This is a genomic window from Microbacterium sp. LWH12-1.2 (assembly GCF_040675825.1).
Classification (GTDB): Bacteria; Actinomycetota; Actinomycetes; order Actinomycetales; family Microbacteriaceae; genus Microbacterium.
In genome coordinates this window covers 903,229-958,982 of sequence record NZ_JBEGIJ010000001.1, presented here as the reverse complement: position 1 = coordinate 958,982, position 55,754 = coordinate 903,229, and the positions used below count along the sequence as shown (strand labels likewise).

The 55,754-nt window shown below is 67.0% G+C and carries 61 protein-coding genes and 2 tRNA genes (2 of these 63 only partly in view); 21 read left to right on the top strand and 42 right to left on the bottom strand.

The window, feature by feature from the left end:
• The 3 genes in view from MRBLWH12_RS04560 to MRBLWH12_RS04550 are tightly spaced (each overlapping or abutting the next) and all read left to right on the top strand, a layout consistent with a single transcriptional unit that may run on beyond the window.
• Positions 1-236: the 3' portion of a mechanosensitive ion channel family protein gene (locus tag MRBLWH12_RS04560; protein WP_363546573.1), read on the top strand. 841 nt of this gene lie to the left of the window's left edge; only the last 236 of its 1,077 coding nucleotides appear in the window; its start codon lies off the left edge, out of view; the stop codon is at positions 234-236.
• Complete coding sequence (locus tag MRBLWH12_RS04555; protein WP_341974908.1) at positions 233-682, top strand: globin; 450 nt, start codon at positions 233-235, stop codon at positions 680-682. The genes MRBLWH12_RS04560 and MRBLWH12_RS04555 overlap by 4 nt, the downstream gene beginning before the upstream one ends.
• Complete coding sequence (locus MRBLWH12_RS04550) at positions 679-2,343, top strand: FAD-binding dehydrogenase (RefSeq protein ID WP_363546570.1); 1,665 nt, start codon at positions 679-681, stop codon at positions 2,341-2,343. Before MRBLWH12_RS04555 ends, MRBLWH12_RS04550 begins: the two co-directional genes overlap by 4 nt.
• 72 nt (positions 2,344-2,415) lie before the next feature.
• Here the strand turns inward: MRBLWH12_RS04550 and MRBLWH12_RS04545 are convergent, their stop codons facing one another.
• The gene (locus MRBLWH12_RS04545; RefSeq protein WP_363546567.1) at positions 2,416-3,081 is read right to left on the bottom strand and encodes a hypothetical protein; all 666 of its coding nucleotides are present in this window, start codon (positions 3,079-3,081) and stop codon (positions 2,416-2,418) included.
• A 51-nt stretch (positions 3,082-3,132) separates the two neighbouring features.
• On the opposite strand from MRBLWH12_RS04545, the gene MRBLWH12_RS04540 reads away from it, so the two are divergent.
• Positions 3,133-4,020 carry an acyl-CoA thioesterase gene (locus tag MRBLWH12_RS04540; protein ID WP_363546564.1) on the top strand — a complete coding sequence of 296 codons (888 nt, stop codon included), beginning with the start codon at positions 3,133-3,135 and terminating at the stop codon, positions 4,018-4,020.
• 12 nt (positions 4,021-4,032) lie between these two features.
• On the opposite strand, the gene MRBLWH12_RS04535 is transcribed toward MRBLWH12_RS04540, so the two are convergent.
• The 4 genes from MRBLWH12_RS04535 to ssb form a co-directional block, all read right to left on the bottom strand.
• Complete coding sequence (locus MRBLWH12_RS04535) at positions 4,033-4,539, bottom strand: acyl-CoA thioesterase (RefSeq protein ID WP_363546562.1); 507 nt, start codon at positions 4,537-4,539, stop codon at positions 4,033-4,035.
• Positions 4,532-6,211 carry an energy-dependent translational throttle protein EttA gene (gene ettA, locus MRBLWH12_RS04530; RefSeq protein ID WP_341974913.1) on the bottom strand — a complete coding sequence of 560 codons (1,680 nt, stop codon included), beginning with the start codon at positions 6,209-6,211 and terminating at the stop codon, positions 4,532-4,534. Before ettA ends, MRBLWH12_RS04535 begins: the two co-directional genes overlap by 8 nt.
• Before the next feature lie 119 nt (positions 6,212-6,330).
• Positions 6,331-6,825, bottom strand: coding sequence for a DUF6993 domain-containing protein (locus MRBLWH12_RS04525; protein WP_363546560.1), 495 nt, complete (start codon positions 6,823-6,825; stop codon positions 6,331-6,333).
• Positions 6,826-6,920: 95 nt separating this feature from the next.
• Positions 6,921-7,445 (bottom strand): single-stranded DNA-binding protein, encoded by a 525-nt coding sequence (gene ssb / locus MRBLWH12_RS04520; RefSeq protein ID WP_363546557.1) that lies wholly within the window; start codon positions 7,443-7,445, stop codon positions 6,921-6,923.
• Positions 7,446-7,653: 208 nt separating this feature from the next.
• Between ssb and MRBLWH12_RS04515 the strand changes: the two genes are divergently transcribed.
• Complete coding sequence (locus tag MRBLWH12_RS04515; protein ID WP_363546554.1) at positions 7,654-7,923, top strand: hypothetical protein; 270 nt, start codon at positions 7,654-7,656, stop codon at positions 7,921-7,923.
• A gap of 24 nt (positions 7,924-7,947) precedes the next feature.
• Here MRBLWH12_RS04515 and MRBLWH12_RS04510 read toward each other — a convergent pair.
• Positions 7,948-8,020, bottom strand: a tRNA-Arg gene (locus MRBLWH12_RS04510).
• Between the two features lie 60 nt (positions 8,021-8,080).
• Between MRBLWH12_RS04510 and orn the strand changes: the two genes are divergently transcribed.
• The 6 genes from orn (at position 8,081) to MRBLWH12_RS04480 (ending at position 10,717) form a co-directional block, all read left to right on the top strand.
• Complete coding sequence (orn, locus tag MRBLWH12_RS04505) at positions 8,081-8,707, top strand: oligoribonuclease (RefSeq protein WP_363546551.1); 627 nt, start codon at positions 8,081-8,083, stop codon at positions 8,705-8,707.
• A gap of 36 nt (positions 8,708-8,743) precedes the next feature.
• A tRNA-His gene (locus MRBLWH12_RS04500) sits at positions 8,744-8,819 on the top strand.
• 100 nt (positions 8,820-8,919) lie between these two features.
• A complete protein-coding gene (locus tag MRBLWH12_RS04495; RefSeq protein ID WP_363546549.1) occupies positions 8,920-9,549 on the top strand; it encodes a LysE family transporter in 630 nt (209 codons plus the stop codon).
• Between the two features lie 39 nt (positions 9,550-9,588).
• Positions 9,589-9,936, top strand: coding sequence for a metallopeptidase family protein (locus MRBLWH12_RS04490; RefSeq protein WP_363546546.1), 348 nt, complete (start codon positions 9,589-9,591; stop codon positions 9,934-9,936).
• Entirely contained in the window at positions 9,927-10,229 is a 303-nt protein-coding gene (clpS, locus tag MRBLWH12_RS04485; protein WP_341974920.1) for an ATP-dependent Clp protease adapter ClpS, read from the top strand. The genes MRBLWH12_RS04490 and clpS overlap by 10 nt, the downstream gene beginning before the upstream one ends.
• On the top strand, positions 10,226-10,717 hold the full coding sequence (locus MRBLWH12_RS04480; RefSeq protein ID WP_363546543.1) for a DUF2017 family protein: 492 nt from the start codon (positions 10,226-10,228) through the stop codon (positions 10,715-10,717). The genes clpS and MRBLWH12_RS04480 overlap by 4 nt, the downstream gene beginning before the upstream one ends.
• 16 nt (positions 10,718-10,733) lie before the next feature.
• Here MRBLWH12_RS04480 and MRBLWH12_RS04475 read toward each other — a convergent pair whose 3' ends face one another.
• The 6 genes from MRBLWH12_RS04475 to gatC form a co-directional block, all read right to left on the bottom strand.
• Positions 10,734-11,315 (bottom strand): hypothetical protein, encoded by a 582-nt coding sequence (locus MRBLWH12_RS04475; RefSeq protein WP_363546540.1) that lies wholly within the window; start codon positions 11,313-11,315, stop codon positions 10,734-10,736.
• Positions 11,299-11,631, bottom strand: coding sequence for a hypothetical protein (locus MRBLWH12_RS04470; protein ID WP_341974923.1), 333 nt, complete (start codon positions 11,629-11,631; stop codon positions 11,299-11,301). The genes MRBLWH12_RS04475 and MRBLWH12_RS04470 overlap by 17 nt, the downstream gene beginning before the upstream one ends.
• A 37-nt stretch (positions 11,632-11,668) precedes the next feature.
• Positions 11,669-12,925, bottom strand: a complete 1,257-nt coding sequence (gene dinB / locus MRBLWH12_RS04465; RefSeq protein WP_363546537.1) for a DNA polymerase IV — start codon at positions 12,923-12,925, stop codon at positions 11,669-11,671.
• Positions 12,926-13,000: 75 nt separating this feature from the next.
• Entirely contained in the window at positions 13,001-14,524 is a 1,524-nt protein-coding gene (gene gatB / locus MRBLWH12_RS04460) for an Asp-tRNA(Asn)/Glu-tRNA(Gln) amidotransferase subunit GatB (RefSeq protein WP_363546534.1), read from the bottom strand.
• Positions 14,524-16,041, bottom strand: a complete 1,518-nt coding sequence (gene gatA, locus MRBLWH12_RS04455) for an Asp-tRNA(Asn)/Glu-tRNA(Gln) amidotransferase subunit GatA (protein WP_341974926.1) — start codon at positions 16,039-16,041, stop codon at positions 14,524-14,526. Before gatA ends, gatB begins: the two co-directional genes overlap by 1 nt.
• A complete protein-coding gene (gatC, locus tag MRBLWH12_RS04450; RefSeq protein ID WP_363546531.1) occupies positions 16,038-16,337 on the bottom strand; it encodes an Asp-tRNA(Asn)/Glu-tRNA(Gln) amidotransferase subunit GatC in 300 nt (99 codons plus the stop codon). Before gatC ends, gatA begins: the two co-directional genes overlap by 4 nt.
• Before the next feature lie 57 nt (positions 16,338-16,394).
• Between gatC and MRBLWH12_RS04445 the strand changes: the two genes are divergently transcribed.
• Both MRBLWH12_RS04445 and MRBLWH12_RS04440 read left to right on the top strand, forming a co-directional pair.
• Positions 16,395-18,095 carry a long-chain-fatty-acid--CoA ligase gene (locus MRBLWH12_RS04445; protein WP_363546528.1) on the top strand — a complete coding sequence of 567 codons (1,701 nt, stop codon included), beginning with the start codon at positions 16,395-16,397 and terminating at the stop codon, positions 18,093-18,095.
• A 46-nt stretch (positions 18,096-18,141) separates the two neighbouring features.
• Positions 18,142-19,947, top strand: coding sequence for a DEAD/DEAH box helicase (locus tag MRBLWH12_RS04440; RefSeq protein ID WP_407358279.1), 1,806 nt, complete (start codon positions 18,142-18,144; stop codon positions 19,945-19,947).
• Positions 19,948-20,048: 101 nt separating this feature from the next.
• Here MRBLWH12_RS04440 and MRBLWH12_RS04435 read toward each other — a convergent pair whose 3' ends face one another.
• From MRBLWH12_RS04435 to MRBLWH12_RS04415, 5 genes are read right to left on the bottom strand one after another with little or no spacing between them, the layout of a single operon-like run.
• Positions 20,049-20,567: an AAA family ATPase gene (locus tag MRBLWH12_RS04435; RefSeq protein WP_363546525.1), complete on the bottom strand. Its 519-nt coding sequence runs from the start codon at positions 20,565-20,567 to the stop codon at positions 20,049-20,051.
• Positions 20,560-21,042, bottom strand: a complete 483-nt coding sequence (locus tag MRBLWH12_RS04430) for a hypothetical protein (protein WP_363546522.1) — start codon at positions 21,040-21,042, stop codon at positions 20,560-20,562. Before MRBLWH12_RS04430 ends, MRBLWH12_RS04435 begins: the two co-directional genes overlap by 8 nt.
• Entirely contained in the window at positions 21,039-23,372 is a 2,334-nt protein-coding gene (ligA, locus tag MRBLWH12_RS04425; protein WP_363546519.1) for an NAD-dependent DNA ligase LigA, read from the bottom strand. Before ligA ends, MRBLWH12_RS04430 begins: the two co-directional genes overlap by 4 nt.
• A gap of 49 nt (positions 23,373-23,421) precedes the next feature.
• Positions 23,422-24,519 carry a tRNA 2-thiouridine(34) synthase MnmA gene (gene mnmA / locus MRBLWH12_RS04420; protein ID WP_363546516.1) on the bottom strand — a complete coding sequence of 366 codons (1,098 nt, stop codon included), beginning with the start codon at positions 24,517-24,519 and terminating at the stop codon, positions 23,422-23,424.
• A 9-nt stretch (positions 24,520-24,528) separates the two neighbouring features.
• On the bottom strand, positions 24,529-25,719 hold the full coding sequence (locus MRBLWH12_RS04415; protein WP_363546513.1) for a cysteine desulfurase family protein: 1,191 nt from the start codon (positions 25,717-25,719) through the stop codon (positions 24,529-24,531).
• Between the two features lie 74 nt (positions 25,720-25,793).
• On the opposite strand from MRBLWH12_RS04415, the gene glgX reads away from it, so the two are divergent.
• The 3 genes from glgX to glgB all read left to right on the top strand — a co-directional run bounded on the left by glgX (position 25,794) and on the right by glgB (position 32,205).
• Positions 25,794-27,866 carry a glycogen debranching protein GlgX gene (gene glgX / locus MRBLWH12_RS04410; RefSeq protein ID WP_363546510.1) on the top strand — a complete coding sequence of 691 codons (2,073 nt, stop codon included), beginning with the start codon at positions 25,794-25,796 and terminating at the stop codon, positions 27,864-27,866.
• A gap of 65 nt (positions 27,867-27,931) precedes the next feature.
• A complete protein-coding gene (locus MRBLWH12_RS04405) occupies positions 27,932-30,004 on the top strand; it encodes a maltotransferase domain-containing protein (RefSeq protein ID WP_363546508.1) in 2,073 nt (690 codons plus the stop codon).
• Positions 30,001-32,205 (top strand): 1,4-alpha-glucan branching protein GlgB, encoded by a 2,205-nt coding sequence (glgB, locus tag MRBLWH12_RS04400; RefSeq protein WP_363546505.1) that lies wholly within the window; start codon positions 30,001-30,003, stop codon positions 32,203-32,205. The genes MRBLWH12_RS04405 and glgB overlap by 4 nt, the downstream gene beginning before the upstream one ends.
• Positions 32,206-32,253: 48 nt before the next feature.
• Here glgB and MRBLWH12_RS04395 read toward each other — a convergent pair whose 3' ends face one another.
• Both MRBLWH12_RS04395 and MRBLWH12_RS04390 read right to left on the bottom strand, forming a co-directional pair.
• The gene (locus MRBLWH12_RS04395) at positions 32,254-33,186 is read right to left on the bottom strand and encodes a tetratricopeptide repeat protein (protein ID WP_363546502.1); all 933 of its coding nucleotides are present in this window, start codon (positions 33,184-33,186) and stop codon (positions 32,254-32,256) included.
• Positions 33,183-35,129, bottom strand: a complete 1,947-nt coding sequence (locus MRBLWH12_RS04390; protein WP_363546499.1) for a glycosyl transferase — start codon at positions 35,127-35,129, stop codon at positions 33,183-33,185. The genes MRBLWH12_RS04395 and MRBLWH12_RS04390 overlap by 4 nt, the downstream gene beginning before the upstream one ends.
• A 180-nt stretch (positions 35,130-35,309) precedes the next feature.
• Here MRBLWH12_RS04390 and MRBLWH12_RS04385 point away from each other — a divergent pair, with 180 nt between their 5' ends.
• The gene (locus MRBLWH12_RS04385) at positions 35,310-36,365 is read left to right on the top strand and encodes an AI-2E family transporter (protein WP_363546497.1); all 1,056 of its coding nucleotides are present in this window, start codon (positions 35,310-35,312) and stop codon (positions 36,363-36,365) included.
• A 15-nt stretch (positions 36,366-36,380) separates the two neighbouring features.
• Here the strand turns inward: MRBLWH12_RS04385 and MRBLWH12_RS04380 are convergent, their stop codons facing one another.
• The 9 genes from MRBLWH12_RS04380 to rpsB all read right to left on the bottom strand — a co-directional run bounded on the left by MRBLWH12_RS04380 (position 36,381) and on the right by rpsB (position 42,971).
• Complete coding sequence (locus MRBLWH12_RS04380) at positions 36,381-37,100, bottom strand: alpha/beta hydrolase (protein ID WP_363546494.1); 720 nt, start codon at positions 37,098-37,100, stop codon at positions 36,381-36,383.
• Positions 37,101-37,102: 2 nt separating this feature from the next.
• A complete protein-coding gene (locus MRBLWH12_RS04375) occupies positions 37,103-37,390 on the bottom strand; it encodes a hypothetical protein (protein ID WP_341974941.1) in 288 nt (95 codons plus the stop codon).
• 9 nt (positions 37,391-37,399) lie between these two features.
• Positions 37,400-38,071, bottom strand: coding sequence for a transglycosylase SLT domain-containing protein (locus MRBLWH12_RS04370; RefSeq protein ID WP_363546490.1), 672 nt, complete (start codon positions 38,069-38,071; stop codon positions 37,400-37,402).
• A gap of 48 nt (positions 38,072-38,119) precedes the next feature.
• Entirely contained in the window at positions 38,120-38,707 is a 588-nt protein-coding gene (locus MRBLWH12_RS04365) for a DivIVA domain-containing protein (RefSeq protein WP_341974943.1), read from the bottom strand.
• Positions 38,704-39,747: a phosphatidate cytidylyltransferase gene (locus tag MRBLWH12_RS04360; protein WP_363546487.1), complete on the bottom strand. Its 1,044-nt coding sequence runs from the start codon at positions 39,745-39,747 to the stop codon at positions 38,704-38,706. The genes MRBLWH12_RS04365 and MRBLWH12_RS04360 overlap by 4 nt, the downstream gene beginning before the upstream one ends.
• 5 nt (positions 39,748-39,752) lie before the next feature.
• Positions 39,753-40,307 (bottom strand): ribosome recycling factor, encoded by a 555-nt coding sequence (gene frr / locus MRBLWH12_RS04355; RefSeq protein ID WP_341974945.1) that lies wholly within the window; start codon positions 40,305-40,307, stop codon positions 39,753-39,755.
• 68 nt (positions 40,308-40,375) lie between these two features.
• A complete protein-coding gene (gene pyrH / locus MRBLWH12_RS04350; protein ID WP_341974946.1) occupies positions 40,376-41,092 on the bottom strand; it encodes a UMP kinase in 717 nt (238 codons plus the stop codon).
• Between the two features lie 90 nt (positions 41,093-41,182).
• The gene (gene tsf / locus MRBLWH12_RS04345; protein ID WP_363546482.1) at positions 41,183-42,010 is read right to left on the bottom strand and encodes a translation elongation factor Ts; all 828 of its coding nucleotides are present in this window, start codon (positions 42,008-42,010) and stop codon (positions 41,183-41,185) included.
• A 49-nt stretch (positions 42,011-42,059) separates the two neighbouring features.
• Positions 42,060-42,971: a 30S ribosomal protein S2 gene (rpsB, locus tag MRBLWH12_RS04340; protein ID WP_363546480.1), complete on the bottom strand. Its 912-nt coding sequence runs from the start codon at positions 42,969-42,971 to the stop codon at positions 42,060-42,062.
• 296 nt (positions 42,972-43,267) lie between these two features.
• Between rpsB and MRBLWH12_RS04335 the strand changes: the two genes are divergently transcribed.
• A complete protein-coding gene (locus MRBLWH12_RS04335) occupies positions 43,268-43,792 on the top strand; it encodes a murein hydrolase activator EnvC family protein (RefSeq protein ID WP_363546477.1) in 525 nt (174 codons plus the stop codon).
• A gap of 13 nt (positions 43,793-43,805) precedes the next feature.
• Here MRBLWH12_RS04335 and MRBLWH12_RS04330 read toward each other — a convergent pair whose 3' ends face one another.
• The 9 genes from MRBLWH12_RS04330 to MRBLWH12_RS04290 form a co-directional block, all read right to left on the bottom strand.
• The gene (locus MRBLWH12_RS04330) at positions 43,806-44,708 is read right to left on the bottom strand and encodes a tyrosine recombinase XerC (protein WP_341974950.1); all 903 of its coding nucleotides are present in this window, start codon (positions 44,706-44,708) and stop codon (positions 43,806-43,808) included.
• 136 nt (positions 44,709-44,844) lie between these two features.
• Positions 44,845-46,038, bottom strand: coding sequence for a DNA-processing protein DprA (dprA, locus tag MRBLWH12_RS04325; protein ID WP_414684923.1), 1,194 nt, complete (start codon positions 46,036-46,038; stop codon positions 44,845-44,847).
• Positions 46,035-47,564: a YifB family Mg chelatase-like AAA ATPase gene (locus MRBLWH12_RS04320; RefSeq protein ID WP_363546474.1), complete on the bottom strand. Its 1,530-nt coding sequence runs from the start codon at positions 47,562-47,564 to the stop codon at positions 46,035-46,037. Before MRBLWH12_RS04320 ends, dprA begins: the two co-directional genes overlap by 4 nt.
• A complete protein-coding gene (locus MRBLWH12_RS04315; protein WP_363546471.1) occupies positions 47,561-47,923 on the bottom strand; it encodes a YraN family protein in 363 nt (120 codons plus the stop codon). The genes MRBLWH12_RS04320 and MRBLWH12_RS04315 overlap by 4 nt, the downstream gene beginning before the upstream one ends.
• Positions 47,924-48,055: 132 nt before the next feature.
• Positions 48,056-48,382: a DUF2469 family protein gene (locus tag MRBLWH12_RS04310; protein WP_017830719.1), complete on the bottom strand. Its 327-nt coding sequence runs from the start codon at positions 48,380-48,382 to the stop codon at positions 48,056-48,058.
• 60 nt (positions 48,383-48,442) lie between these two features.
• Positions 48,443-49,102, bottom strand: coding sequence for a ribonuclease HII (locus tag MRBLWH12_RS04305; protein ID WP_341974955.1), 660 nt, complete (start codon positions 49,100-49,102; stop codon positions 48,443-48,445).
• Positions 49,099-49,827 (bottom strand): signal peptidase I, encoded by a 729-nt coding sequence (gene lepB, locus MRBLWH12_RS04300; RefSeq protein WP_363546467.1) that lies wholly within the window; start codon positions 49,825-49,827, stop codon positions 49,099-49,101. Before lepB ends, MRBLWH12_RS04305 begins: the two co-directional genes overlap by 4 nt.
• 118 nt (positions 49,828-49,945) lie before the next feature.
• Positions 49,946-50,296 (bottom strand): 50S ribosomal protein L19, encoded by a 351-nt coding sequence (gene rplS, locus MRBLWH12_RS04295; RefSeq protein WP_102192009.1) that lies wholly within the window; start codon positions 50,294-50,296, stop codon positions 49,946-49,948.
• 168 nt (positions 50,297-50,464) lie between these two features.
• Positions 50,465-50,965, bottom strand: coding sequence for an MFS transporter permease (locus tag MRBLWH12_RS04290; RefSeq protein WP_341974957.1), 501 nt, complete (start codon positions 50,963-50,965; stop codon positions 50,465-50,467).
• 109 nt (positions 50,966-51,074) lie between these two features.
• Here MRBLWH12_RS04290 and map point away from each other — a divergent pair, with 109 nt between their 5' ends.
• Complete coding sequence (map, locus tag MRBLWH12_RS04285; protein ID WP_341974958.1) at positions 51,075-51,857, top strand: type I methionyl aminopeptidase; 783 nt, start codon at positions 51,075-51,077, stop codon at positions 51,855-51,857.
• A gap of 82 nt (positions 51,858-51,939) precedes the next feature.
• Entirely contained in the window at positions 51,940-52,533 is a 594-nt protein-coding gene (locus MRBLWH12_RS04280; protein WP_363546462.1) for a histidine phosphatase family protein, read from the top strand.
• Between the two features lie 7 nt (positions 52,534-52,540).
• Here the strand turns inward: MRBLWH12_RS04280 and MRBLWH12_RS04275 are convergent, their stop codons facing one another.
• The 5 genes from MRBLWH12_RS04275 to rpsP form a co-directional block, all read right to left on the bottom strand.
• The gene (locus MRBLWH12_RS04275) at positions 52,541-53,155 is read right to left on the bottom strand and encodes a hypothetical protein (RefSeq protein WP_363546459.1); all 615 of its coding nucleotides are present in this window, start codon (positions 53,153-53,155) and stop codon (positions 52,541-52,543) included.
• 69 nt (positions 53,156-53,224) lie between these two features.
• On the bottom strand, positions 53,225-53,926 hold the full coding sequence (trmD, locus tag MRBLWH12_RS04270) for a tRNA (guanosine(37)-N1)-methyltransferase TrmD (RefSeq protein WP_363546456.1): 702 nt from the start codon (positions 53,924-53,926) through the stop codon (positions 53,225-53,227).
• Positions 53,927-53,945: 19 nt separating this feature from the next.
• Entirely contained in the window at positions 53,946-54,545 is a 600-nt protein-coding gene (gene rimM / locus MRBLWH12_RS04265; RefSeq protein ID WP_341974962.1) for a ribosome maturation factor RimM, read from the bottom strand.
• A gap of 1 nt (position 54,546) precedes the next feature.
• Complete coding sequence (locus tag MRBLWH12_RS04260; protein WP_363546453.1) at positions 54,547-54,777, bottom strand: RNA-binding protein; 231 nt, start codon at positions 54,775-54,777, stop codon at positions 54,547-54,549.
• Between the two features lie 5 nt (positions 54,778-54,782).
• Positions 54,783-55,217: a 30S ribosomal protein S16 gene (rpsP, locus tag MRBLWH12_RS04255; protein WP_363546450.1), complete on the bottom strand. Its 435-nt coding sequence runs from the start codon at positions 55,215-55,217 to the stop codon at positions 54,783-54,785.
• Between the two features lie 209 nt (positions 55,218-55,426).
• On the opposite strand from rpsP, the gene MRBLWH12_RS04250 reads away from it, so the two are divergent.
• Positions 55,427-55,754 carry the 5' portion of a glutamate--cysteine ligase gene (locus MRBLWH12_RS04250; protein WP_341974965.1) on the top strand. 830 nt of this gene lie beyond the right edge of the window, so the window shows 328 of its 1,158 coding nt (coding positions 1-328); the start codon lies at positions 55,427-55,429; the stop codon falls past the right edge of the window.

Here is a 55,754-nt window from a genome sequence, read left to right as displayed (position 1 = left end):
ACGTCTCGCAGGAGCTCCGCAAGCGCCTGCGCACCGCGCTCTCCGAGAAGGAGATCGCCGTCCCGAGCATGGCTGCCGTCGTCCCGACCGGCCTCGACGGAGCCCAGCGCGTACGCGGGGCCAATCCGCCGACGACGCGTCCCACCGCCGTCACCGGTGTACCGACGGTCTCGCGCGGCATCTGGCGCAAGAAGGACACGACGACAGAGCCATCCAAGCCCAAGGACACGAAATGACGTTCTACGACGAGGTCGGCGGCCACGACACCTTCGCGAAGATCGTCGCCGCGTTCTATCGCGGTGTCGCCGATGATCCGGTGCTGAAGCCGATGTATCCCGAGGAGGACCTGGGGCCGGCGGCCGAGCGACTCACGCTCTTCCTCGAGCAGTACTGGGGTGGGCCGACGACGTACGGTGAGACCCGCGGGCACCCGCGTCTGCGCATGCGCCACATGCCGTTCCACGTCGATCCGGACGCCCGTGATCGTTGGCTGAAGCACATGCGCGCGGCCGTGGACGAGGCGAAGTTGTCGCCTCTGCACGAATCCACACTCTGGGACTACCTCGAGCGTGCGGCGTATGCCATGGTGAACACATTCGAGCCGTCCGGCATCGGTCCCGCATCGGATGGCCGCGCGACACTCGAAACCCGAACTCGTCAGGATTCAACGGAGACCACATGACGCACCACCCCGCCTCCCTGTCCGCCGACGTCCTCGTCATCGGCTGGGGGCTGGCGGGGCTTGTCGCCGCCTGCGAGGCGATCGATGCCGGTCGTCGCGTGATCATCATCGATCAGGAACCGCGCGTGAACATCGGCGGCCAGGCCTGGTGGTCGTTCGGCGGATTGTTCTTCATCGATTCCCCGGAACAACGCCGGATGGGCATCCGCGACTCCCTCGAGCTCGCCGCACAGGACTGGTTCGGAAACGCCGCGTTCGACCGGCCGGAAGACAAATGGCCGCGCCGCTGGGCGCAGGCCTACCTCGAGTTCGCCGCTGAGGAGAAGCGCGCATGGCTGCGCGAGCGCGGTGTCTCGTTCTTCCCGGTCGTCGGCTGGGCCGAACGCGGCGGCTACGGCGCCCTCGGCCCCGGCAACTCCGTTCCCCGCTTCCACATCACGTGGGGCACCGGCCCCGGCATCGTCGCCCCCTTCCTCGCGCGGGTCGAACGGGCCGAGGCCGAGGGCCGCCTCGTCGTACTCCCCCGGCACCGCGTGAGCGAGTTGGTCGTCACGGACGGGGCGGTCACGGGTGCGCGTGGCAGTGTTCTCGCACCGGACGACATCGCTCGGGGCGTCGCTTCGTCGCGAGGTATCGTTGCCGACTTCGAGATCGCTGCCGGTGCGACGATCGTTTCCTCCGGCGGCATCGGCGGCAATCACGATCTCGTCCGCGCCGCCTGGCCGGCTCGACTGGGCACGCCGCCCGACCGCATGTTGACCGGGGTTCCCGCGTACGTCGACGGTTCGATGCACGAGGTGAGTGCGACAGCCGGGGCGCACCTCATCAACGAGGACCGGATGTGGCACTACGTGGAGGGGATCACGAACTGGAATCCGGTGTGGCCGTCCCACGGCATCCGGATCCTCCCCGGCCCGTCCTCGCTGTGGCTCGATGCGACCGGAGCACGCCTGCCCGTACCGCTCTTCCCCGGCTTCGACACACTGGGAACGCTGGCTCATCTGCGCACGACGGGATACGACCATTCCTGGTTCGTGACCTCGCGGCAGATCGTGGAGAAGGAGTTCGCCCTCTCCGGGAGCGAGCAGAACCCGGACCTCACGGGCAAAGACGTGAAGCTGCTGCTCAAGTCACGGCTCGCGAAGGGGCCGACCGGTCCTGTGCAGGCGTTCCTCGACGAGGGCGAGGACTTCATCGTCGAGAACGACCTGGAGACTCTGCTCGAACAGATGCGACGGCATCCCGGCGGTGACGCTCTCGACATCGATCGTGTCCGTCAGGAGGTGCTCGCCAGAGACCGGGAGATGGAGAACGACTTCACGAAGGACGCCCAGATCGGGATGCTCCGCTCGATGCGCGCCTACCGTGGGGACAAGCTGATCCGCACCGCGGCGCCGCATCGGCTGCAGGATCCGGCGGCCGGCCCTCTCATCGCTGTCAAGCTGCACGTGCTGACTCGGAAGTCGCTCGGGGGGATCGAGACGGACCTCGACGGACGCGCCCTCGGCCATGACGGCACACCGATCCCTGGACTTTTCGCGGCCGGCGAGGCAAGTGGCTTCGGCGGTGGCGGTCTGCACGGATACCGCGCTCTGGAAGGGACATTCCTCGGCGGGTGCTTGTTCTCCGGGCGGCAGGCCGGCCGCGCTTCCGCGCGCTGAGACGCATGCCTGCGGTCCGGACCGGTTCGGTTTCCGGATCGTCAGCGGCAAAGCATCCGCTCCCGTGCGTGCCTAAGCAGCCGAACCGGTGCCTCTCACGGCGGTGAGCCCGGTCGACACAGGGCCGCGGGCCAGCACATGACCTCGTCGGAAGGCCAGCCGCGTCCATCGGCCGGACTGCGTCACCTGCACCTGCTCATCGCCGGAGATGAAGCCGAAGGCATCCGCCGCGAACGCGACCCCTCGCGGAAGTCCCGCGAGGTCTTCGTCCGGTTCGCCCCAGATCGCCGCCCGCAACGCGCGGACCGCTTCCTCGCCGGATCCCGGCGTCGCTCCGCGTGCGACGGCGGAGATGCCCCATTGCGCGCGCTGGGCGATGACGGATGCCGGAAGCGTCGTCGACGCAGCCCAACCGCTGCGCGGCGGCGCGATGCCAGCCCAAGCCGGTGAGAGACCAGTCTCCGGGAGTTCCAGCGCGTGTGCGAGGTCGGATTCGGAGAGTGAGTCCACGACGATGTCGCACTCGAGTTCGGGATCGACGTGAACGATGCGCATCGCGAGGACCGTCGGGGTCTGATCGAAGAGTCCGTGCGGGGCGAGGGCCGCTGCGGTCAGGGCCAGCACGCCACTCGCCGCCTGCAGCCGAACCCCCTCGTCCGAGATCCGCTTGGCCCGTCCGACGAAGGTGAGTACGTCGCGGGACGTCTCCTGATCAGCGAGAACGAGATGGTGGGGCACGCCCTCTAAACTACCAACGGAGACAGCGCCTGCGGTCGCGGAGAGGAATACATGAGCCCGGACACGCACGCGAGGAAGACCGTCGATCGCCTGCTGGACGTGCTTGATCTGGACTTCACCCAGGCCCGCACCACTGAAGACATCTTCACCGGCACGTCGCACCCGATGCCGACCGGTCGCATCTACGGCGGCCAGGTGCTCGCGCAGAGCCTCATCGCCGCGGAGCGCACGCTTCCCGAGAACCGAACCGTGCACTCGATGCACGGTTACTTCTTGCGACCGGGCGATTCCTCGCAGGGCATCACCATTGCGGTCGACCGGATTCACGACGGTCGTTCCTTCTCGACACGGCGCTCGCAGGCCTATCAGAACGGCGTTCCGATCTTCTCGATGATCGCTTCTTTCCAGGACGACGATCCCGGTATCGAGCACGCGGTGCCGATGCCGGAGGGCGTGCCGTCTCCGGACTCCCTCTCCCCCGATGAGGACCGTGACGCCGGCCTCCCGGAAGCGGTGGTCTGGATGCTTCGGGAGCGGGCAGCCGACATCCGGCACGTCAATTCGCCTCTCTACCTTCCGAGCGACGACGAACGTGTGCCGCACCAGGGGGTCTGGATGCGGATGCGGGCGGCTCTTCCCGACGATCCGGCACTTCACCGGGCGGCCCTGGCGTACTTGAGCGACATGACCATTCAGGAGTCGATCCTGCGCGCGCATGGCGTCTACTGGTCGCTGCCCGGCCTCAAGGTGGCGAGTCTCGACCACGCCATGTGGTGGCACCGTCCGGCGCGCGTCGACGAATGGCTGCTCTACGTGCAGGAATCTCCGAACGCCAAGGGCGGGCGCGGCCTCGCGACGGGGCGGATCTACACCGAAGACGGCGCACTCGTCGCGAGTGTCGCCCAGGAGATCATGGTGCGGGTGCCCGAGGTCCCTTGACCTGTTCCGCGGTCAGCGTCGGTTGTACGCGATCGACGGCCCGAGGAACGGCTCCCAGGCGTCTCGCATCTCCTCGCTCAGGCGCGTCGGCCGACCGGTTCCGGCATCCACGAGCACGATGACCGCCGTGGAGCGCGCATAGACGATTCGTTCGGCGAAGGACGGGTCGTTATGCACCTCATAGCAGACCTCGATACTGGACCCGCCGAGCTTGCCGAACCACATCTGCACTTCGAGCGGATGCCGCTGGTAGGGCACCGGTGCCAGATACTCGATCTCCTGGCGCGCGATCAGAGTCAGGATGCCCTCGTCGATACCGGAGTCCAGCACTGCCGTCGACGGTGCTTCCTCGCCGGGACCGGCCCGCCAGAACGCACGTACGCGCGCCTCCTCGAGCAACTTGAGCATCGAGGTGTTGTTGACGTGGTTGAAGGCGTCGAGATCGCCCCAGCGCAGGTGGATGGGGATGTGCAGCCTCACCTCTTCCGGTGAGGCTGCGTCTGACCGGGGGTCAGTCACGGGTCAGCTTGCGGTGGGTCGAGCGGTGTGGCTTGGCCGCATCCGCTCCGAGACGCTCGACCTTGTTCTGCTCGTACGCGTCGAAGTTCCCCTCGAACCAGTACCACTGGTCGGGGTTCTCGTCGGTGCCCTCGTAGGCGAGGATGTGCGTGGCGATGCGGTCGAGGAACCACCGGTCGTGGGTGATGACCACGGCGCAACCGGGGAACTCGAGCAGCGCGTTCTCCAGCGAGCTCAGGGTCTCGACATCGAGGTCGTTCGTCGGCTCATCGAGCAGTAGCAGGTTGCCGCCCTCCTTGAGCGTGAGGGCGAGGTTCAGGCGGTTGCGCTCACCACCGGAGAGGACGCCGGCCTTCTTCTGCTGGTCCGGTCCCTTGAAGCCGAACTTCGAGACGTAAGCGCGCGACGGGATCTCGGTCTTGCCGACCGTGATGTAGTCCAGCCCGTCGGACACGACCTCCCAGAGCGTCTTGTTGGGGTCGATGTTCGAGCGCGACTGGTCGACATAGCTGATCTTGACGGTCTCGCCGATCTTGAGGTCACCGCCATCGAGCGGTTCCAGGCCGACGATCGTCTTGAAGAGCGTGGTCTTTCCGACGCCGTTCGGACCGATGACACCGACGATGCCGTTCGGCGGCAGGCTGAAGCTGAGGCCGTCGATGAGCGAGCGGCCGTCGAAGCCCTTCTTCAGCTTCTTCGCCTCGATGACGATGCCGCCCAGTCGCGGACCGGCCGGAATCTGGATCTCGTCGAAGTCGAGCTTCCTCGTCCGCTCGGCCTCGGTTGCCATCTCCTCGTAGCGCGCGAGGCGCGCCTTGGACTTGGTCTGGCGGCCCTTCGCGCTGGAGCGCACCCACTCCAGCTCTTCCTTGAGGCGCTTCGCGAGCTTGGCGTCCTTCTTGCCCTGGACCTCGAGGCGTTCGCCCTTCTTCTCCAGGTAGGTCGAGTAGTTGCCCTCGTAGCCGATGAGGCGGCCGCGGTCGACCTCAGCGATCCATTCGGCCACGTGGTCGAGGAAGTACCGGTCGTGAGTGATCGCGATCACAGCGCCCTTGTAGGCCTGCAGGTGCTGCTCGAGCCAGAGCACGCTCTCCGCGTCGAGGTGGTTGGTGGGCTCGTCGAGGAGCAGGAGATCAGGCTTCTGCAGCAGCAGCTTGGCAAGGGCGACGCGGCGCTTTTCACCACCGGAGAGCGGCGCGATGGCGGCATCTCCTGGCGGAGTGCGCAGGGCATCCATGGCCTGGTCGAGCTGCGAATCGAGATCCCAGCCGTCTGCGGCGTCGATCTCCTCCTGGAGCGTGCCCATCTCGGCGAGGAGCGCATCGAAATCGGCGTCGGGGTCGGCCATCAGCGCGGAGATCTCGTTGAAGCGGTCCAGCTTCGCCTTGATCGCGATGCCCTCCTGGATGTTCTCGAGCACCGTCTTGGACTCATCGAGTTCGGGCTCCTGCATAAGGATGCCGACGGTGAATCCCGGTGAGAGCTTCGCCTCGCCGTTGGAGGGGGTGTCGAGGCCCGCCATGATCTTCAGGATCGTCGACTTACCGGCGCCGTTCGGGCCGACCATGCCGATCTTCGCGCCGGGGAGGAACGCCATCGTCACGTCATCGAGGATGAGCTTCTCGCCCACCGCCTTGCGGGCACGGACCATGGAGTAGATGTACTCTGCCACCGAAAACGCTCCTTCTATGTCGTCGAAGATCGACACTCCAGCTTACCGGCCTCTGCTGCACACCCTCGTCGGTGCACAGCCGGCTCCCCCGCGAGAACCCGGCAGTGACAAGCCGGATCTCACCAGTCGATCGGTCGCGTTGCCCCGACGAGACAGCGCCCTTCGGCGAGTTGAGCCATGACCGCGGTGACGGGCTCGCCGGTCGACGGCCCCACCTGTCCAACCAGGCAATGCGCATCACCCCAGCGCACCGAGAACTGCAGGCTCTCCGCGGCGTTGCCGACGGTCGTCTGGTCCGGCGTGACCTGCATGAACGAGCGGTCGAACCCGGCTGCCGCAAGCGCGTCGATATACGCGCGTCCGGACGCGCGTTCGTCGGATCCCCAGACCTGCTGCGTGATCGACGTGAAGATCGGCAGGTTGGCCTCCGCCGTACCCGCCGGGTCGTACACCGGTGGCTCCTGCGGCGGAGTCCCTGTCGCGCTGTCGGTGGGATCAGGGCTGCTCGACGGATTCGGTGTCGTCGTGCACGCGGTGAGCAGTATCGCCAGCGCCGCTGCGATCACCGCTCCCCGGATCGTTCGCGAAGCAGGAGCGTTCGGTCGTCGGAGCACGATTCGAGTCTACGGGTCGTGCTCCGACGGCCGATCGTCACGATCGTCGGTGCGGTCCTTCTCCGGGCCGCAGAGCCAGGGGTGCTCGCGGTCTCTCAGAAGGGTGTCGTGTCGGCATCCGCCAGTTCCGGCGCCGCGTCCGGAGTCGTCCACACGGCAGCGCTGAGCGCCATCGCCTCGTCCGGATCGACGTCGGTCGCGGCTTCTTCCGGTCCGTCCGCCGCGTCGACGCCGATCGGCTCCCTGTTCTCGACAGGCGTGGAACGCGCGGCGCGAGCATACGCGGCGGTCCCCCAGCGCAGGTCGTGGCCGATGGTATCGGCGTCGATATCGACGCTTGTTCCGTGCTTGCCGTTGGCCTCCCAGTTGCGGATCTTCAGGCGTCCGGTCACGATCACACTGTCCCCGGAGCGCAGCGACGCCTTCGCGTGCTCCGCCAGCTGACGGAAGGCCGCGATCGAGTACCAGTTCGTGCTGGTCTCGACCCATTGCTGAGTCGCGTTGTCGAACCGTCGCTGGGAACTCGCGACGCGGAAGTTCGTCACGGGGATGCCACTGGGCGTGCGCCCCAGCACCGGGTCGGTGGCGACGTTGCCCACGATCGTCAAAGTGTCAGTCATTTTCCTTCTCCTCTGCGTCCCGGGTCGGTCGCCCGGATCGCTCCAGGATGCTCCTGACCGGAGAGTTCGGAACCGGCCAGGACCGGGATCTGTGCACTCTTCATCACCGCGACGGAATCGTGCAGGAGGAGTCGCCCGGGCGCATCGGAGCACGCGCAGCGCGAATGTCGGTGGTCGCTCATATGTTCGAACCAGAAAGGAGATTCCGATGTCCGACAACCTGATCACGTCCCTGCCCGAGGTCCCGTATGCGACGCCCCGGCTCGCCTCCGCCCGAGAGAAGCTCGTCCGGGCCGCCGACCACCTGTGGCGAGTCCAAGATGCAGGAGGTCGCGTTCTCGGTCACCTGCGCATCGTCGCCGACCCGCTCGGCCTTCGCTATCGAGCAGAACGGCTGCATCTCGCCACCGGCACGTTTCGCATCGTCGGCGAGTTCTGGCGACCCGACGATGCGGTCGCGGCGCTGCGCAACGCATGAGCTGTGAACGCAGTCGGCTGTGGGTGCCCCCGGCAGGATTCGAACCTGCGACCAAGAGATTAGAAGGCTCCTGCTCTATCCCCTGAGCTACGGAGGCGGCACAAATACCGTACCGCGCTCCGAAGGCCGATGTCTGCGCCGTCGATAGGATGGCCTCATGGTATCTGCGTCCGAAAATGATCGACTCGTCTGGATCGACTGCGAGATGACGGGCCTCGATCTTCAGGTCGATGAGCTCGTAGAGATCGCGGTGGTCATCACCGATTTCGAGCTCGAGCCGATCGATCCGGGGTTCCAGATCGTGATCAAACCGAGCGACGCGGCACTTGAGAACATGAACGACTTCGTGACGAAGATGCATGAATCGTCCGGCCTGATCGAGGAGATTCCGCTCGGCGTCTCCCTCGCCGATGCCGAGGCGCAGACCCTCGCCTATATCAAGCGATTCGTTCCGTTGGAGCGCAAAGCTCCGCTCGCCGGCAACACGATCGGCACCGACCGGATGTTCCTCGCGAAGTACATGCCGCAGGTCGACAATTGGCTGCACTACCGCAACGTCGACGTCTCCAGCATCAAGGAACTCTCCCGACGCTGGTATCCGCGGGTGTTCTTCCAGGCCCCGACGAAAGACGGCGGCCACCGCGCCCTCGCCGACATCCTCGAGTCGATCAGAGAGCTGCGCTACTACCGCGAAGCCGTCTTCGTCGCCGAACCCGGACCCTCCAGCGATCAGGCTCGCGACATCGCATCGCGCACCGTGTCGGAGTTCGCCCCGAACGTGTAATAGAATCGTCTGGTTGCCTTCTCCGGAAGGCACATGGTGGCTATAGCTCAGTTGGTAGAGCACCGCGTTGTGGTCGCGGGGGTCGCGGGTTCGAGCCCCGTTAGCCACCCCAATCACAGAAGAGGCCCGAACCGTGCGGTTCGGGCCTCTTCTGCGTTCGGCAGGCGCGCGCGAGGCAAGGTCGGACTCTGGCACGACCCTAGACTGTCGAAGTGTCGTTGACGGTCTGGCTCTCCCTGCTCACCGCCTGTGTGGTCATCAGCTTCACTCCCGGCGCCGGTGCGATCAACACGATGTCGAATGCCCTCAACCAGGGCTGGCGTCGCTCGATCTGGGGTGTCATCGGACAGCAACTCGCACTGGTCGTGCACGTCGTGATCGTCGCCGCCGGCGTCGGCCTCATCGTCTCCAGCTCCGAGATCCTGTTCAATGCGATCCGCTACGCGGGTGCCGCCTATCTCGTGTACCTCGGCATCCGACTCATCCTCGCCCGCCCGGTCGTCCCCGACGACGACGAGGATGCGGTGCTCGTCATCCGGGAAGGCCACTGGTCGATGATCCGACGCGGATTCTGGGTGAATCTCCTCAATCCCAAGGCGATCGTGTTCTTCCTCGCCTTCATCCCGCAGTTCGTCCGATTGGATGAACCGCCTCTCCCCCAGTACCTCGCGCTGATCAGCACCGTGATCATCGTCGACGTGATCGTGATGTGGGGTTTCTTCGCCACGGCTGCCCGACCATTCCGCCGCCTCACACGATCCCCCCGGGGTCAGCGAACGCTCAACAGCGTGTTCGGCGCCCTGTTCATCGCCGTCGCCGCATTGCTCGTCTTCATGCACTGACGACTTCGGAGCGCGTGTCTCCCCATAGGCTGGGCTGCGATGGACATGGACGCTGCAGCCTTCGAAGAACTCGTCATCGACGAGCTCGACCGCCTGCCCGACGACATGGTGGACGGGCTCGAGAATGTCGTATTCGTCGTCGAGGATCGGCCAGAGGACGGCAGCCTCGACCTTCTCGGTCTCTACGACGGCCTGGCTCTCACCGAACGCACCCAGTACGGGATGGGCGAACTTCCCGACCGCATCATCGTGTACCGGGAGTCTCACCTGGCAGCGTGCGACGACGAAGATCATCTCCGCGACGAAGTGCACACCACACTGGTGCACGAGATCGCGCATTTCTACGGCATCGACGACGAACAGCTGCATGAATTGGGATGGGCATGAGCCTGCCGCTGATCACGCCGGATCTGGCTGAAACCACCGATCTCTTCGCCGCGCCGATGGAGCCCTGGCAGGTCGTCGTGTGGAACGACCCCGTGAATCTGATGAGCTATGTCGTCCGCGTGTTCCGGACGTACTTCGGATACTCCGCTGATCGGGCGACCGCGCTCATGCTGGCGGTGCACAATGACGGGCACGCGATCGTCGCGACCGGCCCGCGAGAGACCATGGAGGTGCACGCCCAGGCGATGCACGACTACGGCCTGTGGGCGACTGTTCGAAAGGCCCCGCTGTGACGGATCGATCCGTGCACCTGTCCATCGCCCGGCTCGAGGGGGTCCAGCTCTCCAGACTCGTCGTTGACTTCGGCGAACTCGTCGGCGTCGCCCGCGACACGAGCGATTCGGCGATCGGCCGCCTGACCCCGAACGCCTATCCGGAAGATGCCGAGGCATCACTCGCCTTCGCCGACAGCACCCGAGACGACATCCTCGATCGCCGGGCCGCAGATGCGGCGACCGTCCGGTCGGCGCTCGACGGATTCGACGTCGCCGTGGAAGCACTCACCGAGGAACAGGCGCTCGCTTATCGAGAAGTCATCATTCCCGATGCCGACATCGACGCCTGGCTGCGCACGCTCACCGCTCTGCGTCTCGTGATCGCGTCCCGCCTCGAGATCACGGACGATGATCAGTACGATCCGGAGGACCCGCGATACGACGTCTACGCCTGGCTCGGGTATCGGCTGGAAGGCTTGATCCAGGCAGCGGACGACCGCGACTGAGGTCGCGAACCCGGAGTCAGGGGATCTCGACGATGCGCGTCGCGAGCGCCCTCGGCGCATCGCGCTCGACATGGCGACGTTCCTGGGCTGCCCACCGATCCCAATGAGGTCGGTAGGTTTCACCGTCTCGCCGAAGTGCCCGCGACTTGCGTGAATGATCGGGAGCCTCCACCCATACCCGCACGTCGGCGAGTCTCGCGGTCGTGGGCGTGAGGGATCCGCTGCCCTCGATGATGACGCCCAGCGCAGGGTCGACGGCGTGGCTCTCGGCTTCCGTTCCCTGCTCCCAGTCCCACCGTCGCCAGGTACCGAGGAGACCTCGACCGTGCGGTCGAAGAATCCACTCCTCCGCCCGCTCGACTCCGGCATCGAGACCATCCCATCCCGGATAGATCGAGTCCAGCGCGATCAGCTGAACGCGGCCTACCACCGGCCACCGGCCGAGCAGCCGCTGCGCCAGCGAAGTCTTGCCTGCGCCACTGCATCCGTCGATCAGCACGACGGGGTTGGCTGCAGCCAACGTCCTCACGTCGTCCGCGATCAGCGCCGCCGCATGCTCGAGGGCAGCGGCGACCGGGTCGTCACTTCTTGAGTGCACGGATGATGCGGGTGATGGCCCGTCCTGCCACCCAGACGAAGGGGATCGCGACGGCCAGCAACGAAACGAAGTTGGGCTCGAAGCGCAGACCCTCTTCACGACGGACGTAGACACCGAGCGGGATAGCGATTCCGCCGCCTCCGCCGCCCTCTCCCTCTGCCGCGCCTTCGGCACCGCCCGACCCACCGCCGAAGCCCGTGCAGGTCAGTGCTACAGGCGTGAATTCCGCTCCGTCGACGGTCTGAGTGTTCCCGTAGGCGCTGTTCACGCCGAACGAGCCGGCGTTCTTCCCGAGTTCAAGTGCGATGTTGGGCATGAACCCACGCTAACCCACGACCGCGCTGCGCGGAACGTCAATCCAATCCGTGGGCTTTCGGATGCCGAGCTGCACCGCGGCCTTCACCACGGCCGACGTGCCGAGCCCTCGTGATCGTGGAATTGCCGAAACGCGCGACGGCGTCATCGACTGCACCCTCGACGCGCCGCCAGTCCTCGTCGTCATCCCAGAGACCCAACCGCCCACCCCCGGCCGGGCGGAGATTCTCGGCCCGCACACCGACGAGACGGACCGGATCGCGGCGTTCGATCTGTTCGAAGAGAGCCTGGGCGGCCTCGCCGATCCGCTGGCCGACGGCGGTGGGTTCTGGCAGGGTCTGAGACCTGCTCAGTGTGCGGAAGTCGTCGAAACGGATCTTGATCGCCACCGTTCCCGTCTCCCAGCCCGCGCGCCGCAGCCGCGCCGCCACGCGATCGGCAAGCCGCAGCAGCTCGGCGCGGAGGAATACCCGGTCGATGATGTCCTGATCGAAGGTCTCCTCGTGCCCGACGCTCTTCTCCACACGCTCCGTCTCGATGAGTCGCGCGTCTTCGCCACGCGCCAACTGGGTCAGACGCGCACTCAGCGCTGCGCCCACCGCACGATCGAGCATCTCCTGAGGTGCCTCACGGATGTCGCCGATGGTACGGATACCGCGTCCCTCCAGCGCCTCCGCCGCCTTAGGACCCACGCCCCACATCGCCCGCACCGGGCGGGGCGCCAGGAACTCCAGGGTGTCGGCGGCAGAAACCACCAGCATGCCGTCCGGCTTCGCGATCGTGGACGCCATCTTCGCCACATGCTTCGTCGCCGCGACCCCGACGCTGCAGGTGATCCCCACCTCTGCCTGCACGCGCTCCCGGATGAGCTGGGCGATACGAGCAGGACTCCCCCAGAGCCGGCGCACCCCCTGCACGTCGAGGAACGCCTCGTCCACGGACAAGGGCTCGACGAGCGGCGTGAACGATTCGAAAATCGCCATCACCTGACGGGAGACCTCCTGATACCGGTGGAAATGCGGCAGGACGATGCGGGCCGACGGGCACAACCGCAGAGCCTGAGACACCGGCATCGCCGCGTGCACACCGTAGCGCCGGGCCTCGTAGGAGGCACTGGAGACGACGGAGCGTCCATCCGGAGCACCGATGATCAGCGGCAGGCCCCGCAGGGATGGATCATCCAGCACCTCGACGGCGGCGTAGAACGCGTCCATGTCGACATGGAGGATGCGGGTGCCGGTGTCATCCGCACCGTCGGAAGAGACGATGCGCCCTCTGCCGTCACCGTGTCCCATACGCCCATTCTCTCCCTGACCTCGGACACGAGGTCAGGGAGAGAAAACTGCTGCGCGGCGTGTTCGCGACTCTGCCTACGCCTCGGTCTCGCTGGCGCGAGCGAGAACGAGTTCGCGCACGCGAGCGGCGTCCGCTTGGCCCTTCATCGCCTTCATGACCGCGCCGATGACGGCACCGGCCGCCTGCACCTTGCCGTCGCGGATCTTCGCCATGACATCCGGCTGGCTGGCCAGCGCCTCGTCGATCGCAGCGATCAGCGCGCCATCGTCGGAGACGACCGCGAGACCGCGCGCGTCGACGACCTGCTGCGGCGTCCCTTCGCCGGCGATGACGCCCTCGAGCACCTGGCGGGCGAGCTTGTCGGTCAGGGTGCCCGCCTCGACGAGCTTCTGAAGAGCAGCGACATCAGCAGGACCGACCAACTCGGCGGCATCCCGCTCCTGGGCATTCGCCAGGCGCGAGATCTCGCCGGTCCACCACTTACGGGCAGCTGCCGGAGTCGCGCCCGAGGCGATCGTCGCCTCGACGACGTCGAGCAGGCCTCCGTTGCGGACGTCCTGGAACTCGAGATCCGTGAAGCCCCACTCGGTCATCAGACGACGCCGACGGGCGACGGGCTGCTCCGGCAGCTGCGCGCGCAGCTCCTCGATCAGTTCGGCAGCCGGCTGCACGGGCAGCAGGTCGGGCTCCGGGAAATAGCGATAGTCGTCGGCATCCGACTTCGGACGCCCCGGCGACGTCGCACCGGTGTCCTCGTGCCAGTGCCGCGTCTCCTGCGTGATCGTCCCCCCGTCGGCGAGGATCTGCGCCTGGCGCTGGATCTCATACCTGACGGCACGTTCGACCGAGCGCATCGAGTTGACGTTCTTCGTCTCGGTGCGGGTGCCGAGCTTTTCGACCCCGCGCGGACGCAGTGACACGTTCGCGTCGCAGCGCAGGTTGCCACGCTCGAGGCGGGCCTCCGAGATGCCGAGGCTTCGGACGATGTCACGGATCGTCGCGACGTACGCCTTCGCGACCTCTGGAGCGCGGTGCTCCGTGCCGAAGATCGTCTTCGTGACGATCTCGACGAGCGGCACGCCGGCACGGTTGTAGTCGACGAGCGAGTATTCGGCGCCCTGGATCCGGCCGGTCGCTCCACCCATGTGGGTGAGCTTGCCGGCATCCTCCTCCATGTGCGCGCGCTCGATCGGGATCTGCACGATCGTGCCGTCCTCGAGCTCCACCTCGACCGACCCCTCGAATGCGATGGGCTCGTCGTACTGCGAGATCTGATAGTTCTTGCCCAGGTCGGGGTAGAAGTAGTTCTTCCGCGCGAAACGGCTCGATTCGGCGATCGAGCAGCCGAGAGCGAGACCGAGGCTGATCGACGAGCGGATCGCCGTCTCATTCACGACTGGCAGCGAGCCGGGAAGGCCGAGGTCGACCGGCGCGATGAGCGTGTTCGGCTCGGCCGCGTGGTAGAGCTCGTTGGCCGGGTTCGGCGCATCCGAGAACATCTTCGTGTTCGTGTTGAGTTCGACGTGCACCTCGAAGCCGAGTACCGGCTCGAACAGCTCGAGCGCCTTGTCGAAGTCCATGAGCTTGGCGGCAGCCATCAGCGGGTTCCTCCCATGAGCTGGGGTGCACGATCCAGGAGCGGCCCGCCCCAGGAGTCGAGCAGTACTGCTTCGAGCGCGGCGCCGACCTTGTACAGGCGGGCGTCCTCGCGTGCCGGAGCGATGAACTGGATACCGACGGGCAGACCGTCTTCAGAGGCGAGGCCCGAGGGAATCGAGATGCCGGGAACGCCAGCGAGGTTCACCGGAATCGTCGTGATGTCGTTCAGGTACATCTTCAGCGGGTCGTCGATCTGCTCGCCGATCTTGAACGCTGTGGTCGGCGCCGAGGGCGTCGCGATGACGTCCACGTCGGCGAAGGCGTTCGCGAAGTCCTGCTGGATGAGCGTCCGCACCTTCTGCGCGCTGCCGTAGTAGGCGTCGTAATAGCCGGCCGACAGTGCATAAGTGCCGAGGATGATGCGGCGCTTGACCTCGTCGCCGAATCCGGCGTCGCGGGTTGCCGACATGACGTCTTCGACCGTGGGGTTGCCGTCGGGGGTGACGCGCAAGCCGAATCGAACGGAATCGAACTTCGCCAGGTTGCTGGAGGCCTCCGCCGGGAGGATCAGATAGTACGCGGCAACGCCGAATTCGAAGTGCGGGGCTCCGATCTCGACGATCTCGGCTCCCTGCGCCTCCATCAGCGCCAGGGATGCGCGGAAGGATGCCGCAACACCGGGCTGGAACCCGCTGTCCGGCAGCTCGCGGATGACGCCGACCTTGAGGCCCTTGAGCACGTCGCCGCGAGCGCCCTCGCGGGCGGCCTCCGCGAATGACGGCCAGACGTCGCGCAGCGAGGTCGAGTCCTTGGGGTCGTGTCCGCCGATCGCATCGTGCAGGAGTCCGGCGTCGAGCACCGTGCGGGTCACGGGTCCGACCTGGTCGAGGCTGGATGCGAGTGCGATGGCGCCGTAGCGGCTGACGCCGCCGTAGGTGGGCTTCACGCCCACGGTTCCGGTCACGTGCGCCGGCTGACGGATCGATCCGCCGGTGTCCGAACCGAGCGCGAGCGGTGCCTCGAACGCAGCGACGGCCGCTGCGGAACCGCCGCCGGAACCGCCGGGAATCCGGTCGAGATCCCAGGGGTTGCGTGTGGGGCCGTACGCCGAGTGCTCGGTGGACGAGCCCATCGCGAACTCATCCATGTTCGTCTTGCCGAGCGGAATGAGTCCGGCGGCGCGGGACCGCGCGACGACGGTGGCATCGTACGGCGAGCGGTAGCCCTCGAGGATTCGGGAGCCACTGGTCGTCGGCTGATCCGTCGTGACCAGGACGTCCTTGATCGCGAGCGGCACACCGGCGATGGGGCCGAGCTTCTCGCCGGCCGCGCGCTGTGCGTCGACGGCGGCTGCAGCGTCGAGCGCGTGTGCGTTGATGTGCAGGAACGCATGGACATCGCCATCTACCGCGGCGATGCGGTCGAGGTGCGCCTGCGTCGCCTCGACACTGGAGATCTCACGCGAGGCGAGCTTGTCGGCGAGCTCGGCTGCGGTCAGGCGGATGATGTCGCTCACTGCTCTTCTCCCAGGATCGCGGTGACGCGGAAGCGGCCGTCGGCCTGATCCGGTGCGTTCTGGAGCACCTGCTCGTGCGTGAGCGGCTGCCCGACGACATCGGGACGGAAGACGTTGCTCAGCGGGATCGGGTGGCTCGTCGCGACGATGTCGGCGGTCGCGACCTCGGACACCTTCGCGATGTTGTCGACGATGGCGTCGAGCTGGCCGGTGAGCAGCGTCACCTCGTCGTCGTTGAGCTGGATGCGCGCGAGCGCGCCGAGATGGCGCACAAGATCAGGGGTGATTTCAGACACGCCTCTAGTCTAGGCGTCGCTTCTCGCCGCCCCTCGCGCCCGGCTTATGCTGGGCGGGTGACGACGTTCCAGCCTCCGCGCCCCTGGATCCGAAGCTACGCCGCCGGCGTTCCGGAAGATCTCTCCCCCGTCGACGGCTCTCTCGTCGACATCGTCTCGGCATCCGCACAGGACTATCCGGATGCCCCTGCCCTGCAGTTCTTCGGCAGGGAGACGACCTACGCCGAGCTGCAGGACGCGATCGATCGAGCGGCATCCGGCCTGCGCGATCTCGGCGTGCGCGCCGGAGACCCGGTAGCCATCGTGTTGCCGAACTGCCCGCAGCACATCGTCGCGTTCTACGCCGTGCTGCGACTCGGCGCCGTGGTCGTCGAACACAACCCGCTGTACACCCCGCGCGAGCTGCGCAAGCAGTTCGAGGACCACGGAGCGAAGCACGCGATCGTGTGGAACAAGATCGTCTCCACGCTGCAGGAGTTCCCTGCCGACCTCGTCGTGTCGAACCTGATCTCGGTCGACGTCACCCGGGCGATGCCCTTCCTCACGCGCGTCGCGCTGCGTCTGCCGGTCGCCAAGGCGCGCGAATCTCGCGCTGCCCTGACCGAGAAGGTGCGCGGCACCGTGACCTGGGATGCGCTGGTGGCATCCGCCCCGATCCCGTCATCGCACCCGCAGCCGGGGACGGACGATCTCGCGATCATCCAGTACACCTCCGGTACCACCGGCACTCCGAAGGGCGCCTCCCTCACCCATCGCAATCTGCTCTCCAACGCCGCGCAGGCGCAGGCTTGGGTGCCGTCGATCCAACGAGGCAAGGGCTGCGTCGTCTACGCGGTACTGCCGATGTTCCACGCCTACGGGCTCACCCTGTGCCTCACCTTCGCGATGTCGATGGGTGCCCGCCTGGTGCTCTTCCCGAAGTTCGACCCGGATCTCGTCCTCGACGTCATGAAGAAGCATCCGGCGACCTTCCTGCCCCTGGTGCCGCCGATCGCCGACCGCCTTCTGGCTACGGCAAAGACCAAGGGCGTGTCGCTCGACGGAATCGAGGTGGCGATTTCCGGCGCGATGGCGCTTCCGCACGAACTCGTGGTCCCGTTCGAGGATGCGACGCACGGCTACCTCGTCGAGGGCTACGGGCTCAGCGAGTGCTCGCCGGTACTGATGGCCAATCCGGTGGCGGAGAACCGCGTTCCGGGCACCGTCGGACTCCCGCTCCCCGGCACCGAGTGCCGCGTCGTCGATCCGGACAACCCGACCGTCGACGTCCCGACCGGATCGGCAGGCGAGCTGATCGTTCGCGGTCCGCAGGTGTTCTCCGGGTACTACGGCAAGCCGGAGGAGACGGAGGCGGTCTTCGTCGATGGCTGGTTCCGCACCGGCGACATCGTCACGGTGGACGAGGGCGGCTTCATCCGCGTCGTCGACCGGATCAAGGAGCTCATCATCACCGGAGGCTTCAACGTCGCTCCCACCGAGGTCGAGAACGCGCTGCGTCAGCATCCGCACGTGCTCGACGCAGCCGTCGTCGGATTGCCCAGTGAGCACTCCGGCGAGGAGGTCGTCGCGGCGATCGTCCTCGACAGCACCTCGGACGTCGATGTGGAGGCGATCCGCGAGTTCGCGCGCGGCATCCTCACCCCATACAAGGTGCCGCGGCGCGTGTTCGTCGTCGATGAGCTTCCGAAGTCGCTGATCGGAAAGGTGCTGCGGCGGCAGGTGAAGGAGAAACTCGTCGCCCTCACCACCGGCTCCTGAGCCGTCTTCACAGGTGCGAACCGCGCGAAAGCGCTACCTTTGGTTAGTGACTCCTGAAGACGCTGTGAACGCTGATGCCCCCGAAACCCCTGAAACTCCCGGATTCGAGGAACTCGGCCTGACCGGCCCCGTCCTCAGAGCGGTCCGCGACCTCGGCTATGAGACGCCGTCCCCCATCCAGGCCGCGACGATTCCGACACTGCTCGCCGGTCGCGATGTGGTCGGTATGGCGCAGACCGGAACCGGCAAGACGGCGGCGTTCGCACTGCCCGTGCTGGAGAACCTCGATATCTCTCAGAAGACCCCGCAGGCGCTGGTGCTGGCCCCCACGCGCGAGCTCGCGCTGCAGGTGTGCGAGGCGTTCGAGTCGTACGCCGCGAAGATGAAGGGCGTGCACGTGCTGCCCGTCTACGGCGGACAGGGCTACGGCGTGCAGCTTTCGGCGCTTCGGCGCGGCGTGCACGTGATCGTCGGCACCCCCGGTCGCATCATGGATCACCTCGCCAAGGGCACCCTGGACCTCTCGGAACTGAAGTACCTGGTGCTCGACGAGGCCGACGAGATGCTGAAGATGGGCTTCGCAGAAGACGTCGAGCAGATCCTGGCGCAGACGCCCAAGGAGAAGCAGGTCGCCCTGTTCTCGGCGACCATGCCGCCGCAGATCCGCCGTCTGGCGCAGCAGTACCTGCGTGATCCCGAAGAGATCAGCATCAAGTCGAAGACGGCGACCGGCACGAACATCACGCAGCGCTACCTCGTGGTGTCGTACGCGCAGAAGGTCGACGCGCTCACCCGCATCCTCGAGGTGGAGAACTTCGAGGGGATGATCGTGTTCGTCCGCACCAAGAACGAGACCGAGACGCTCGCCGAGAAGCTGCGGGCCCGTGGCTACTCCGCCGCCGCCATCAACGGCGATGTGGCGCAGGTGCAGCGCGAGCGCACGGTGAACCAGTTGAAGGATGGCAAGCTCGACATCCTCGTCGCCACCGATGTCGCCGCCCGTGGCCTCGACGTGGAGCGCATCAGCCACGTCGTGAACTTCGACATCCCCACTGACACCGAGTCGTACGTGCACCGCATCGGCCGTACCGGCCGCGCTGGACGCAAGGGCGATGCGATCAGCTTCATCACACCGCGCGAGCGCTACCTGCTCAAGAGCATCGAGAAGGCGACGCGTCAGCAGCCGACCCAGATGCAGCTCCCGAGCACGGAGGACGTCAACACGACCCGCCTCGCGCGCTTCGACGACGCGATCACCGCCGCACTTTCGGAGACCGCTCGGATCGACGGGTTCCGCGACATCGTCGCGCACTACGTGCGTAACCACGACGTCCCTGAGGGCGACGTCGCCGCTGCCCTCGCCGTGGTCGCCCAGGGCGCGACGCCGCTGCTGCTGGACCCGGCGCACGACCCGCTGTCGAAGGCCGTGGCCGCTGACAACCGTCCTGCACGCGACTCCGCCGGTGGCACGCGTGCTCCGCGCACCGACCGCGAACCGCGCACCGACCGTCGTGGACGCGGCGACTACACGCCGTACCGCATCGAGGTCGGCCGTCGTCACCGCGTCGAGCCCCGCCAGATCGTCGGCGCGCTGGCGAACGAGGGCGGCCTCGGCCGCGACGACTTCGGCGTGATCAACATCCGTCCCGACTTCTCGACCGTCGAGCTTCCCGCGAACATGGATCCGTCGGTGCTCGAGAAGCTGCGCGACACCCGCATCTCCGGCCGCCTGATCGAGATCAAGGCCGACCGTGGTGCTCCCGGACGCCGTTCGCGCGACGACGACGACCGTGGCCCGCGTACCGGTGACCGCGAAGAGCGGCCGTTCCGCAAGCCACGCCACAAGGGCTGAGCCGCAACACCAGTAGTTCCCGCTTCCCGCATGAGAGACCGCGTCCGACGCGGTCTCTCATGCGGGAAGTCGTTCGTTATGGCGCCGGCCGCTACCCGATCTCAGAGAAACGCGCGTCGGATCTCGACGGCCAGAGCAGAGACCTCTACGGGTGTACTGCTGTCGACACGAACCACCGGAAACCCGGTGAGCGGCTGAGCGACCGCCGCGGCTGCTTCCCACTCGGCGATGCGTGCATGATCATCGTGCACAGCGTGTCGTGGCCGCGTCAGGTAGCGCTCACGCATCGTTGCGCGTGGAGCCTCGCACCACAGTTCGATGCCCGCGGGAGAACCGACGGACACCCAGCCGCGGCGGAACCATTCCTCATCGCGTCCTGTGAGCCACACCGACTCGACCATCACGGTGCCCTCAAGCATCCCCGTCAAGCGCCACAGCGCATCCGCTGCCAGCGCGCCGAGCCTCGTCGTCGGCAGGCGCGCCGTCACCGCGTCGCCCAGTGCTTCCTTGATCGCATCCTTGGACACCAGGGGGATGTCGAGTTCGGCGGCGAGCGGACCCGCGAGCGTGGTCTTTCCCGCGCCGGCCATACCGTTGACGACGATGAGCCGGTCAACCATCCAGCGAGCGTTCTTCTTGGGTCGCGAGCCTGGCTGCCACGTCGATCAGGGCCTCGGGACGTGCGAGGAGTGAGCGCTGCTCGGGGTTCTCGATCAGGTACTGGATCAGCCGCTGCGCGCCGGTGACGGTCGGCTCCCAATAGCCGCCGACATGATGCCGACTCAACGGAGACCTCGTGGATTCGCCGTGCGCTCTCACCTCGACGGCGCCGTCATCCGGGTCGATCCCGAGGTCCGTCAACGTCAGCGCGGTCAATGCGCCGAGCAGGATCGTACCGACCAATCCGGGCAATCGGAATCGGGTCGTCGGCACGTCGAGGGCTATCGCCTGGAGCCCCTCCCACGCGACGATGCCGCGGTTCTCGATACCCTCGCGCAGGATCACCGCATCCGGTGTCAGTCGCAGGTGATGCCGGCCAGGATCACCGATCGCAAGCGCCTCGGGTACGGCGATCAGCGGTCCGTACCGCTTCAAGAGGCGTCGCTCACAGGGCCGAGCGCGTCAGGTCCCTCGGTGACCAGGACGTGGAACTGTGCGGCATCCAGGATGCGGATGCCGAGCTCTTCAGCCTTCGCGAGCTTGGAGCCTGCGCCGGGACCCGCAGCGACGAAGTCCGTCTTCTTCGAGACGCTGGACGCCGCCTTGCCCCCCGCCTGGATGATCGCCTCCTGCGCGCCATCCCGCGAATAACCGTCGAGAGAACCGGTCGCGACGACCGTGAGCCCATCGAGCACCCCGCCCTCGATCACCGCGGCGCCGGGGCCCGCGTGACCGGGCGTCGCCCATTGCACGCCGGCCTCGGTCCACCGTGCGACGATCTCGCGGTGCCAGTCGACGGTGAACCATTCCGTGAGCGAATCGGCGATGATGCCGCCGACGCCCTCAACGCCCGCGAGTTCCTCCCGCGAGGCAGCACGAATGGCATCCAGCGATCCGAACCACTGCGCCAGCGCTCGGGCGGCGACCGGGCCCACATGACGGATGTTGAGCGAGACCAGAAGACGCCAGAGCTCCTTCGTCTTCGCCTTCTCCAGCTCGGCGAGGAGGGTCAGCGCCTGCGACGACGGCTGCGGGCCTTCCAGCCCGGACTTCCGCTCCGCGGCCGTGGGGTTGCGGCGGAACGGAGCACGCGTCTTGACGAGACCGTCGTCATCTTCCTTCGGCAGCCCGGTCTCGGCGTCACGCACGACGAGCTCGATGGGCACGATCTCGTCGAGGGTGAGCGCGAAGAGTCCCGCTTCGGTCTGCAGCGGAGGGATCTCCGGCGATGTGGGCTGCGTCAGCGCCGCAGCGGTGACCTCGCCCAGCGCCTCGATGTCGAGCGCACCGCGCGATCCGATGTGCTCCACTCGCCCTCGCACCTGCGCAGGGCATGAGCGCGCGTTCGGGCAGCGCAGATCGATATCGCCCTCTTTCATCGGCCGCAGCGGCGTGCCGCACTCCGGACAGCCGATCGGCATCACGAACTCCCGCTCGGTGCCGTCCCGCTTCTCGACGACGGGTCCGAGGACCTCGGGGATCACATCCCCCGCCTTGCGCAGCACGACGGTGTCGCCGATGAGGACGCCCTTCGCCTTGACGACGTCTTTGTTGTGCAGCGTCGCCTGACGCACGACGGAGCCCGCCACGTGTGCCGGAGCCATGACAGCGAACGGCGTCGCCCGTCCTGTGCGGCCCACCGACACGACGATGTCGAGGAGCTTCGTCTGCACCTCCTCCGGCGGGTACTTGTAGGCGATCGCCCATCGCGGCGCGCGACTGGTCATGCCCAGCTCGTCGTGCAATGCCAGCTCGTCGACCTTGACCACGATGCCGTCGAGTTCATGCTCGATGTCGTGCCGGTGCGCACCGAAGTGCTCGACGAACCCCACCACCTCGTCGATGCCGTGGCAGACCTTCGTATGCGGACTCGTCGGCAGACCCCACGCGGAGAGCAGGCTGTACACCTCGCTCTGGGTGGCGACGGGTGGGTTTTGCCATGCGCCGATGCCGTGCACATACATCGCCAGCGATTCGACGCGCAGCAGCGCCGCCTCCAGCTCGAGGCCGTTCTTCTTCTCGATCTGCTGCCGCAATCCACCGCTGGCCGCGTTGCGCGGATTCGCGAAGGAAGGGAATCGACGCGCGGCAGCGGTGCGAGCCTTGTCCTCGTCGAAGGGCTTCTTCGCACCGCCGCGCGCGGTCCAGCGCTCAAGAGCATCGGCATAGGCAAGGTCGCGGAAACGCGCCTGTGCGGCGTTCAGCCGCTCGAAGGCGGCGACCGGGATGAACACCTCACCGCGCACCTCGACGATCGACGGATGCCCCGCGCCGACGAGACGCTGCGGGATCTCCGGCAGCCGAAGGGCGTTCTCCGTGACGATCTCGCCGACACGTCCGTCTCCGCGTGTCGCCGCCGAGGTCAGGACGCCGTTCTCATATCGGAGATTGATCGCGAGCCCGTCGATCTTCAGTTCGGTGAGCCACGCCACCTCACGACCGGCGGACGATTGCGCCTTCGCCGCCCACTCGCGGAGCTCTTCGATCGAGAAGACGTTGTCGAGGCTGAGCATCCGCTCGGCGTGCTCGATGGTGGCGAGTCCGGTGGATTCGGCTGCCCCCACCATCTGCGTCGGCGAATCCTGCCCGGCGAGTTCCGGATGCAGCCGCTCCAGTTCTTCGAGCCGTCGCATCCATCCGTCGTAGGTGGCGTCATCGACGAGCGAGGTGTCCCGCCCGTAGTACGCGTCCTTCGCCTCGAGGATGCGCGTGGTCAGATCGTCGGCCTCGCTGCGGGCGGCTTCCAGTGAGATGTTCTCCGGCACCTCGCCAGTCTACGAGGGGGGTGCGACACGCGCGCGTATAGAAACCGCGCTATGCGTCGACCGGAACCGCCGACACCGTGCGGTCGATCGTGAACTGTCCGAGCACACGAGTGCCGACGTAGAGCACTGCGGTCTGCCCCGGCGCCACGCCATCGAGCGCGACCTGCGGTACGACCCGCACCCCTGCATCCGACACGATCGCCAGCGCCGGCACCGGGTCGGCGTGCGCACGGATCTGCACCTCGCAGTCGAACTCCGGCGCCTCGGGCGCAGCTCCCGCCCAGGAGAACCTCTCCCCCGCGATCTCCGCGATGGCGAGTGCCTCCTTCGGGCCTACGACGACCGTGTTCGACACCGGCCGCACCTCGAGGACGAATCGTGGTTTGCCGTCGGCGGCGGGCACGCCGAGCTTGAGGCCGCGCCGCTGCCCGACCGTGAACGCGTGCGCGCCTTCGTGCGTGCCCACGACGTCACCGGCGCGGTCCAGGATCGCTCCGGTCTCGGCGCCGACCTTCTCGGCGAGCCACCCGCGGGTATCGCCGTCGGGGATGAAGCAGATGTCGTGGCTGTCCGGCTTCTGCGCCACGCTGAGGCCGCGCTCCGCAGCCTCAGCCCGCACGAGGGCCTTCGACGGCGTCGAGCCGAGTGGGAAGTACGTGTGCGCCAACTGCTCGGCGGTCAGAACGCCGAGCACGTAGGACTGGTCCTTGGCGGCATCCGAAGCCCGGTGCAGCTCGAGCCCCGCAGGCGTCGGCACCAGCGTCGCATAGTGCCCGGTGCACACCGCGTCGAAACCGAGCTCGATCGCCCGCTCCAGCAGGGCGGCGAACTTGATCTTCTCGTTGCACCGCATGCACGGGTTCGGAGTGCGGCCGGCCCGGTACTCGGAGATGAAGTCTTCGATCACGTCGTCGCGGAAACGCTCCGAGAAGTCCCAGACGTAGAAGGGGATGCCGAGCATGTCCGCCGCGCGTCGAGCATCGAGTGCGTCCTCGATGGTGCAGCAGCCGCGACTGCCGGTGCGCAGCGTGCCTCCGGCACGAGACAACGCAAGATGCACGCCCACGACGTCGTGCCCCGCCTCCACGGCCCGGGCAGCCGCGACGGCGGAGTCCACTCCGCCACTCATTGCTGCCAGGATCCGCATGAGTCCAGTCTACGAGCGGTTGCCTGTGCTGGTCCCGGATGCGCGCGCATACGCGTCTGCGATGACGGCGAGCACCGCATCGACCTCGGCATCGCCGGATGTCCTGCCGAGACTGAACCGGATCACACTGCGCGCGTCGCGCTCGCTGCGCCCCATCGCCAGTACGACGTGCGACGGCTCCGCGACACCCGCCTGACAGGCCGACCCCGTGGAAGAGGAAACGCCTGCCATGTCGAGCATGAAGAGCAGACTCTCCCCGACCGCACCGGGGAAGAGCATGTGGGCGTTGCCCGGCAGACGATTCACCGGATCGCCGAGCAACGCGGAGGCCGGAACGGCCGCGGTGATCCCGGCCACCAGCCGGTCGCGCAGAGTTCGCAGTCGAGTGCCCTCCGCGAGGCGTTCAGCCTCTGCGAGCTCCAGCGCCACCGCGAACGCCGCCGCTCCGGCCACGTCCTGCGTCCCCGCACGCAAACCGCGCTGCTGCGCTCCGCCGTGCTGCAGCGGTGCCATCCGCGCGGTGCGATCGACGACCAGCACGCCGGTGCCCACGGGCGCGCCGATCTTGTGCCCTGCGAGGCTCAGCGCGACGAGACCCGAACCCGGTTCCGCGCTCCCCCGCAGCCGGCGATACGACAGCGGCACGTGACCGAGAGCGGCGACCGCGTCCAGATGGAGCGGCACCGCCGCGCCCGCGGCAGCTGCCGCAAGCGTGGCCGCGTCATTGATCGTGCCGACCTCGTTGTTCGCCACGAGTGCCGTCGCCAGCGCGGCCGAGGGCGATCCTGCGGGTCGCAGCGCCGCGGCGAACGCCGCAGGAGTCACGCGCGCATCGGAGGTCACCGGCACCGGCCGCACCTCCGCGCCCTCCGCTGCCAGCGCCGCGACCGTGTCGAACGTCGCATGGTGCTCGGCATCCGGAAGCACGATCGCGCTGGTGCGGGGGTCCCGCGCTCGCCACAAGCCCTGCAACGCGAGGTTGATCGACTCGGTGCCGCCGGAGGTGAAGACGACCTCGATGGGATCAGCGTCCAGGACTGCCGCTGTGCGCTCTCGCGACGTCTCGAGAAGGCGGCGCGCGGCCTGACCCGAGCCGTGAGTGGACGAGGCGTTCCCCGTCACGCCGGTCGCTTCGAGCCAGGCATCCCGCACCTCCGGCCGGAGGGGCGAGGTCGCCGCGTGATCGAGGTAGAACCGCATTCCCCCATCCTCCCACCCGCCTGCCGTCGCGGCGTTGCGCGGTTCCCGAGCCGCGTGCGCCTAGGCTGTCCTCCATGTGTCCGCAGCCCGCTGCCGCTCCTCTGGGGGGAGCCGCACTCGAAAACCTCGGCGTTCGCCTGCACGACGGGGTGGGAACTCTCCGTCTCTGGTCGCAGAACGCCTCTGCCGTCGAGCTCGTCATCTTCGATGCCACCGATCTCGACTGGGTCACCGACGAGGTGCCTCTCGAGCGCCGCCCCGGCGGCGTCTGGGAGGTCACCACCGAACTGCTGCAACCGGGCACGCGCTACGCCGTCCGCGTGGACGGACCGCACGGTCCGGGGAACACCTTCAACGTGGAATCGCTTCTCCTCGATCCGTACGCTCGGGGCCTCGCGCAGGGCGACGGCTACGAGGAGTGGCGTTCCGTCGTCATCGTCGACGGTTTCGACTGGGGAGATTCGCAGAAGCCCCGTATCCCTCTCGATCGCACCGTCATCTACGAGGGCCACCTCAAGGGCCTGACCAAGCGCCACCCCGACGTGCCGCCTGCGCTGCACGGCACGTACGCCGGCCTCGCGCATCCCGCGATGATCGAGCATTTCCACTCGCTGGGCATCACCTCGATCGAGTTGCTGCCGGTACAGGCCTTCGTTCCCGAGCCTCGGCTGTTGCAGCTGGGGCTCACGAACTACTGGGGTTACAACACCCTCAATTTCTTCACGCCGCACACCGCGTACGCCACCGAGCAGGCGCGCAAGGGCGGACCGGAAGCCGTCCTCGCCGAGTTCAAGGGCATGGTGCGACTGCTGCACGAGGCCGGACTCGAAGTCATCCTGGACGTGGTCTACAACCACACGTCAGAGGAGGGACTCGGTGGACCTCGATCCGGCCTGCGCGGCATCGACAACGCCTCGTATTATCGCCAGCAGCCGGATGGCGCCTACATCGACACCACCGGATGCGGAAACACGCTCAACACGGCGACGCCAGCCGGTGCGCGGCTGGTGCTGGACTCGCTGCGCTACTGGGCGCAGGAGATGCAGATCGACGGCTTCCGCTTCGACCTCGCCGCGGCAATCGCCCGCGATGGGTCCCACACCTACACACCCGAGCATCCATTGCTCACCGCGATCGCAGACGACCCCGTGCTGCGAGAGACCAAGCTCATCGCCGAGCCATGGGATGTCGGCCTCGGCGGCTGGCAGACCGGCAACTTCCCCGCCGGCTGGCACGAGTGGAACGACCGCTATCGCGACCGGGTGCGCAACTTCTGGCTGAGTGACATCGACTACGCCCGCCGCGCGTCCGCCCCCGTCGGAATCGGTGGCTTCGCCACGCGCCTCGCCGGTTCGTCGAACACGTTCAGCGAGGACCGCGGACCTCTGGCGAGCGTCAACTTCGTCACCGCGCACGACGGCTTCACCCTGCACGACCTGGTCTCCTACGACGTCAAGCACAACGAGGGCAACGGCGAGCAGAACCGCGACGGCGCCGACATGAACCGCGCGTTCAACCATGGTGTCGAAGGGCCGACCGACGACCCGGTGATCCTGGCCGCGCGCCGCAAGGCGATGCGCAATCTCCTCGGCACGCTTCTCCTCTCCGCCGGCATCCCGATGCTCACGGCCGGTGACGAGATCGGGCGCACGCAGCGGGGCAACAACAATGCGTATGCGCAGGACTCCCCCCTCAGCTGGTTCCCCTGGGAGTTCGAGCCGTGGCAGGAGGACCTCCGCGCGCACGTCGCCCGACTCATCCAGCTGCGCATGGAGAATCCCGCGCTGCGGCCGAGTCGCTACGCGCGTCTCGGCGAGCACATCCCCAACGCGAGCGTCATGGACTGGTACGACCAGAACGGCGAGACGATGGAGGTTTCGCAGTGGGGCGACCCCGGTAACCGCACCCTGCAGTATGTCGCCGCGTCCACGCCGGACAAGGAGGCGGAGAACCGCATCCTGTTGATCGTGCACGGAACCGAATCGCCCATCGACGTCCGTCTCCCCGAGGAGATCGAAGGAGCGACCCGGTTCGTCTCGCTCTGGTCGAGCGCTGAGGATCGTCCGACCGAGAGCACGGATGTCTTCGCGCCCGGTGATGTGCTGCCGGTTCTTGGCACCTCGATGAGGCTTTTCCGCGTCGAGTGAGATGAGGCTGCGACCCGCCTCGCCGCTCGCTTCCAGCGAGGGAGTCGGGGCGGTACATTCAGCTAGTGGCCTCACGCACCGAAACCCGAACGGCGGCTCTCCGGAGCCGTGTCCAGATTCCGCTGCGTCCTCTGGGGGACAGCGCCGACACCGAGCGGTTGCGCACGACACGCATACCGTTGGTATCACCGACGCCGCACGTTCCCGGCGGGTTCTCGGCCAAAGCCTTCGCCGGAGAGGTCGTGCCGTTCGGCGTGACCGCCTTTCGCGAAGGTCATGACATCATCGGCGTGCATCTGCGGTTGACGTCTCCGAGCGGCGAGGAAAGTCTGCACCGACTCGCCCCGCTCCACGACGGAACCGACCGCTGGCGCGCCGACGTCGCGCTGGATGAACGAGGGACGTGGTCATACCGCTTCGAGGCGTTCTCCGATGACTTCGCCACATGGGCGCACGCTGCAGAGCTGAAGGCTGCGCTCGACGTCGATACGCCGGTGATGGCGGCTCTCGGCGCACAGATCCTCGCTCGCGCGGCCGCGGAGAAGAGCCGTCCGGCCGCTCAGCGAAAGCACCTCGCCGCCGCATCGAAGAGCCTGCAGGGCGCCGACTCTGAGCTGATCTCCGCCGTCGCCACCGATCGGGACCTTGCGACGATCTTCGCCGACCGACCGCTCAGCACGCTCCGCTCCGCATCCGTCGCGCTCAGTCTCCTGGTCGAGCGCCAACTCGCGGGCGTCGGCGCCTGGTATGAGTTCTTCCCGCGGTCCGAGGGTGCGAAACGACAGAAGGACGCAACGGTCAAGAGCGGAACGTTCCGCACCGCGATCAAGCGCCTGCCCGGCGTCGCGGGCATGGGATTCGACGTCATCTACCTCCCGCCGATCCATCCCATCGGAGAGATCAACCGCAAGGGGCGCAACAACACACTGGAAGCGCTGCCTGGTGATCCCGGCTCGCCTTATGCGATCGGCTCGCCCGACGGCGGCCACGATGCCATCCACAGGGATCTCGGCACCGCCGCGGACTTCCGCGCGTTCGTGCGCGCAGCGAACAAGGAAGGCCTGGAGGTCGCACTCGACCTCGCGTTGCAGGCGGCGCCCGATCACCCCTGGGTCGCGGAGCATCCGGAATGGTTCACGGTGCTGCCAGACGGCACGATCGCGTACGCGGAGAACCCTCCGAAGAAGTACCAGGACATCTACCCGGTCAACTTCGACCGCGACCCCGCCGGGATCTACGCCGAGGTTCTCCGCATCGTCCGTCACTGGGTCTCGCAGGGCGTGAAGATCTTCCGGGTCGACAACCCGCACACCAAGCCGGTGCAGTTCTGGGAGTGGCTCATCGGCATCGTCTGCACGGAAGACCCCGACGTGATCTTCCTTTCCGAGGCGTTCACACGACCGGCGATGATGCAGAGTCTGGCGAAGGCGGGATTCCAGCAGAGCTACTCGTACTTCACCTGGCGGAACACGAAGGCGGAGCTCGAGGAGTTCCTGACATCGGTCTCGCACGACACCGCCGACTTCATGCGCCCCAACCTGTTCGTGAACACGCACGACATCCTCACCGAATACCTCCAGTTCGGAGGGCGCGCGGCGTACCGGATCCGAGCCGCGATCGCCGCGACCGCAGCGCCGATCTGGGGTGTGTATGCCGGGTACGAACTGATCGAGAACGTCGCGCGACCCGGGTCCGAGGAGAACATCGACAACGAGAAGTACGAGTACAAGTTCCGCGACTGGGATGGCGCCGAGGAGAGAGGCGACTCGCTCGCGCCGCTGCTGCGCCGGCTGAACGAGATTCGCCGGGCTCATCCTGCGTTGCGCCAGCTGCGCAACTTCTCGGTGCACTGGAGCGACGACGAGTCGATCCTCGTCTACAGCAAGCATCTCGATGCCGCCTTCACCGGAACGGGCAAGCCGGACACGATCATCGTCATCGCCAACGTCGATCCGCATTCCGTGCGGCAGACGATGGTTCATCTGGATACCCGCGTGTGGGACGTCCCGCTCGGCGAGAGCTTCGAGGTCGAGGACCTGCTCTCCGGCAGCGTCTGGACTTGGAGCGACCACAACTACGTGCGCCTCGACGCCTTCGCCGAGCCGGTGCACATTCTGAGGGTGAAGGAGCGAGCATGAGCTACGCAGAAGACATCAGCGTCTCCGCCGAATGGGAGGCCGTCGCCGCGGGATCCCACCACGAACCGCACGCCGTCCTCGGGGCCCATCCGATCACGACAGCCGCCGATCAGACGGTCACGGTGATCCGTGTGCGTCGACCGCTCGCATCATCGGTAGCCGCCGTCTTCGCAGACGGCACGCGGCTCGAGCTCGAACACGCCGCTCACGGAATCTGGGAGGGGCGCCATGACGGCCCACCTGTCCCCTATCGGGTGGCCACCGCGTACACCGACGTCGAGGAGACGACCGCGGGCGACCCGTATCGTCACCTCCCGACGATGGGCGAGCTGGACCTGCACCTGATCGCCGAGGGACGGCATGAGCGACTCTGGCAAGCCCTGGGCGCCCACCCGCGGACAATGGACGGCGAGCCCGGCGTCTCCTTCGCCGTGTGGGCGCCGAACGCGACAGCGGTCCGGGTCGTCGGCGATCACAACGGCTGGAACGGCGAAGCCCACGCGATGCGCTCCATGGGCGTGAGCGGGCTCTGGGAGCTCTTCATCCCCGATCTGCCGGTCGGCACCAAGTACAAGTACCAGATCCGTACGAGGGGCGGTGGATGGATCCTCAAGGCCGACCCGATGGCGGTGGCCGCCGAGGTGCCGCCCGGCACGGCATCCGTCGTCGCGCAGACCGCATACGCCTGGGCCGATGGCGCCTGGATGACCCGGCGGGCCGCAACGCATGCGGTCGCGCAGCCGCTGTCGGTGTACGAGGTGCACCTCGGATCGTGGCGACACGGCCTCGGCTACCGCGACGTCGCTGATCCGCTCATCGCGCACGTGACAGAGGCCGGATTCACCCACGTCGAGTTCATGCCGCTCGCCGAGCACCCCTTCGGCGGCTCCTGGGGCTACCAGGTCAGCGGCTATTACGCCGCCACCAGCCGCTTCGGCAGCCCCGACGACCTCAAGTATCTGATCGACCGGCTGCACCAGGCCGGCATCGGCGTGATCATGGACTGGGTGCCAGGGCATTTCCCGAAGGATGCGTTCGCGCTGGCGCGTTTCGACGGGCAGGCCCTCTACGAGCATCCGGATCCCCGTCGCGGCGAGCACCAGGACTGGGGCACGCTGATCTTCGACTACGGCCGCAACGAGGTGCGCAACTTCCTCGTCGCGAATGCGTTGTTCTGGTTCAGCGAGTTCCACGTGGATGGGCTTCGCGTGGATGCCGTCGCTTCGATGCTGTACCTGGATTACTCGCGCAACGACGGCGAGTGGGAGCCGAACATCCACGGCGGACGGGAGAACCTCGAGGCGATCCGCTTCCTGCAGGAGGTCAACGCCACCGCGTACCGCCTGTACCCCGGGGTCATGATGATCGCCGAGGAGTCGACCAGCTTCCCCGGAGTCACCGCCCCGACAAGTCACGCGGGACTCGGTTTCGGCTTCAAGTGGAACATGGGCTGGATGAACGACTCGCTGCAGTACATCGAGCGGGACCCGATGTACCGGGCACACCACGAGGGCGAGATGACGTTCTCGTTCGTCTACGCCTTCGGCGAGAACTATCTGCTCCCCATCAGCCATGACGAGGTCGTGCACGGCAAAGGCAGCCTCCTGGCGAAGATGCCGGGCGACCACTGGCACAAGCTCGCCAACGTCCGCGCCTACCTCGGCTACATGTGGGGCCACCCCGGTAAGAAGCTGCTGTTCATGGGGCAGGAGTTCGGCCAGATCGCGGAGTGGTCGGAGGGACGCGAGCTCGACTGGTGGCTGCTGGAGCAGCCATCGCACGCGCAGCTGCAGAGCTTCGTCGGCGCATTGAACAGCACATACCGCGCCCAGGCACCGCTCTGGGAACGCGACAATGACAGTTCCTCGTTCACCCGACTGGGTGCGCCGACCTGGGATCCGACCGTGATCGCCTTCGAGCGGCGCGACGCGCACGGCGGTCGTCTGGTCGTGGTCAGCAACTTCGCCGGCGTCGAGCACTCCGGTTACCGGCTCGCCCTGCCGAGAGAGGGCGTCTGGCAGGAGATCCTGAACACGGATGCGGCGGACTACGGTGGCCGCGGTTCGGGCAACCTCGGCCTGGTCGTGGCGCATGCCGACGGTGACGGCGCACCGACGGCGACGCTGACGCTGCCGGCGCTTTCGACGCTGTGGCTGCGTCATCAGCCGGAGCCGCATGTTCCGACCGTGAACCACGGCTGACGCTCCGGTGGACTCGGCGGAGCATCGCCGAGTCCACCGGAAAGCAGGTCAGAACAGGAGCGAGGTCAGTCGGTTGCGCGCGCTGATGACGCGGGGATCGGATGCTCCGATCAACCCGAACAGCTCCACGAGTCGTTCACGCACCGGAGTGCGCTCGTCCGCGGGAAGTGTCTGGAACAGGTCGAGAAGACGACCGAACGCGTCCTCGACGTGCCCACCGGCGAGATCGAGGTCGGCAACGGCGAACTGCGCCGACACATCGCGGGGCGCGGCGGCCGCCGCAGCCCGCGCCTCCTGAAGATCGAGGCCCTGCACACGGTCGAGCAGTCGCACCTGGCCGAGGCCGGCGATCGCCTCCTCGTCCCTGGGGTTCTCCGCAAGCGCCTTCTGGTACGCGACGATCGCCGCCGCGTAGTCCCCGGACTCGATCGCGGCGAATGCCTCGGCGTGCAGTGGCGGCAGCGCGGGCTCTTCCGGCTCTTCCGCCTGAACTGCTGCACCGTCGCCGATCGGAAGGGTGCCGGTCACGCCGTTCTGCGCTGCCAGCTGCAGGAGCTGGGTGAAGACCTCGCGAACCTGCGCCTCCGGCACCGCGCCCGTGAACATCGGCACCGGCTGGCCGGCGATCAGTGCGACCACCATCGGGATGGACTGCGCCCGGAAACCCTGCGCCAACTGCGGATTGGCGTCGACGTCGACCTTTGCCAGCAGCACGCGGCCTTCGAGCTCCCTGGTCACCTTCTCGATGATCGGGCTCAGCTGCTTGCAGGGACCACACCACTCGGCCCAGAGATCGACGACCACCGGGACCGTACGGGAGAGTTCGAGGATCTGCCCGAACGACTCGTCGGTGGCATCGACGACGACATCGACGATGCCTGGCACGGCCGAGGGGGCGGCGGCTGCCGGTTGCGTGGACCGGCCTCGCAGCGACGAGAGGTCGACGGCGCCACGAAGCGCGGCGGGAGAGATTTCGCTCACTTGATCACCTGCACACTGAGAAGGTCCTGGCGGGCGGCGAGAAGACGGATCTGCTCCGTCGAACTCTGTGCCGGCACCGCGAAGAACAGCTGGAATTCGTATGTCGTCTCGACGCCCTTGGCGGACTCGTTCGCTCCGGTCAGCGCCTTCGCCTGGGCGTTGTCGCCGAACCGGATGACCGCGTCGCCCGAGGTGGGCGTCACCGTCTCCTTGTCGATAAGGGAGATCGCGACGATCGCCCCGCTGTCGAGAGTGGTCATCGATACCGGTGCCGAGTCGGACGGCACGATGTCGAATGCGGTCTGCGACGTATCGGCGGCGCCGTTATCGGCCAAGGTCTGCACCACAGCCTGACGACTGTCGCGGATCGACGTCGCGAGGTTCAGCGAGAGCTCATCGAAAAGTCCGTAGGACGCGCTCTGCTCCCCCGTGTCGACGACGTCGGCGAACGCCGCCGCGAGTTCACCAGGAGCCATGCTGAGGAAGGCGGAATCGGTCGGCACGATCGAGGTGCCCAGCCACGGTGCGGCGAGGTCAGGAACCTTCGAGGAGGCCTGCATCTCGGCGATGTTCGTCACCTTGTAGTTTGACCACGGATCCTGCTGGGTCATGGTCAGGATCGCCGGCGGTACCGTTTCATCCGCGGTGCTCTTCGACAGCAGGAGTACAGTGCGCGGCCAGCGATCCGTGGCTTCCGGGAGCACGACCTCGATGTCTTCCGTCGGAATCGCGGCCGGCACCGGCGTCTCCGGGATCGCCGTGCGCAGCGCGTACTCGGTGCCCCGTGCGGCCAGTGCTGCCCCGTCGAGGCGGGTCTTCGCGAGCTCGAGGTCGAGAGCGGTGTCCGCTTCGACCAGCGTGCTCGAGATCTGCTGCAAAATGCGCGCTGCCTGAGCCTCGGTCACCGCAGGTGGCTTCTGGTTCTCGGGCGCGATGACAGTGGGCGTCGGAGATGGCGTCGGGGAGCCGGCACCGAATTGCGGCCAGGAGTCTGCCGAGCAGCCGGCGGCAAGGAGCGCCGTGAGACCGAGCGCAGGGAGCGCCAGCATCCGACGACGGCGTGTCGAGCGGGTCGCGCTCATGGACTTCCGCGCCTCCGGTTCCTTGCCGTCTTGCACGGGCTCGTTCGCGTCGCTCTGCTTCGGTGCATCAGCCGGAGCCTCGATGGCCTCACGCTCCGCGGGTGGAAGGGCTGCGAGTTCGATCGGCTCCGTGGCGGGCATGGGTCCAGGGCCCTTGCGGCGCGGACCACGACCACGACGCTGGTGGCGGATGCCGAGCACGTACATCACGAGCCCCGCAAGGAGCGCAGCGGCACCGGCGGCCATCAGCGGGCCGGCCCACGGAGTAGAGGTGTCGAGCGGCCAGGACACGACGACGCTGTCCGGAGCATCCTGGGTGCCGTCATGGGCGATGAGAACGCTCATGCCGTCCGGGAGCTGCATGTTGTCCGCGATCAGAGCGTCCTTCTCCGTGAACGAGTCGAGCCACAGATCGGAGCCAGCGGGATTTCGCCCTGCGGACTCGTCCGCGGGGGTCTCGCCCTCGGCGGGTGCCTCCTCTGCGGGTGCCTCCTCTGCCGGAGTCTCCTCGCCGTCGGCGGGCTCTTCGGCGGCGGTGGTCGCGGCGACGGCCTTCACCGTCGGACGGCCCGCGTCGTTGAGGCTCACCTGGTTGTAGTCGGAATCGGCGAGCCATGCCTTGAGGTCCGCGGTGCGTCCGTAGGCGGCGAAGATGTCTCCCTCACCGCGGATCAACAGCGTCTGTGCGCCGGGACGGGCACGGAGCACGTCGCCGTCCATGAGCACGAACGGAGCGGGCTCATCGATCTTCACCTGCATCTGCTGCGACGACGGACCCATGAATATGGTGCGCTGGGCGATTCCGGCACCGATCAGCACCGTGGCCAGCACGAAGGCCACGACGGCCCATACGAAACGCACGAAAAGTCTCCTCACGCGAGTCGGACGTCCGTCCGAGTCGCAACACTCGACATTTCAGACTAGCGAAAGCACCTGAGTGTTGCCCACGAGGGCGGCACCTCCCTTCTGCGCGGCACGTCGCGCGAGCGCTGACCCCGGCGGTGGATAGCCTGAATGCATCCGAGATTCCGAGGAGCACAGATGAAGATCCACAACCCCTTCCGCACCGCCCTGGTGGCGACGCTCGGTGTGGGCCTGGGCATCATGCTCATCGGAAGCGTCCAGTCGCTGTCGACGGTGCTGCTCTATGTCGGCACTGCGCTCTTCCTCAGCCTCGGACTCGACCCGGTGGTCGCGTTCCTCGAGCGACGCAAGCTCCCGCGCTGGCTCGCGGTGCTCATCACGATCCTCGCGGTGCTCGGCGTCTTCGCCGGCATCGTCCTGATGGTGCTGCCGCTGCTGATCGATCAGATCAGCCAACTCGTGCGTCGAATCACCGTCTTCCTGCAGAGCACCGCCCTCGAGGACGTGAAGGACTGGATCGTCGGTGTTTTCCCCGGACTCCAACCGTCGTTCATCGACGACATGTTCACGAAAGCGACCGATTGGCTGCTCGACAACTGGGGCTCGATCACGGAAAGCGTCATCGTCGTCGGCACCTCGATCGTCACAGGTCTGTTCGGCGCATTCATCGTGCTGATCCTGACGATCTATCTCACCGCGTCCACACCCTCGCTCAAGCGCGCCGTGTACCAGCTGGCTCCCGCGTCCAAGCGCGAGCGGTTCATCGACATCGCCGACCAGATCACCGACTCCGTCGGGTACTACGTCATGGGTCAGGTGAGCCAGGGCGTCATCAACGGCATCCTGAGCGCGATCTTTCTCACGATCATCGATGCGCCCTTCCCCGCTGTCCTCGCCGTCATCGCGTTCTTCTTCTCGCTGATTCCGCTGGTCGGCACATTGACCGGGTCCACGATCATCGTGCTGATCTGCCTGATCCCCGGTCTCGGCTCCCCCGCGACCGCCATCGCGGCGGGCATCTACTACCTCATCTACATGCAGATCGAGGCATATTTCATCTCCCCGCGCATCATGAGCCGGGCCGTCGCCGTGCCCGGCGCGGTCGTCGTCGTCGCGGCCCTCGCCGGCGGAAGCCTTCTCGGGCTCCTCGGTGCGCTGATCGCGATCCCGGTGGCGGCCAGCATCCTGATCATCTACCGTCAGGTCATCATCCCGCGGATGAACGAGCTCTGACTCGGAGAAGGGCGATCAGCCGCCCACCGGTGGCCACTGCGTCGGCAGCGGGAGTGCAGCGGGGTTGACCGCGGCGACGATCTCGGTGAGGACGCGTCGAGTCTGGCTCTCCCCCACCCAGAGGTGTTTGCCGCCCTCGACCGCGATCAGGGTCGCATGCGGAATCGAAGCGAATCGTTGGTGAGCCTCGTCGGGGCGCAGGTAGTCGTCGAACTCGGGGATCAGCACGATGACGGGCGTCGTCGTTCCCGCCCAGGCCGCCACCTCGTCCGCGGTGGCGCGATGCAGCGGCGGCGACAGCAGGATGATCCCCGCGATGTCGTGCGAACGGCCGTACTTCAGCGCGAGCTCGGTGCCGAACGACCATCCCAGCAGCCACGGACGCGGAAGTCCACGCTCACGGGCGAACTCCACGGCGGCCGCCACGTCGAACTGTTCGGCCGCGCCGCCATCGAAGGCGCCGTCACTGGTGCCGCGCGGCGAGGTGGTGCCGCGGGTGTTGAACCGCAGCACGGCAAGATCCGCCAGCGCGGGCAGCCGCGCGGCCGCCTTGCGGAGGATGTGCGAGTCCATGAAACCGCCCGCGGTCGGCAGAGGATGCAACGTCACCAGCGTCGCGACCGGTTCATGCGCAACGGGCAGAGCCAGCTCGCCGACCAGGGTGAGGTCGTCGGCGGTCTGCAACTCGATGTCCTCGCGCCGAGCGGGCAGCTCGAGCGGGCCCCTGATCTCCATGCTCACGCCATCCTCCAGCAGTGTGTGTGCCAGTGTCTCCTGGCAGCGAGGTCTGCGGCATCACCGAGCACGCCGTCGGCGCGCCAGGCGACCAGGTGCGCGGTTCCGGCCGCGATCTCACGGCCGCAGCCGGGACAGACGTACTCCTTCTGCGACTGCACGGCGGAGATCGGCTGAACCGTCCATTCGGTACCGCGGCGCACCTCGGTGCGCTTCCAGCCGGCGAGGAGACGCTCGAAGGAGTCCTCGGTCTCAGGGCGCGCTGAACGCGGTCGGCGGGAGCGGGGCATGACGCCGGCTCACCACCAGTGGTTACGCGTCCAGAAGTCGTACGCGCCAGCCCAGCTGCCGTAACGACCCGTCGCGTACCCGTTCGCCCAGCGCAGATTGTCCACGGGGTCGAAGCAGTTTCCGGGAACCTTGCTGCACGGCAACGCCTGCACGAGGCCGCTGGCTCCCGAAGAGGTGTTCACCGCGTTCGGGTTCCAGCCGCTCTCCTTGGAGACGATGTAGTTGACATAACCCTGGTCACCCTCGGCGATGCCCGCCGCTGCCATCCATTCGGCCGGCGCTCCACCGCCCGTGTAGAAGAGAGGTCCGCCGCCGCCGGTCGATGCCTCCGTGGCAGTCGGGGTCGGGGTCGGCTTGGGTGTGACGTAGACCGAGAAGGATCCTCGTTGAATTGGCGCGATCGTTGCGCCCTCAACGGTCACCGTGAGGTTCTGCGTGTCCTCGAGAGCGAGCGAGTACGCGGTCTCGTTCTCGTCAGGAGTCACGGGATCGGCCAGCGCGACACCGGTGGGCGCGACCATGGCAGCGGCAAAACCGACCACCGCCAAAGCGGCGAAGAACCCGACGACGCCTCGGCGTCGGGACCAGCGGCGCACGCCGTTTCGTGACGGCATCGAGGTCGCCGAAACACGCGCGGACGCGGCGCGGTCGGAGAGGATCATGTCGTTACGGGAGTTCACGATGGGTGCCAGTCTACGCAAATGAGCCTGAGACGGCCATGCGAATGCTCAGCGGACGGCCAGAATGACGTCGATCGAAGAGTCCAGAAGCGCGTCCACCTGCTCCTCGCGGTAGCCGCCGCGCTGCATCCGGAAGGCGGCAGAACGCAGTTGTTCGGCCGAGAGCGCCTCGCCGTCGCGCAGGTACCGCACGATGCGAGTGGTGACGTGGTCGACTTCGTCGATGCGGTAGCCGAACGTGAGTTTTCCGGTGCGGGCGAAACGGTGCCGCTCGGGCCTGGCCAGGTGATCGAGGATGATCTGCGCATCCTCCCTGGCCTGTTCCACCCACGCACCGGCGCCTTGACTGCGCACGGCGCGCTGACGGGCGCGTGCGGCGAAAGCATCCTCCACACGAGCGAGAGCGGCATCCACCTCGGCAACGACATATCCGCCCTTCACGAGCGGGAACGAGGCGATGCGCACCTCGGCCGCACCGAGATCGTCGCTGTTGTCCTCGAAGGCCGCGCGAGCGGCGGCGAGGAACGCATCCACGGCTGCGCGGTGATACCCGAGCGTGCGTCCGCTGGTCAGCGTGAACGCCGGTGGAGACTGCTCTTCCGCGTCTTCCAGATCCAGTACGGAGTCGGAGTTCATGACAGCACCACCCAGGGAGAGAGAAGGAAGTAGAGGCAGACCGCGGGGATCGTCGACGGCAGGATGCTGTCGAGTCTGTCCAGGAGACCGCCATGCCCAGGAAGCCAGGAGCTCATGTCCTTGATCCCGAGGTCGCGTTTCAGCATGGACTCGCCGAGGTCGCCGAGCGTCGCAGACAGCAGGATCGCGACCCCGAAGATGACTCCGGCCCACCACGGCAGGTCGAGGAGGAACAGCGCGAGCAGGACACCGCCGGTGATCGATGCGAGCGCTGCGCCCGCGAATCCTTCCCAGGTCTTCTTCGGGCTGATCCGCGGCGCCATCGGATGCCGCCCGAAGGCGACTCCAGCCGCATACGCGCCGGTGTCGGCCGCGACCGCGATCGCGATGAAGCTGAGTACCCACCATTGACCGCCTTCCTGCACGAGCAGGATGAGGGCCATACCGGCGAGGAATGGGACGTAGATCTGCACGAAACCGCCGATGACGGCGTCCGCGAGCACATCGCCGTACGTGCGACCGTCCTTCGCGACCATCTGCGCGATCAAGCGCCAGACGATGACGAATGCGACCGCGACGAACAACATCACCCAGCACAGCCAGGGAGCGGCGAAGTATGCCGAGAGAACGAGGAGCGCGGCCGCGATGAGCTGTGGGACCACATCGATCCGTCGACCGGACGAACGCAGAGCCCTGGAGAGTTCGTAGACCCCGAGCAGAGCAGCAGCGAGGGCGAACGGTACGAACAGCACCTTGATGAACAGCAGCGACCCGAGCAGCACGACGCCGAAGGCGAGGCCGATCAGGATCGCGAGAATCAGATCGCGACCGGTGCGTTGCTTGATGCGCTCATTCGCCTGGTCGAGATGATCACGCGCCTGCGAGACGTGCGTGCCGAACTCATCACGCGCCGCGCGCCACTGCTCGCGAATCGCATAGTGATCTGTCGGGTCGATAGGCGCGGCCGGGGTGCGGGCATCCGCGGGCAGCGGTCGCCTCACCGCCCCGCGGTCCGCTGCTTCGCCCGAGTCGTCAGACATTCCGACTACACCTCGAGGAGTTCGGCCTCTTTGCGCTTGAGAGCCTCGTCGATGAGGTCGACGTGCTGGCGCGTGAGAGCATCCAGTTCCTTCTCGCCGCGAGCGATCTCGTCTTCACCGAGTTCGCTCTTCAGCGCATCCAGCTCGTCCTTGGACTTGCGCCGGATTCCGCGGACGTGCACCTTCGCGTCTTCCGCCTTGGTCTTGACGAGCTTGACGTACTCCTTGCGTCGCTCTGCCGTGAGTTCCGGCATCGAGACGCGGATGAGGTTGCCGTCGTTGGTCGGATTGGCGCCGAGGTTCGGCATGTCCCGCACGGCCTGCTCGATCGCCTTCAGCGCCGACTTGTCGTACGGCGTGATGATGAGCGTTCGCGCTTCCTGATTCGCCAGCGCGGCGAGCTGAGCCAGCGGCGTCGGGGTTCCGTAGTAGTCGACGAGCACCTTCTGGAAGAGCTGCGGGTTGGCGCGGCCCGTGCGAACCGTGGAGAAGTCCTCCTTGGCAGCCTCGACTGCCCGTGTCATGCGAGAGGTGGTTTCAGCGAGGACGTCCGCGATCACGGTGACTCCTATCGTCGGGGTGTTCTGGAAATTCTATCGGGCGAAGTCATCTCCGCCCGCTCAGACGCTCAGGACGTGACCAGCGTGCCGATCGGTTCGCCGAGCAGCGCACGGGTGACATTGCCCGCCGGCTCCATACCGAAGACGCGCATGTCCATGTTGTTGTCCATGCACAGGCTGAAAGCGGTCGAATCGACAACGGAAAGCCCCTGCTGGAGTGCTTCGCGGTAGGTCACGCGCTCGATGCGCTCGGCATCCGCGTGCTTGTTCGGATCTGCCGTGTAGATCGCGTCGACGCCGTTCTTGGCCACGAGCACCTGCTCTGCGCCGATCTCGAGAGCGCGCTGAGCTGCGACGGTGTCGGTGGAGAAGTACGGCAGACCGGCGCCGGCGCCGAAGATCACGACGCGACCCTTCTCCATGTGCCGCTCCGCGCGCAGCGGGATGTACGGTTCGGCGACCTGAGTCATCGAGATGGCGGATTGCACCCGCGTCGGAGCCCCCGCCTGCTCCAGGAAGTCCTGCAACGCAAGGGCGTTCATCACCGTGCCGAGCATGCCCATGTAGTCCGCGCGCCCGCGATCCATTCCCCGCTGGCTGAGCTCCGCACCGCGGAAGAAGTTGCCTCCGCCGACGACGACCGCGATCTCGACCCGGTCGACAGCCGCAGCGATGTCGCGCGCGATCTGACTCACCACGTCGGGATTGACGCCCAGCTGACCTGCGCCGAAGGCCTCCCCGGAGAGCTTGAGAAGGACGCGGCGGCGTCCGGTGCGTTCGGTCATGGATGTTGTCCTCTCGTCACATTCAAGATAGTGCCCTCAGGGCATGAAGAAGGGGTTCGGATCATGCTGATCCGAACCCCTTCTCGTGTGCTACGCGCCGACCTTGAAGCGCGCGAAGTCCGTCACGGTGATACCGGCGTCCTTCGCCACCTGGGCGACAGAGAGCTTGTTGTCCTTCGCGTAGTCCTGCTCGAGCAGGGCGACCTGCTTGATGAACGCGGAGACCCGACCCTCGACGATCTTGGGCAGAGCCGCTTCCGGCTTGCCCTCGTTGCGCGAGATCTCGGTGACGATCTCACGCTCCTTCTCGACGTCGGCGACCGGGACGTCCTCGCGAGCGAGGTACGACGGGTTGGCGAACGAGATGTGCTGGGCGATGCTGCGCGCGGTCTCGGCGTCGTCACCCGAGTAGGCGACGACGACACCGATCTGCGGCGGCAGGTCCTTGCTGGTGCGGTGCAGGTAGACCTCGACGTTGTCGCCGACGATCGTGCGCACCCGGCGCAGTTCGACCTTCTCGCCGAGGATCGCTGCCTCTTCCGAGATCAGCTGCTCGACGGTCTGAGCTCCGGCGGCGGCGGCCAGTGCAGCCTCGACCGAGTCCGCCTTGACGGCGGCCACAGCGTCAGCGACCTTGTCGGCCAGCGTGATGAAGCGATCGTTCTTCGCGACGAAGTCGGTCTCGCAGGCGAGCTCGACGAGCGTCACGACGCCGTCCTGCTCACGAGCGACGACCAGGCCTTCGCTGGTGGAACGGTCAGCGCGCTTGGCGTTGCCCTTCGCACCCTTCAGGCGCAGGATCTCGGTGGCCTTCGCGACGTCTCCGTCAGCCTCCTCGAGCGCCTTCTTGGTGTCGACCATTCCCGTGCCGAGCTGCTCACGCAGCGCCTTGAGGTCAGCGATGTTGAAGTTGGCCATGTGTGGTGGCTCCTTGCTTCGTGATGTGTGTGCGAGTTTTTGGCGGGGATTACTTGGCGTCGGCGTCTGCGGCCGGAGCCTCGACGTCAGCCTCGACCTCGGCAGCGGGAGCCTCGACCTCGACGACCTCGGCCGCCTCGGCTTCGACGACCTCGGCTGCAGGAGCCTCGGCTTCGACAACCGGAGCCTCGGCAGCGGCGTCCTCAGCCGGAGTCTCGAGAAGCTCGCGCTCCCAGTCGGCCAGCGGCTCAGCGTCGCCGGTCTCCGGGTTGTGCTTCTGCTGCAGGCCCTCGGCCGCAGCGTCGGCGATGATGCGGGTCAGCAGCGAGACGGAGCGGATCGCGTCGTCGTTGCCGGGGATCGGGTACTGGAAGTCATCCGGGTCGGCGTTGGTGTCGAGGATGCCGATCACGGGGATGCCGAGCTTCTTGGCCTCGTCGATGGCGAGGTGCTCGCGCTTGGCGTCGACGACCCACAGAGCCGAAGGCGTCTTGGTCAGGTTGCGGATACCACCGAGCGACTTGTGCAGCTTGTCGAGCTCGCGCTTCTTGAGCAGGAGCTCCTTCTTGGTGAAGCCGCTGTTGGCCGGGGTCTCGTAGTCGAGCTCCTCGAGCTCCTTCATACGTGCCAGACGCTTGGAGATCGTCTGGAAGTTGGTGAGGAGGCCACCGAGCCAGCGCTGGTTCACGAAGGGCTGGCCGACGCGGGTCGCCTGCTCGGCGAGGATCTCCTGAGCCTGCTTCTTCGTGCCGACGAAGAGGATGGTGCCGCCGTGTGCGACGGTCTCCTTGACGAAGTCGTAGGCGCTGTCGATGTAGCCCAGCGACTGCTGAAGGTCGATGATGTGGATGCCGCTGCGCTCAGTGAGGATGAAGCGCTTCACCTTCGGGTTCCACCGACGGGTCTGGTGTCCGAAGTGCACGCCGCTGTCGAGCAGCTGGCGGATGGTGACCACAGCCATGGTCGTCTCCTGGTTCTGGCGCGTTCAGCGCCGTTGAGGTTGTCTGCCGATCTGCTGATCGGACTTCCTGGTACCCGGCGCACACCCGCCCGCTCATGGAGTGGGACCTGTGGGTGTGGATGCCACGACCGAAGTCGCTCTGGGCACGCGTAGTCACCCCGATATCGAGGTGCTCGTCCAGTGTACAGGATGCGGCGCGCCGAGATCCTCTGCACAGCCGTTGCAGGTACGGACCTCTCCCCCATTCGCGCACCTCACGGCATCGGCCGTGATCATCACTCCGCAGACTGTTCTGCATGTACGCTCCTCACCACCGACGGATGGCGATAGGCATCGTCTTGACGCTCCTGCTGCTGGCCGCGCCCGCAGCCGGCGCCGAGACGAAGTCCGACCCTGATGACCTCCCGACGTGGAATTGGCCGTTGGAAGCGCCGCGTGAGGTCGTCGTGCCCTATCGCGCTCCGGCTCACGACTACGGCGCCGGCCATCGCGGCGTCGATATCGCGGCGGCGCGAGGCGGGGAGGTCCGCTCGCCGGCCGACGGGGTCGTCGCCTTTCGCGGAACGGTGGTCGACCGCCCGCTTCTCACCATCGACCACGGCGGAGGTCTTGTCTCGACTTTCGAACCGTTGCTGTCGACGCTCTCTCCCGGCGATGCCGTCGCCGCGGGCGACGTGATCGGCGTGGCCGACATCGGCGGCCACGCGCGGCCGGGGAGCCTGCATCTCGGCGTCCGGCTCGACGGCGAGTACATCAACCCGATGCTGCTGTTCGGCGCGGTGCCGCGTGCCGTGCTGCTGCCGTGCTGCGCGCCGCTGTGAGACGGATCTCGCTTCAGGCGCGTGGGTGCGCGAGACGGTACGTGGCGGCGAGACGCTCGGCCGACACATGCGTGTAGATCTGGGTGGTGCCGAGGCTCGCGTGGCCGAGGATCTCCTGCACCGCACGCAGGTCGGCTCCCCCGTCGAGCAAGTGGGTCGCGGCGGTGTGCCGCAGGGCGTGCGGACCGATCGTCTCCGCTCCGATGATCGGCCCCAGCACGCGAGCAACCAGGGTGTACACGGTCCGCGGACCGACTCGCCCCCCGCGGCTGCCGAGGACGAGTGCGGGCGTTGCGCTCTCGCTGCGGGCGATCAGAGCAGGGCGACCACGGCGGAGGTACGCCTCCACTGCTGCACGTGCGGGTGCGCCGAATGGCACCACCCGCTCCTTCGCCCCTTTTCCGAGCACGCGCGCAGTTCCGCGATCGAGGTCGAGGTCGTCGATATCCAGGCCGCACAGCTCGGAGACGCGGATGCCCGAGCCATAGAGGAGTTCGAGGATCGCGTGATCCCGCAGCGCGATCGGTTCGCCTTCGCTCGCCGCTCGTCTGTGTTCGTCGAGCAGAGCGGTCATCGCGTCCTGTGAGGCGATGACGGGAAGTGTGCGTCCGCGCTTCGGAGCGATCAGACGAAGGCTCGGGTCGTGTGCCACGAGCTCCTCGTCCTTCGCCCAGGTGAAGAAGGAGCGAGCAGCCGCCGCACGTCGCGCAAGCGTCGAACGGGCGTCGCCGCGCTGCGTCGCCTTCCAGAGCCATTCGCGCAGCATCTCGAGGTCGACGGCTCGGACGTCGGTTTCGCCGGTGGACGCGCTCAGATCACGGAGGTCGGACCGGTAGGCGCGCACCGTGGCGGGCGACAACCGACGCACCTGGGTCAGGTGGTCGGCGAACGCTTCAGCCGCGGCGGACAGCTCCATCCGTCCAGGATGCCGAAAGCAGACCCGATCCCGTGCGTGCCCCGCCGCAGCGCCCGGTTCCGTTCCTCGCGTGGACGGCGAGGTCCGTCTCGGCGACGCCCCTCGTCGAGGTCGCCTCGATCTCCGCCCGAGTGCATCACCCTCGCTCCCTCGCAGTGGCCGCCCGCCATCCGCCCTCGTCCCGGACCACGGCGCCCTCGAGCGCGAGCAACCCGAGTAGGGCGATCACTCGTGCCGGCGTCAGACCAGAACGAGCCGCAAGATCATGCGGCGACCGCGGCGACCGCGTGCTCAGCGCATCTCCGAGCCGGACCTGGTCGGGGTCGCCCCGATCCGGGACGACGGGACCGGCGGCATCCGCGCCCCACAGCTCTCTCACCTCCGCTGCTGACGTGACGCACCGGGCGTCGTACTCGCGAAGGAGCCGGTGACAGCCAGCCGAGGCAGCAGAAGTCACGGGCCCGGGAACGGCGCCCAGCGGACGCCCGAGTGCTGCGGCGTGCCCTGCGGTGTTCAACGAGCCACTGCGCCATCCGGCCTCCACGACCACCGTCGCCTCAGCGAGTGCGGCGATCAGTCGGTTTCTGGCCAGAAAGCGCCATTTCGTCGGGGCAGCCCCGCACGGCAGCTCGCTGACGACAGCCCCCGATCGCACGATGCTTCCCAGCAGCTGCTGGTGCCCGCTGGGGTACGCGCGGTCGACGCCTCCGGCGAGGAACGCGACGGTCGCGCCGCCGACCCCGAGTGCAGCGCGGTGTGCCGCCCCATCGATCCCGTAGGCGCCACCGGAGACGATGACGGCACCGTCGGATGCCAGGTCTCCCGCCAGTTCGGCGGCGAGGTGATCGCCGTATCCTGTGGACGCCCGCGCCCCGACGATCGCGACTCTCGGCCCAGCGGTGAGAAGACCGGGATCGCCGCGAACCCAGAGTACGGACGGCGCATGGTCGCCCAGCTCATCCAGTGCCGTCGGCCACTGCGCGTCACCGGGAACCAATAGAGCGGCTCCGACATGTCCGGCCGCGCGCAGCACGTCGCCGACCGCCCGCAGGTCAGCGCGCGGCCGCCAGCGCGCTCGGGCCTCCGCAAGGGCTCGGGAGGTCCGCTCGGTCGCTGCCGACAGCCGGTCTGTGCCGTGCGCACCGTCGAGAGCAAAACGGAGGGCCGCGCCGGCACCGAGATCCGCGATGAGCGCACCGGCCACGCCGTCGCCCGGTTCGGCGATGAGCGACCATGCCGCTCGCGCGATGTCTTCCTCCGTGTCGCCGTCGGGGCGCAGCGCACGTAGTGCCGCGATCGTCGCGGCATCGTCGAGCAGCGAATCCATCATGGGGTCAGTCCTCTCTTCAGGAACAGTGCGCGTCCGACCTCGTCTCGTCCGGGTCTTCCGATGCCGCTGAGGTCTGCCATCGTCCAGGCCAGTCGCAACACGCGGTCGTATCCGCGCAGGGTCAACGCACCGCGCTCGAGCGCGCGATCCAACGGCGCCCGCGCATCGCGCTCCAGGCGCAGTGCTCCCTGCCGAAGCCACGTTCCCGGAACCTCGGCGTTGCAGCGCCACGGCGTCCCCGACCAGCGTTCTGCGGCGCATGCGCGCGCGACCAGCACCTGAGCGCGTGCGTCCGCACTGCTCAATTCAGCGCTGACGCCCGATGTCGCGCGGGACGCCGCGACTCGCGCGACCTGCAGTTCGATGTCGATACGGTCCCGGAGCGGTCCTGAGAGCCGCGAGGCATAGCGCCTGATCGCCATCGGCGGGCAGATGCATTCGGCGCCCCGGATCCCGTAGTTGCCGCACGGACAGGGGTTCATCGCCAGGATCAGTTGGAAGCGCGCCGGGAACGACGCCGTGAATCCTGCTCTGCTCACCTCGATCGTGCCGGACTCCAGCGGCTGGCGCAGGGCGTCGAGCGCGACGCGCGAGAATTCTGCGGCTTCGTCCAAGAAGAGGATCCCGCGGTGCGCCCGCACGATCGCTCCCGGCCTGGCCACCCGGGACCCACCGCCGACCAGCGCCGCCACCGATGCGCTGTGATGCGGCGACTCCAATGGCGGGAGCAACTCGAGGGCGGTGATCGCCTCACCGGTGAGTGAGCGGATCGACGCCACCTCGAGCCCCTCGGCTTCGGTGAGTTGCGGGAGGATTCCCGGAAGGCGCCGTGCGAGCATCGTCTTGCCTGCGCCGGGGGGCCCGCTGAGGAGCATGTGATGCCCACCCGCGGCCGCGACGATCAGAGCGTGGACCGCGTCCTCCTGGCCGACCACATCGGCGAGGTCGATCATCTCGTCCTCGACGACCGTCCGAGACGCCATGCCGACCGGATCCACCTCCGGAACCTCGACATCCGCGCCATGCCACGCCGCGACTTGCGCGAGAGACGCTGCGGCGCGAATCTCGATCCCCGGCACCAACCGTGCTTCGGCCTCATTCGCGTGCGGCACGATCATCTGCTCGAATCCCGCCCTCGCCGCTGCGAACACGGCCGGAAGCACTCCGGGCACCGGACGGATGCGACCATCGAGCCCCAGCTCACCGATGTGGACTGTCCGTCCGATCGAGCGCCGGTCCACCGATCCCCCGGCAGCGAGCGTCGACACCGCGATCCCCAGATCGAAACCGGATCCGTGTTTGGGAAGGCTCGCCGGCGACAGATTGACCGTCAGACGGCGTCGCGGAAGGTCGAGTCCTGCGTTCTTGCAGGCGTTGTGCACGCGCTGCACCGCCTCGCCGAGGGACTTGTCCGGCAGCCCGATGATCTTGAACTCCGGCGTCTGATTGGACAGGTCGGCCTCGACTTCGACCAGATGCCCGTCGACACCGGTCAGCGCGACCGCCCACGTCCGAGCTGTCTTCACGACAGGTCCACCAGATGCTCGAGTTCGCCGCACGCGGGATCAGCACCGATGATGCCGATGGCTTCCAGCCGGACCGAGCGCGCACGTGCGAGATCAGGATGCGCCTCGACCCAGGCATGCGCCAACTGCCACAGTCTCCGGCGTTTGCGTCCGTCGATCGCCTCGAACGGATGCCCAAAGGCGGCCGACCGACGAGTCTTCACCTCGATGACCGCGAGATGCGCGCCTCGCACCGCCACGATGTCGAGCTCGCCCTGTGCGCACCGCCAGTTGCGGTCCAGCACCGTGTACCCGAGGTCGATCAGGTGCCGTGCGGCCCGTTCTTCACCGGCTCTGCCGAGTTCATCCTTCGCTGCCATGACGACAGCATCGTCTGCGAGAACGACTCAGCGAGCCCGAATCAGAGCGTGATCACGGCCGATGCGGAAAGGTCGTGAAAGCGGCATCCTGTGCAGAAGTGGTCGCCTCACCGGCCGGCACGGAACGAAGGGTCACTCTCCGTCGAGGGAGAGCTCCTGCGGCAGTTCGAACTCTCGGCGCTGGAGCTCTTCGACGTTGACGTCCTTGAACGTGAGAACTCGGACCGCCTTGACGAACCTGTCTGCGCGGTAGATGTCCCACACCCATACGTCGGTCATGGAGATCTCGAAGTAGAAGTCGTGCTCGGTGTCACGGCGGACGACATTCACCTCGTTCGCCAGATAGAACCGGCGTTCGGTCTCGACGACGTACTGGAACTGCGACACGACGTCCCGGTACTCCCGGAACAGCGCAAGCTCGAGCTCGCGGTCGTAGTCGTCGAAGGCTTCCTCATCCATGATGACTCCATCCTAGGAGGCTTGCCGCTCTCCCGCCGCCTCGACGGCGCGGACGCTGCATCAGAACAGGGTGGGGGCGTCCGTGATCGCCCACGATGCACGGTGATACGGGGACAGCCCGAGCGCCCGGATCGCATCCCGGTGCTCCGCACTGGCGTAGCCCTTGTTCCGATCCCATTGGTACATCGGGTAGGTCTCGTGCAGGTCTGTCATCAGGCTGTCCCTGGCGACTTTCGCGATCACCGATGCTGCTGACACCGAAGCGCAGTCCCGGTCTGCCTTGATCACCGGGCGCACTCGGAGCGGCTCCGGATGGACCGCGGAGAGGTAGTCGTGATTGCCGTCGAGGATGACCAGTGCGTTCTGCAGCGCAGCGCCCTGATCCACGACGCTCTGCACCGCCCGCGATGCGGCGAGCCCCAGCGCACGCATGATGCCGACCTCGTCGACCTCCGCCGCGGTCGCCCAGCCCACAGCCGACGCCTGCACCCATGCGGCAGCACGCATGGCGACGTCCGGCCGCCGCTTCTCCGTGACGAGCTTCGAGTCGCGGAGCCCCTCCGGCACGCGCCGACGCGCCCCTGCAGCATCCATCACCGCCGCACCGACCGCGACCGGGCCGGCCAGCGCGCCGCGGCCGACCTCATCGAGCGAGATGATCAGCTCGCATTCGGAGAGCAGCGAGCGCTCGAGGGTGAGTTTCGGTGCGACGACGGTCATTCCGGATCCGGAACGCCGTTGAAGCTGTCGTGGTGGCCGTCGATGGTGCCAAGGCGATCCAGTGGCCAGGTCGTGAAGAAGGCCTTGCCGACGACGTTCGGCAACGGCACGAAGCCGCCGCTGGGCAGCTCTTGGTGCGCCCGTGAGTCACGTGAGCGATCGCGGTTGTCGCCCAGCAGCCAGAGGGAGTCGTCCGGTACGACGACGTCGAAAGTCTCGTTCGAGGCCGCGGTGTCTCCCTGGGGCAGATTGAGGTAGTCGAGTTCGTCGATCGGTGCGCCATTGACGGTGATCTGACCGAGCGCGTTGCAGCAGACGACATGGTCGCCCGGCAGGCCGATCACACGCTTGACCAGGTGGTCCTGAGCATCGGAGGTGGAGAGACCGACGAAAGTCAGAACCCAGTCGACTGCTTCGACGAGTGGCGGACGCGCCGGTGTCTGCGGCTGTGCGGCCAGCCAGCCGCCCGGGTCTTTGAACACGACGATGTCGCCGCGCTCGTAGTCGGTCCAACGCGGTGTGAGCTCGTCGACGAGGATCCGGTCGTTGATCAGGAGCGTGCGCTCCATCGAGGCCGACGGGATGTAGAACGAACGCACGACGAAGGTCTTCACCACGAACGACACGAGCGCCGCGATGACGATGATGACCACAACGTCGCGGAGGAAGACAAGAACCCCTCGTCGCCGTCTGGTTGCGGCCGCGCGGGCGGAGTCAGTCGTCATCAGTTTCCTTCACCGGTGGAGCACCGTTCTGAGACGGCACATACAAGGGTCGCATATCTCGGACACAACAAAGCACCCCGGGACATCGTGTCCCGGGGTGCTTTGAGAAGTCTGCGCGTCAGTGGTTGTCGCGCTTCTCCTTGATCTTCGCCTTCTTGCCGCGGAGGTTGCGGAGGTAGTACAGCTTCGCGCGGCGCACGTCACCACGGGTGACGACCTCGATGTGGTCGATCACGGGGCTGTGCACCGGGAAGGTACGCTCGACGCCCACCTGGAAGCTGATCTTGCGGACCGTGAAGGTCTCGCGCACGCCGTCGCCCTGGCGGCCGATGACGACCCCCTGGAAGACCTGGATACGGGAGCGGTTGCCCTCGGTGATGTTCACGTGCACCTTGACGTTGTCACCGGGGTGGAACTCAGGGATGTCGGAACGAAGGGAAGCCGCGTCTACGGCGTCGAGGATCTGCATGATCGTCTCTCTCTGCACTCGCCACAGGTCGGATGCATGATGCTGGAAGGAACAAGAATGGGTATGTGCCGCACGGTGCAATCGCGTCCGCGGACTCCCCTGAGGCAGAGCCGGTCACGGCACAAGGACCTATTCTGCCATGGATGACGCACGCGGCCAAACCACGGGTCAGCGGTCAGCTGCTGGCTTCTCCTGAATGATGAAGACTTCGCCGTCCGCGGTCGACCTCGTCGGGGTCGTCGGGACGTCTGCAGGCGCATCGACGGTCGCCGTGGTGAAGTATCGGATGCTGGCGCCGCTGCCCTTCGCCTCACTCCACAACTGCCACAGCATCAACCAGAACAGCGCGATTCCGACCACGATCGCACCGGTCAGCAGGAGGCCGAACCACGCCTGCGGGAAGAACCCGATCGCGATGGTGAGGCCGTGCCAGAGCGTGAAGCCGGCCACGTCCCACCACGAAACCGCGCGCTCGACGCGCACGGACGGCCGCGATCGGACCAGCAGCGTCAGCAGGAGCTGTCCGATGAACACGGCTGGCATCGAGATCAGCAGGAGCAGGAACGCCCAACCGCCGGCGCCGGTCACTCCCCAGCCGATCAGAAGCCACAGCGGCAGCAGGAACGCCGCCGGAAGGAGCCAGCGGAAGAAAGCCTGTCGCAACCACATACCGCGATGCTACGCCGCTGAAACCTCCCGATCACCGGATTTCGCTGAGAGCTTCCGGTCAACCACCGTGCGCTGATCGGCGAGAATGGAGGGGACGAGAGGAAACCCGATGATCGAACTGCGCACCCCTGCTGAGATCGACGAGATGCGCGCCGCCGGACGATTCGTGGCCGAGACGCTGGCGACGTTGCGCGACGAGACGAAGGTGGGCACGAACCTCCTTTCGATCGACCGCCGCGCGCACGACATGATCCGCAAGGCGGGAGCGGAGTCCTGCTACATCGACTACCACCCGTCCTTCGGAGCGAGCCCGTTCGGCAAGGTCATCTGCACCTCCGTCAACGACGCGGTGCTGCACGGTCTCCCCCATGACTACACACTGCGCGATGGTGACCTCGTGTCCCTCGACTTCGCGGTCTCGGTCGACGGCTGGGTCGCTGACTCAGCGGTGTCGTTCGTCGTCGGCACGCCACGCGACGAGGATCTGCGACTCATCGACACGACGGAACGCGCACTGGATGCGGCCATCGCCGCCGCTGTCATCGGAAACCGGATCGGCGACATCTCGGCATCAATCGCCGCCGTCGCCCACGGCGAGGGCTACTCGATCAACACCGACTTCGGCGGACACGGCGTCGGTCGAATCATGCACGGCGACCCCCACATTCCCAACGACGGCCGTCCCGGCCGGGGCTTCCCGCTGCGCGCTGGACTGGTCTTCGCGCTGGAGCCGTGGCTCCTCGCGACGACCGATGAGCTCGTCACCGACCCGGACGGCTGGACTCTGCGCAGCGCGGACGGCTCCCGCGGCTCTCATTCCGAGCACACGGTCGCGGTCACCGAAGACGGGCCGATCATCCTCACCGACCGCTCGTTCCTCGGCGTCGACTGATCCGCTTCACGCCGGATCCGCGGGCAGCCACGCCCCCATTGGGCTGGAGTGGCCAAATCCGCATGTATGCCATTCTGAGTGCATGATCCCGCAGGACCGCCATGTGCCGGAGCGTCTGTATCTTGCCCGCCACGGCCAGACGGTCTGGAATCGCGAGCACCGCCTCCAAGGGCAGCTCGACTCTCCGCTCACAGCCGACGGCATCGCTCAGGCCGAAACCCTCGTGAAGCGACTGTCGGGGCTCGGCATCCGTACCGTCTGCTCCAGTCCGCTCGGCCGTGCGCTGCGAACGGCCGTCGTCGTCGCCGAAGGGATCGGCGCGGATCTCATCCAAGTGCCAGAACTCGCCGAGATCCATCACGGAGACATGGCGGGAATGACCTGGGACGAGATCGACACGGCTTTTCCCGGCGCCCGAGAAGATCGTGCCGCCAATCGGTACGGATGGTCGTTTCCGGGCGGAGAGAGCTACGCGCAGGCGCGCGGTCGCGCTCGCGCCGCGCTGACGGCGTGCGGATGGGCTGCGGACAGTCCGCCGCTGCTCGTGTCGCACGAGATGATCGGACGGATGCTGCGTGCCGAGATGCGCGGCCTCGATCCTGCGCACGCCTTGGCATTGCGGCATCCACCCGGCGTCGTCATCGAGATCGACCGCCGCACCGAGCGCATGCTCTGAGGGTCGCTCAGGCGAAGACGGCGAGCCCGCTCGGTCGCGCCTGGTGGAGGACCGACGTCACCGGCTTGCCGCGCGCCTCCTCGAACAGCTCCCCGGCGAAGTTCCGGAGTTCCTGCACCGAATCAGCGTCGTCCGAACCGCACACCAGCAGTTCCACGCGGGTCGGCGCGCAGACGATCGCTGCGACTGTGAGAGCGATTTCGGGGAGCCACAGCTCCGGTGTGAGCACCAGTGAGCAGGCGAGGTCCGGCTCGGACGGCGTGTGGAGCCGGAAACGCCCGTTGCCGCCCTCGATCGCGACATCGGATCCGACCCGGGCGACCATGTTCCGAAGCGCTGTTGCGTGCAGAGCATCCGCTCCGCCGAAATCCGCGACCTGACCGCCCTGGACGAGTTCCCACGTTCCCTCAGGGTCGACGGCGTAGGTGACCCACAGCTCCTCCGAGATGGGCGTCGCGAACGGCCTGGCCTCGTCCGGGAATCCAGGGATCCGGCTGAACGTCTCCTCGTTCGCCTCCATCCAGGCCCGGCCTGCGATGAGAGGTACGACGAGCTCGGATGGTGGCACCGTTACCGCGGCCGACGGTGCGGCTTCCTTCTTCTTCCTGCTGAACAGTCCCATGCGTTCCCCCTCCGGCGCCGATGCAGGCCATCAGCGGGGCCGCTTCTCGATCTTAGACAGGGGGACGACTCAGCGCGGTGGCTGCTCGTCGCCGAGGAGATCCGGCCGACGACGTCGTGTCCGCTCGATCTGCTGATCACGTCGCCATGTGGCGATGGCCCCGTGGTTGCCGCTGAGCAGGATGCTCGGTACGGCATGTTCGCGCCAGACCGACGGCTTCGTATACGAGGGGTACTCGAGCAGTCCGTCTTCATGGGACTCTTCGACAAGACTCTCCGGATTGCCGACAACCCCGGGCACGAGTCGACCGATGGCTTCGATCATCGCCATCGTGGCGACCTCACCACCGTTGAGGACGTAGTCACCGAGGCTGATCAGACGGACCTCTCCGAGCGAGCCAGCGAAGTCGAAGACACGCTCGTCGATGCCCTCGTAGCGGCCGCAGCCGAACACGAGATGCTCTCTGGTGGCCAGTTCGCGCGCGGTCTTCTGCGTGAAGACCTCGCCGGCCGGCGACGGGAAGATGATCGTCGGAGCGTCGCTTCCACGAGTGACCTCGTCGAGTGCCAGTCCCCACGGCTCCGGCTTCATGACCATGCCGGCACCACCACCGTATGGCGTGTCGTCCACGGTGCGATGACGGTCGCTGGTCCAGTCGCGCAGGTCCCGCACACGGAGGTCGAGAATGCCGGATTCCTGCGCCTTCCCGAGCAACGAGAGGGTCAACCCGTCGAAGTACGACGGGAAGATGGAGAGAACATCTATGCGCACAACGGCACCTGTCCCGGGCCTACTCGGCGGATTCGGCGTCCGCGGTGTCCGCCTGATCGTCTTCGGCGGCATCCGGGAGCTCTTCGAAGAGTCCAGGAGGAGGCGTGACGATCACGCGCCCCGCTGCGACGTCGACGGTCGGTACGATGGCCGCGACGAAGGGAACCATGATCTCGCGCTCACCGGAACGCACGATGAGGAGGTCCTGAGCGGGGAAATGCTCGACGCGCGCCACGCGGCCAACGACGGTCTCATCGCGGACGACATCGAGACCGACCAACTGATGGTCGAACCAGGCGTCGTCCTCGACCTCGTCGTTGTCCTGGTCGATCCACAGGATCGCGCGGACGAGGCTCTCGGCGCCGCTGCGGTCATCGACGTCGTCGAAGAACACGACAGGGCTGCCGTTCATGACCCGGTACTCGCGCACGGTGATGGTCTTGCCGTGCCACGGAGATGCCTCTGGCACCTGCAACGTGAACTCGGCCCCGATGACGAAGCGTCGCTCGGGATTGTCGGTGTACAGCTCGAGCTTGAGCCCGCCCTTAAGGCCATGGGCCTTGACGAGGCGTCCGACTCGAAGCTGGTTCTTACCCTGATTTCGCTCGTTCGGCACCACGTCAGTCGTCCGCGACGTCGACGCGGACGCGACGCCCGTCGGCAAGGGCGGTGACGAGCGTGCGCAGGGCCTTCGCGGTGCGGCCGCCGCGCCCGATCACGCGTCCACGGTCATCGGGGTGCACACGCACCTCGAGGAGGTCGCCTCGCGGCGACGTGGAAGCGTGGATCTGAACATCCTCCGGGTGATCGACGATCCCCTTGACGATGTGTTCGAGCGCGGCGGCGAGCACGACGATTACTCTGCGTCGGCTGCGGGGGCCTCAGCGGCCTCCGCGTCGGCCTTGGCGGCGGGAGTCTCCTCAGCGGGAGTTTCCTTCTTCTCCACCTTCGGCTTCACGACGGACTTCTTCTTCGCGTCGATCTCGAAGGGGGCCTTGGGCTCTGCGACCCGGAGGGTGGACTTCGCGTCGGCGTCGCCCTTGAACTTGCCCCAGTCACCGGTGATCTTGAGGATCGCGGCGACCTGCTCGGTCGGCTGCGCGCCGACGGAGAGCCAGTACTGCGCACGCTCGGAGTCGACCTCGATGAACGAGGGCTCCTCGGTGGGGTGGTACTTGCCGATCTCTTCGATCACACGACCATCGCGCTTGGTGCGCGAGTCGGCGACGACGATGCGGTAGTACGGCGCACGGATCTTGCCCATGCGCTTGAGACGAATCTTGACAGCCACGATTCTCCTGAATTGTGTGGAAGGAAAATGAACCGATCGCCTGGAGAGTGGGGTGCACACCCGGCGGAAGCTCTAATAGGTGGACGCGAGCTGGATAGAGGGTCGAGCACGTCGTCCGACCTTCTATTCTGCCAGATCCGCGCGCCAGGAGCGAAACGTGGCGACACGGTCTTTGCGGCGCGTCCTGGCCCGCGTGCCAGAATGTGCTCGTGAAGCTCGAGTTCGCCCCGTCCGCCCGGTCCACTGTCGGCCTGGAGTGGGAGATCATGCTCGCTGATCCGGCTACTGGCGATCTCGTCGGCCGAGCGCCCGAGTTGCTCGCGGCGTTGGAAGCGGAGAGCGCCGACGAACGGCACACCGTGACCGGCGAACTGCTCACGAACACGATCGAGGTCACCAGCGGTGTCGGTCGTTCCGTCGCCCATGCGGTCGACGACATCGCGCAGGCGATCGCGGCCGTCCGCGCCGCCACCGAGCCGGCCGGCATCGAGCTGCTGTCGGCAGGCAGCCATCCTTTCGCCCAGTGGTACGACCAGC

Coding starts and splice junctions, on each gene's coding strand:
- MRBLWH12_RS04555 (WP_341974908.1), top strand. CDS start 233: ATGACGTTCTACGACGAGGTCGGCGGCCACGACACCTTCGCGAAGATC.
- MRBLWH12_RS04550 (WP_363546570.1), top strand. CDS start 679: ATGACGCACCACCCCGCCTCCCTGTCCGCCGACGTCCTCGTCATCGGC.
- MRBLWH12_RS04540 (WP_363546564.1), top strand. CDS start 3,133: ATGAGCCCGGACACGCACGCGAGGAAGACCGTCGATCGCCTGCTGGAC.
- ssb (WP_363546557.1), bottom strand. CDS start 7,445: ATGACTGACACTTTGACGATCGTGGGCAACGTCGCCACCGACCCGGTG.
- MRBLWH12_RS04515 (WP_363546554.1), top strand. CDS start 7,654: ATGTCCGACAACCTGATCACGTCCCTGCCCGAGGTCCCGTATGCGACG.
- orn (WP_363546551.1), top strand. CDS start 8,081: ATGGTATCTGCGTCCGAAAATGATCGACTCGTCTGGATCGACTGCGAG.
- MRBLWH12_RS04490 (WP_363546546.1), top strand. CDS start 9,589: ATGGACATGGACGCTGCAGCCTTCGAAGAACTCGTCATCGACGAGCTC.
- clpS (WP_341974920.1), top strand. CDS start 9,927: ATGGGCATGAGCCTGCCGCTGATCACGCCGGATCTGGCTGAAACCACC.
- MRBLWH12_RS04470 (WP_341974923.1), bottom strand. CDS start 11,631: ATGCCCAACATCGCACTTGAACTCGGGAAGAACGCCGGCTCGTTCGGC.
- dinB (WP_363546537.1), bottom strand. CDS start 12,925: ATGGGACACGGTGACGGCAGAGGGCGCATCGTCTCTTCCGACGGTGCG.
- gatB (WP_363546534.1), bottom strand. CDS start 14,524: ATGGCTGCCGCCAAGCTCATGGACTTCGACAAGGCGCTCGAGCTGTTC.
- MRBLWH12_RS04435 (WP_363546525.1), bottom strand. CDS start 20,567: ATGGTTGACCGGCTCATCGTCGTCAACGGTATGGCCGGCGCGGGAAAG.
- mnmA (WP_363546516.1), bottom strand. CDS start 24,519: ATGCGGATCCTGGCAGCAATGAGTGGCGGAGTGGACTCCGCCGTCGCG.
- MRBLWH12_RS04415 (WP_363546513.1), bottom strand. CDS start 25,719: ATGCGGTTCTACCTCGATCACGCGGCGACCTCGCCCCTCCGGCCGGAG.
- glgX (WP_363546510.1), top strand. CDS start 25,794: ATGTGTCCGCAGCCCGCTGCCGCTCCTCTGGGGGGAGCCGCACTCGAA.
- glgB (WP_363546505.1), top strand. CDS start 30,001: ATGAGCTACGCAGAAGACATCAGCGTCTCCGCCGAATGGGAGGCCGTC.
- MRBLWH12_RS04385 (WP_363546497.1), top strand. CDS start 35,310: ATGAAGATCCACAACCCCTTCCGCACCGCCCTGGTGGCGACGCTCGGT.
- MRBLWH12_RS04380 (WP_363546494.1), bottom strand. CDS start 37,100: ATGGAGATCAGGGGCCCGCTCGAGCTGCCCGCTCGGCGCGAGGACATC.
- MRBLWH12_RS04375 (WP_341974941.1), bottom strand. CDS start 37,390: ATGCCCCGCTCCCGCCGACCGCGTTCAGCGCGCCCTGAGACCGAGGAC.
- MRBLWH12_RS04365 (WP_341974943.1), bottom strand. CDS start 38,707: ATGAACTCCGACTCCGTACTGGATCTGGAAGACGCGGAAGAGCAGTCT.
- MRBLWH12_RS04360 (WP_363546487.1), bottom strand. CDS start 39,747: ATGTCTGACGACTCGGGCGAAGCAGCGGACCGCGGGGCGGTGAGGCGA.
- pyrH (WP_341974946.1), bottom strand. CDS start 41,092: ATGACCGAACGCACCGGACGCCGCCGCGTCCTTCTCAAGCTCTCCGGG.
- tsf (WP_363546482.1), bottom strand. CDS start 42,010: ATGGCCAACTTCAACATCGCTGACCTCAAGGCGCTGCGTGAGCAGCTC.
- rpsB (WP_363546480.1), bottom strand. CDS start 42,971: ATGGCTGTGGTCACCATCCGCCAGCTGCTCGACAGCGGCGTGCACTTC.
- MRBLWH12_RS04335 (WP_363546477.1), top strand. CDS start 43,268: ATGTACGCTCCTCACCACCGACGGATGGCGATAGGCATCGTCTTGACG.
- MRBLWH12_RS04330 (WP_341974950.1), bottom strand. CDS start 44,708: ATGGAGCTGTCCGCCGCGGCTGAAGCGTTCGCCGACCACCTGACCCAG.
- dprA (WP_414684923.1), bottom strand. CDS start 46,038: ATGATGGATTCGCTGCTCGACGATGCCGCGACGATCGCGGCACTACGT.
- MRBLWH12_RS04315 (WP_363546471.1), bottom strand. CDS start 47,923: ATGGCAGCGAAGGATGAACTCGGCAGAGCCGGTGAAGAACGGGCCGCA.
- MRBLWH12_RS04310 (WP_017830719.1), bottom strand. CDS start 48,382: ATGGATGAGGAAGCCTTCGACGACTACGACCGCGAGCTCGAGCTTGCG.
- MRBLWH12_RS04305 (WP_341974955.1), bottom strand. CDS start 49,102: ATGACCGTCGTCGCACCGAAACTCACCCTCGAGCGCTCGCTGCTCTCC.
- lepB (WP_363546467.1), bottom strand. CDS start 49,827: ATGACGACTGACTCCGCCCGCGCGGCCGCAACCAGACGGCGACGAGGG.
- rplS (WP_102192009.1), bottom strand. CDS start 50,296: ATGCAGATCCTCGACGCCGTAGACGCGGCTTCCCTTCGTTCCGACATC.
- MRBLWH12_RS04290 (WP_341974957.1), bottom strand. CDS start 50,965: ATGTGGTTGCGACAGGCTTTCTTCCGCTGGCTCCTTCCGGCGGCGTTC.
- map (WP_341974958.1), top strand. CDS start 51,075: ATGATCGAACTGCGCACCCCTGCTGAGATCGACGAGATGCGCGCCGCC.
- MRBLWH12_RS04280 (WP_363546462.1), top strand. CDS start 51,940: ATGATCCCGCAGGACCGCCATGTGCCGGAGCGTCTGTATCTTGCCCGC.
- MRBLWH12_RS04275 (WP_363546459.1), bottom strand. CDS start 53,155: ATGGGACTGTTCAGCAGGAAGAAGAAGGAAGCCGCACCGTCGGCCGCG.